This is a genomic window from Saccharopolyspora endophytica (assembly GCF_018070075.1).
In the GTDB taxonomy this organism is placed as follows: domain Bacteria; phylum Actinomycetota; class Actinomycetes; order Mycobacteriales; family Pseudonocardiaceae; genus Saccharopolyspora; species Saccharopolyspora endophytica.
This window is the reverse complement of sequence record NZ_JAGPXE010000018.1, coordinates 1-55411: the sequence shown is the minus strand read 5'-3', so window position 1 is coordinate 55411 and position 55411 is coordinate 1. Positions and strand designations below refer to the sequence as shown.

Annotated in this window: 59 protein-coding genes (1 of these 59 cut by a window edge); 23 read left to right on the top strand and 36 right to left on the bottom strand. The window is 70.7% G+C overall.

Features of this window, described 5'->3' with window-relative positions:
• Positions 1 to 25: the end of a polysaccharide deacetylase family protein gene (locus tag KBO27_RS30565; protein WP_210973323.1), read on the top strand. 854 nt of this gene lie to the left of the window's left edge; 25 of the gene's 879 nt are visible here — the last part of the coding sequence; its start codon lies off the left edge, out of view; it ends in the stop codon at positions 23 to 25.
• 4 nt (positions 26 to 29) lie between these two features.
• Here the strand turns inward: KBO27_RS30565 and KBO27_RS30560 are convergent, their stop codons facing one another.
• From KBO27_RS30560 to KBO27_RS30545, 4 genes are all read right to left on the bottom strand, one after another.
• Positions 30 to 848, bottom strand: a complete 819-nt coding sequence (locus KBO27_RS30560; protein ID WP_210973322.1) for an IclR family transcriptional regulator — start codon at positions 846 to 848, stop codon at positions 30 to 32.
• Between the two features lie 91 nt (positions 849 to 939).
• Entirely contained in the window at positions 940 to 2160 is a 1221-nt protein-coding gene (locus KBO27_RS30555) for an aminopeptidase P family protein (RefSeq protein ID WP_210973321.1), read from the bottom strand.
• Positions 2157 to 3521 (bottom strand): MFS transporter, encoded by a 1365-nt coding sequence (locus KBO27_RS30550; RefSeq protein ID WP_246538537.1) that lies wholly within the window; start codon positions 3519 to 3521, stop codon positions 2157 to 2159. The genes KBO27_RS30555 and KBO27_RS30550 overlap by 4 nt, the downstream gene beginning before the upstream one ends.
• Positions 3522 to 3822: 301 nt before the next feature.
• On the bottom strand, positions 3823 to 4743 hold the full coding sequence (locus tag KBO27_RS30545; protein WP_210973320.1) for a LysR family transcriptional regulator: 921 nt from the start codon (positions 4741 to 4743) through the stop codon (positions 3823 to 3825).
• 103 nt (positions 4744 to 4846) lie between these two features.
• On the opposite strand from KBO27_RS30545, the gene KBO27_RS30540 reads away from it, so the two are divergent.
• Genes KBO27_RS30540 through KBO27_RS30530 form a run of 3 tightly spaced genes read left to right on the top strand, consistent with a single transcriptional unit; the run spans position 4847 to position 7968 of the window.
• Positions 4847 to 5746 carry a pseudouridine-5'-phosphate glycosidase gene (locus KBO27_RS30540; RefSeq protein ID WP_210973319.1) on the top strand — a complete coding sequence of 300 codons (900 nt, stop codon included), beginning with the start codon at positions 4847 to 4849 and terminating at the stop codon, positions 5744 to 5746.
• Complete coding sequence (locus KBO27_RS30535; RefSeq protein ID WP_246538561.1) at positions 5746 to 6606, top strand: carbohydrate kinase family protein; 861 nt, start codon at positions 5746 to 5748, stop codon at positions 6604 to 6606. Before KBO27_RS30540 ends, KBO27_RS30535 begins: the two co-directional genes overlap by 1 nt.
• 21 nt (positions 6607 to 6627) lie before the next feature.
• Positions 6628 to 7968: an MFS transporter gene (locus KBO27_RS30530; protein ID WP_210973318.1), complete on the top strand. Its 1341-nt coding sequence runs from the start codon at positions 6628 to 6630 to the stop codon at positions 7966 to 7968.
• A 38-nt stretch (positions 7969 to 8006) separates the two neighbouring features.
• Here the strand turns inward: KBO27_RS30530 and KBO27_RS30525 are convergent, their stop codons facing one another.
• On the bottom strand, positions 8007 to 9206 hold the full coding sequence (locus KBO27_RS30525) for an MFS transporter (RefSeq protein WP_210973317.1): 1200 nt from the start codon (positions 9204 to 9206) through the stop codon (positions 8007 to 8009).
• A 187-nt stretch (positions 9207 to 9393) separates the two neighbouring features.
• Positions 9394 to 10110 carry a helix-turn-helix transcriptional regulator gene (locus tag KBO27_RS30520; protein ID WP_307870712.1) on the bottom strand — a complete coding sequence of 239 codons (717 nt, stop codon included), beginning with the start codon at positions 10108 to 10110 and terminating at the stop codon, positions 9394 to 9396.
• Between the two features lie 87 nt (positions 10111 to 10197).
• On the opposite strand from KBO27_RS30520, the gene KBO27_RS30515 reads away from it, so the two are divergent.
• Together KBO27_RS30515 and folE are read left to right on the top strand one after the other, a co-directional pair.
• Positions 10198 to 10359 (top strand): hypothetical protein, encoded by a 162-nt coding sequence (locus tag KBO27_RS30515; RefSeq protein WP_210973316.1) that lies wholly within the window; start codon positions 10198 to 10200, stop codon positions 10357 to 10359.
• Entirely contained in the window at positions 10356 to 11006 is a 651-nt protein-coding gene (folE, locus tag KBO27_RS30510) for a GTP cyclohydrolase I FolE (RefSeq protein ID WP_210973315.1), read from the top strand. The genes KBO27_RS30515 and folE overlap by 4 nt, the downstream gene beginning before the upstream one ends.
• Positions 11007 to 11061: 55 nt before the next feature.
• Here folE and KBO27_RS30505 read toward each other — a convergent pair whose 3' ends face one another.
• The 3 genes from KBO27_RS30505 to KBO27_RS30495 form a co-directional block, all read right to left on the bottom strand.
• Positions 11062 to 12393, bottom strand: coding sequence for an MFS transporter (locus KBO27_RS30505; RefSeq protein ID WP_210973314.1), 1332 nt, complete (start codon positions 12391 to 12393; stop codon positions 11062 to 11064).
• Positions 12390 to 13475, bottom strand: coding sequence for an MBL fold metallo-hydrolase (locus KBO27_RS30500; RefSeq protein ID WP_210973313.1), 1086 nt, complete (start codon positions 13473 to 13475; stop codon positions 12390 to 12392). Before KBO27_RS30500 ends, KBO27_RS30505 begins: the two co-directional genes overlap by 4 nt.
• 72 nt (positions 13476 to 13547) lie before the next feature.
• Positions 13548 to 14426, bottom strand: coding sequence for a LysR family transcriptional regulator (locus KBO27_RS30495; RefSeq protein WP_210973312.1), 879 nt, complete (start codon positions 14424 to 14426; stop codon positions 13548 to 13550).
• A gap of 401 nt (positions 14427 to 14827) precedes the next feature.
• Here KBO27_RS30495 and KBO27_RS30490 point away from each other — a divergent pair, with 401 nt between their 5' ends.
• Both KBO27_RS30490 and KBO27_RS30485 read left to right on the top strand, forming a co-directional pair.
• Positions 14828 to 16216: an MFS transporter gene (locus tag KBO27_RS30490; RefSeq protein WP_210973311.1), complete on the top strand. Its 1389-nt coding sequence runs from the start codon at positions 14828 to 14830 to the stop codon at positions 16214 to 16216.
• A 70-nt stretch (positions 16217 to 16286) separates the two neighbouring features.
• Positions 16287 to 17273 (top strand): DUF2804 domain-containing protein, encoded by a 987-nt coding sequence (locus KBO27_RS30485; protein ID WP_210973310.1) that lies wholly within the window; start codon positions 16287 to 16289, stop codon positions 17271 to 17273.
• A gap of 78 nt (positions 17274 to 17351) precedes the next feature.
• Here the strand turns inward: KBO27_RS30485 and KBO27_RS30480 are convergent, their stop codons facing one another.
• Complete coding sequence (locus KBO27_RS30480) at positions 17352 to 17783, bottom strand: DoxX family protein (protein ID WP_210973309.1); 432 nt, start codon at positions 17781 to 17783, stop codon at positions 17352 to 17354.
• Positions 17780 to 18985 carry a luciferase domain-containing protein gene (locus KBO27_RS30475; protein ID WP_210973308.1) on the bottom strand — a complete coding sequence of 402 codons (1206 nt, stop codon included), beginning with the start codon at positions 18983 to 18985 and terminating at the stop codon, positions 17780 to 17782. Before KBO27_RS30475 ends, KBO27_RS30480 begins: the two co-directional genes overlap by 4 nt.
• Positions 18986 to 19093: 108 nt before the next feature.
• On the opposite strand from KBO27_RS30475, the gene KBO27_RS30470 reads away from it, so the two are divergent.
• The gene (locus KBO27_RS30470) at positions 19094 to 19546 is read left to right on the top strand and encodes a MarR family winged helix-turn-helix transcriptional regulator (RefSeq protein WP_210973307.1); all 453 of its coding nucleotides are present in this window, start codon (positions 19094 to 19096) and stop codon (positions 19544 to 19546) included.
• A 9-nt stretch (positions 19547 to 19555) separates the two neighbouring features.
• Here the strand turns inward: KBO27_RS30470 and KBO27_RS30465 are convergent, their stop codons facing one another.
• Entirely contained in the window at positions 19556 to 20278 is a 723-nt protein-coding gene (locus tag KBO27_RS30465) for a sulfite exporter TauE/SafE family protein (protein WP_210973306.1), read from the bottom strand.
• A gap of 213 nt (positions 20279 to 20491) precedes the next feature.
• Between KBO27_RS30465 and KBO27_RS30460 the strand changes: the two genes are divergently transcribed.
• From KBO27_RS30460 to KBO27_RS30445, 4 genes are all read left to right on the top strand, one after another.
• Positions 20492 to 20854, top strand: a complete 363-nt coding sequence (locus KBO27_RS30460; protein WP_210973305.1) for a BlaI/MecI/CopY family transcriptional regulator — start codon at positions 20492 to 20494, stop codon at positions 20852 to 20854.
• Positions 20851 to 21789, top strand: coding sequence for a M56 family metallopeptidase (locus KBO27_RS30455; protein ID WP_210973304.1), 939 nt, complete (start codon positions 20851 to 20853; stop codon positions 21787 to 21789). Before KBO27_RS30460 ends, KBO27_RS30455 begins: the two co-directional genes overlap by 4 nt.
• 178 nt (positions 21790 to 21967) lie before the next feature.
• A complete protein-coding gene (locus KBO27_RS30450) occupies positions 21968 to 22672 on the top strand; it encodes a DsbA family protein (protein WP_210973303.1) in 705 nt (234 codons plus the stop codon).
• Entirely contained in the window at positions 22669 to 23520 is an 852-nt protein-coding gene (locus KBO27_RS30445) for a cytochrome c biogenesis CcdA family protein (RefSeq protein WP_210973302.1), read from the top strand. Before KBO27_RS30450 ends, KBO27_RS30445 begins: the two co-directional genes overlap by 4 nt.
• A gap of 6 nt (positions 23521 to 23526) precedes the next feature.
• On the opposite strand, the gene KBO27_RS30440 is transcribed toward KBO27_RS30445, so the two are convergent.
• The 4 genes from KBO27_RS30440 to KBO27_RS30425 all read right to left on the bottom strand — a co-directional run bounded on the left by KBO27_RS30440 (position 23527) and on the right by KBO27_RS30425 (position 25739).
• Positions 23527 to 23703, bottom strand: coding sequence for a hypothetical protein (locus tag KBO27_RS30440; protein WP_210973301.1), 177 nt, complete (start codon positions 23701 to 23703; stop codon positions 23527 to 23529).
• Between the two features lie 73 nt (positions 23704 to 23776).
• A complete protein-coding gene (locus tag KBO27_RS30435; protein WP_210973300.1) occupies positions 23777 to 24664 on the bottom strand; it encodes a universal stress protein in 888 nt (295 codons plus the stop codon).
• Positions 24665 to 24780: 116 nt separating this feature from the next.
• Entirely contained in the window at positions 24781 to 25455 is a 675-nt protein-coding gene (locus KBO27_RS30430) for a DUF1990 family protein (protein ID WP_307870711.1), read from the bottom strand.
• 71 nt (positions 25456 to 25526) lie between these two features.
• A complete protein-coding gene (locus KBO27_RS30425) occupies positions 25527 to 25739 on the bottom strand; it encodes a hypothetical protein (RefSeq protein WP_210973298.1) in 213 nt (70 codons plus the stop codon).
• A gap of 91 nt (positions 25740 to 25830) precedes the next feature.
• Here KBO27_RS30425 and KBO27_RS30420 point away from each other — a divergent pair, with 91 nt between their 5' ends.
• The 3 genes from KBO27_RS30420 (at position 25831) to KBO27_RS30410 (ending at position 27905) form a co-directional block, all read left to right on the top strand.
• On the top strand, positions 25831 to 26553 hold the full coding sequence (locus KBO27_RS30420; RefSeq protein ID WP_307870710.1) for a DUF1990 family protein: 723 nt from the start codon (positions 25831 to 25833) through the stop codon (positions 26551 to 26553).
• 168 nt (positions 26554 to 26721) lie between these two features.
• Complete coding sequence (locus KBO27_RS30415; protein ID WP_307870709.1) at positions 26722 to 27531, top strand: cytidyltransferase; 810 nt, start codon at positions 26722 to 26724, stop codon at positions 27529 to 27531.
• 179 nt (positions 27532 to 27710) lie between these two features.
• Entirely contained in the window at positions 27711 to 27905 is a 195-nt protein-coding gene (locus KBO27_RS30410; protein WP_210973297.1) for a hypothetical protein, read from the top strand.
• Between the two features lie 9 nt (positions 27906 to 27914).
• On the opposite strand, the gene KBO27_RS30405 is transcribed toward KBO27_RS30410, so the two are convergent.
• Genes KBO27_RS30405 through KBO27_RS30395 form a run of 3 tightly spaced genes read right to left on the bottom strand, consistent with a single transcriptional unit; the run spans position 27915 to position 30207 of the window.
• A complete protein-coding gene (locus tag KBO27_RS30405) occupies positions 27915 to 28196 on the bottom strand; it encodes a DUF6343 family protein (protein WP_210973296.1) in 282 nt (93 codons plus the stop codon).
• 56 nt (positions 28197 to 28252) lie between these two features.
• Positions 28253 to 29362, bottom strand: a complete 1110-nt coding sequence (locus KBO27_RS30400; RefSeq protein WP_210973295.1) for an MBL fold metallo-hydrolase — start codon at positions 29360 to 29362, stop codon at positions 28253 to 28255.
• Positions 29359 to 30207 carry an SDR family oxidoreductase gene (locus KBO27_RS30395; protein ID WP_210973294.1) on the bottom strand — a complete coding sequence of 283 codons (849 nt, stop codon included), beginning with the start codon at positions 30205 to 30207 and terminating at the stop codon, positions 29359 to 29361. The genes KBO27_RS30400 and KBO27_RS30395 overlap by 4 nt, the downstream gene beginning before the upstream one ends.
• Positions 30208 to 30295: 88 nt before the next feature.
• Between KBO27_RS30395 and KBO27_RS30390 the strand changes: the two genes are divergently transcribed.
• Positions 30296 to 30940, top strand: coding sequence for a TetR/AcrR family transcriptional regulator (locus tag KBO27_RS30390; protein ID WP_210973293.1), 645 nt, complete (start codon positions 30296 to 30298; stop codon positions 30938 to 30940).
• 74 nt (positions 30941 to 31014) lie between these two features.
• Positions 31015 to 31569 (top strand): glycerol-3-phosphate responsive antiterminator, encoded by a 555-nt coding sequence (locus KBO27_RS30385; RefSeq protein WP_210973292.1) that lies wholly within the window; start codon positions 31015 to 31017, stop codon positions 31567 to 31569.
• A 1-nt stretch (position 31570) separates the two neighbouring features.
• On the opposite strand, the gene KBO27_RS30380 is transcribed toward KBO27_RS30385, so the two are convergent.
• The 8 genes from KBO27_RS30380 to KBO27_RS30345 all read right to left on the bottom strand — a co-directional run bounded on the left by KBO27_RS30380 (position 31571) and on the right by KBO27_RS30345 (position 40636).
• Positions 31571 to 32998 (bottom strand): FGGY-family carbohydrate kinase, encoded by a 1428-nt coding sequence (locus tag KBO27_RS30380; protein WP_210973291.1) that lies wholly within the window; start codon positions 32996 to 32998, stop codon positions 31571 to 31573.
• Positions 32999 to 33126: 128 nt separating this feature from the next.
• Positions 33127 to 34584, bottom strand: a complete 1458-nt coding sequence (locus tag KBO27_RS30375; protein WP_210973290.1) for an FAD-binding oxidoreductase — start codon at positions 34582 to 34584, stop codon at positions 33127 to 33129.
• Positions 34585 to 34613: 29 nt separating this feature from the next.
• A complete protein-coding gene (locus KBO27_RS30370) occupies positions 34614 to 35390 on the bottom strand; it encodes an SDR family oxidoreductase (RefSeq protein WP_210973289.1) in 777 nt (258 codons plus the stop codon).
• A 29-nt stretch (positions 35391 to 35419) separates the two neighbouring features.
• The gene (locus KBO27_RS30365; protein WP_210973288.1) at positions 35420 to 36199 is read right to left on the bottom strand and encodes an MFS transporter; all 780 of its coding nucleotides are present in this window, start codon (positions 36197 to 36199) and stop codon (positions 35420 to 35422) included.
• Entirely contained in the window at positions 36187 to 36696 is a 510-nt protein-coding gene (locus KBO27_RS30360; RefSeq protein ID WP_210973287.1) for an MFS transporter, read from the bottom strand. Before KBO27_RS30360 ends, KBO27_RS30365 begins: the two co-directional genes overlap by 13 nt.
• Before the next feature lie 271 nt (positions 36697 to 36967).
• Positions 36968 to 37825 (bottom strand): sugar phosphate isomerase/epimerase family protein, encoded by an 858-nt coding sequence (locus KBO27_RS30355; RefSeq protein WP_210973286.1) that lies wholly within the window; start codon positions 37823 to 37825, stop codon positions 36968 to 36970.
• Between the two features lie 37 nt (positions 37826 to 37862).
• Positions 37863 to 39218 carry an MFS transporter gene (locus KBO27_RS30350; RefSeq protein ID WP_210973285.1) on the bottom strand — a complete coding sequence of 452 codons (1356 nt, stop codon included), beginning with the start codon at positions 39216 to 39218 and terminating at the stop codon, positions 37863 to 37865.
• Positions 39219 to 39466: 248 nt separating this feature from the next.
• A complete protein-coding gene (locus KBO27_RS30345) occupies positions 39467 to 40636 on the bottom strand; it encodes a Gfo/Idh/MocA family protein (RefSeq protein ID WP_210973284.1) in 1170 nt (389 codons plus the stop codon).
• Between the two features lie 222 nt (positions 40637 to 40858).
• On the opposite strand from KBO27_RS30345, the gene KBO27_RS30340 reads away from it, so the two are divergent.
• Both KBO27_RS30340 and KBO27_RS30335 read left to right on the top strand, forming a co-directional pair.
• Positions 40859 to 41686: a sugar phosphate isomerase/epimerase family protein gene (locus KBO27_RS30340; protein ID WP_210973283.1), complete on the top strand. Its 828-nt coding sequence runs from the start codon at positions 40859 to 40861 to the stop codon at positions 41684 to 41686.
• Positions 41683 to 42702: a Gfo/Idh/MocA family protein gene (locus KBO27_RS30335; protein WP_210973282.1), complete on the top strand. Its 1020-nt coding sequence runs from the start codon at positions 41683 to 41685 to the stop codon at positions 42700 to 42702. The genes KBO27_RS30340 and KBO27_RS30335 overlap by 4 nt, the downstream gene beginning before the upstream one ends.
• A 23-nt stretch (positions 42703 to 42725) precedes the next feature.
• On the opposite strand, the gene KBO27_RS30330 is transcribed toward KBO27_RS30335, so the two are convergent.
• Positions 42726 to 44231: a glycerol-3-phosphate dehydrogenase/oxidase gene (locus tag KBO27_RS30330; RefSeq protein ID WP_210973281.1), complete on the bottom strand. Its 1506-nt coding sequence runs from the start codon at positions 44229 to 44231 to the stop codon at positions 42726 to 42728.
• 4 nt (positions 44232 to 44235) lie between these two features.
• Positions 44236 to 44802, bottom strand: a complete 567-nt coding sequence (locus KBO27_RS30325; protein WP_210973280.1) for a TetR/AcrR family transcriptional regulator — start codon at positions 44800 to 44802, stop codon at positions 44236 to 44238.
• A gap of 17 nt (positions 44803 to 44819) precedes the next feature.
• Between KBO27_RS30325 and KBO27_RS30320 the strand changes: the two genes are divergently transcribed.
• Both KBO27_RS30320 and KBO27_RS30315 read left to right on the top strand, forming a co-directional pair.
• Entirely contained in the window at positions 44820 to 46421 is a 1602-nt protein-coding gene (locus tag KBO27_RS30320) for an FAD-binding oxidoreductase (protein WP_246538528.1), read from the top strand.
• Positions 46418 to 47296: a diacylglycerol kinase gene (locus KBO27_RS30315; protein WP_307870708.1), complete on the top strand. Its 879-nt coding sequence runs from the start codon at positions 46418 to 46420 to the stop codon at positions 47294 to 47296. Before KBO27_RS30320 ends, KBO27_RS30315 begins: the two co-directional genes overlap by 4 nt.
• Positions 47297 to 47371: 75 nt before the next feature.
• Here the strand turns inward: KBO27_RS30315 and KBO27_RS30310 are convergent, their stop codons facing one another.
• The 7 genes from KBO27_RS30310 to KBO27_RS30280 form a co-directional block, all read right to left on the bottom strand.
• Complete coding sequence (locus tag KBO27_RS30310) at positions 47372 to 48496, bottom strand: S1 family peptidase (protein ID WP_210973279.1); 1125 nt, start codon at positions 48494 to 48496, stop codon at positions 47372 to 47374.
• A gap of 528 nt (positions 48497 to 49024) precedes the next feature.
• On the bottom strand, positions 49025 to 50632 hold the full coding sequence (locus KBO27_RS30305) for a monocarboxylic acid transporter (RefSeq protein ID WP_210973278.1): 1608 nt from the start codon (positions 50630 to 50632) through the stop codon (positions 49025 to 49027).
• 21 nt (positions 50633 to 50653) lie between these two features.
• A complete protein-coding gene (locus KBO27_RS30300; protein WP_132675594.1) occupies positions 50654 to 50995 on the bottom strand; it encodes a DUF485 domain-containing protein in 342 nt (113 codons plus the stop codon).
• Positions 50996 to 51154: 159 nt separating this feature from the next.
• A complete protein-coding gene (locus KBO27_RS30295; protein ID WP_210973277.1) occupies positions 51155 to 52840 on the bottom strand; it encodes a sodium/solute symporter in 1686 nt (561 codons plus the stop codon).
• Positions 52841 to 52843: 3 nt separating this feature from the next.
• Complete coding sequence (locus tag KBO27_RS30290; protein ID WP_132675598.1) at positions 52844 to 53194, bottom strand: DUF485 domain-containing protein; 351 nt, start codon at positions 53192 to 53194, stop codon at positions 52844 to 52846.
• Positions 53191 to 53970, bottom strand: coding sequence for a LytR/AlgR family response regulator transcription factor (locus tag KBO27_RS30285; RefSeq protein ID WP_210973276.1), 780 nt, complete (start codon positions 53968 to 53970; stop codon positions 53191 to 53193). Before KBO27_RS30285 ends, KBO27_RS30290 begins: the two co-directional genes overlap by 4 nt.
• Positions 53967 to 55049: a sensor histidine kinase gene (locus tag KBO27_RS30280; protein WP_210973275.1), complete on the bottom strand. Its 1083-nt coding sequence runs from the start codon at positions 55047 to 55049 to the stop codon at positions 53967 to 53969. The genes KBO27_RS30285 and KBO27_RS30280 overlap by 4 nt, the downstream gene beginning before the upstream one ends.
• A gap of 199 nt (positions 55050 to 55248) precedes the next feature.
• On the opposite strand from KBO27_RS30280, the gene KBO27_RS34480 reads away from it, so the two are divergent.
• A partial coding sequence (locus KBO27_RS34480; RefSeq protein WP_307870716.1) for an acetyl-coenzyme A synthetase N-terminal domain-containing protein occupies positions 55249 to 55411 on the top strand: 163 nt, incomplete at its 3' end.

Genomic DNA, 55411 nt, shown 5'->3' with positions numbered 1-55411 from the left:
GCGGTTGACCGACGTGCCGGTGTGACCGCTCAGGGGTGCGGCGGCCCGTCGCCGTCGCACCCCGGTGCGCCCAAGCGGGTGGAGATCTCCGCGGCCGTCTCGCGGACCACTCCCGCGAGCTGGTCGCGCAGCTGCTCCGACACGCGGAAGCTGGGCGCCGACAGCAGCAGGGCGGCGACGAGGTGTCCGCGGTGGTCGCGCACCGGCGCGCTGATGCCGACCTCCTCGACGTGGGTTTCACCGGCGTTGATCGCCACGCCCGAGCTCCGCACCGCGGCGAGTCGTTCGAGGTAACCGCTCACCTCGGCGTCGTCCCGGCGCTCCGAGCGCACCAGCCCCCGTTCCAGCAGTTCTCGGGCGCGCCCTTCCGGCAGCTCGGCCAGGAACACCTGCACCGACGAGCTCGCCGCGGTGGTGTAGCGCGTCCCGATCGGGGTGGTGTGCTTGACCAGCTTCGGGCTCGGGACCTGCTCGACGGAGACGGACTCGTGGCCGCTCCACACGACGAGAGCGCTGGTCTCGCCGGTGCGCTCGGTGAGCCGCTCCAGCGACGGGTAGGCCACGCGGCGGACGTCGAGGTTGGCCAGCAGCGGACCGGCGATGCCGATCAGACCGAGACCGAGCCGGAAGCGCCCGCTCTCCGGGTCGCGCAGGACGAGGTCCAGCTGTTCGAGCTGGTTGAGCAACCGGGACACGGTGCTCTTGTGCAGGTCCACCCTGCGGGCGATCTCGGTGACGCCGAGCGCGGGTTCGTCCACCGAGAACGAGCGCAGGACGCGGATGCCGTTGTGCAGCACCGAGTTGGCGCTCCTGGCCTCCTGCCGGTCGAGTTCGTCGTTGTCGCTCATCGTCGTGCCCTCCCGCACCGCCGCACACCGCTCGGGACCGCGACGACGCCGGCCTCCGAACCCGGAGACCGGCGTGGCCTGCGATCCGCCGTCAGGCGGGGAGGACGTTGTGCTCGGGTCCGTAGGGGAAGCGCGTGATGTTCTCGGCGCCGTTCTCGGTCACCACGAGGATGTCATGCTCGCGGTACCCGCCCGCTCCTTCCTGCCCCTCCGGGATGGTGATCATCGGTTCCATGGACACGACCATCCCGGGTTCGAGGACGGTCTCGATGTCCTCGCGCAGCTCCAGGCCCGCTTCCCGGCCGTAGTAGTGCGACAGCACGCCGAAGGAGTGGCCGTACCCGAAGGTGCGGTGCTGCAACAGCTCCTGCTCGTCGTAGACCTTGTTCAGCTCCGCGGCGATGTCCCCGCAGACCGCTCCGGGGCGGATGAGCTCCAGGCCGCGCTCGTGCACCGCGGTGTTGACCTCCCAGTACCGCAGCTGGGCCGCGCTGGCCTCGCCGTAGACCAGGGTGCGCTCCAGGGCCGTGTAGTACCCGGCGATCATCGGGAAGCAGTTGAGGCTCAGCAGGTCGCCGCGCTGGACCTTCCGGGAGGTCGGCCAGTTGTGGGCGCCGTCGGTGTTGACCCCGGACTGGAACCACACCCAGGTGTCCCGCAGCTCGGCGTCGGGGAAGGACCGGGCAATCTCGCGGACCATCGCCTGGGTGCCCGCCAGCGCCACCTCGTACTCGGGCACGCCTTCGGCGACCGCTGCGGTCACGGCGGCCCCACCGAGGTCCGCGATGCGCGCGCCCTCCTTGATCAGCGCGATCTCCTCGGGCGACTTCACCATCCGCTGGGCCATAGCGGTCGCGGAGACGTCGGTGAACTCGAACCCGGGCAGGACCCGGGCGATCCGCGCGCGCAGCGCCGGCGCCAGCTCGTCGCCCTCGACGCCGAGCCGCCCCTTGGTGACTCCGGCGTCGGAGAGCACCGTGGCGATGGCGTGCTCGAAGTTGTCGCGCTGCCAGTCCGTGTAGACGACGTTGTCGCCGAAGCTCCGCCGCCACGGCTGCCCGGCGTCGATGTTGGCCGACACGGTGACGTGGCTGCCCTGCGTGACCACGAGCGCGTAGTTGCGCCCGAACGCCGTGTAGAGGAAGTCGCTGTAGTAGTTGATGTTGTGGTAGCTGGTGAAGACGACCGCGTCCACGCCCGTTTCGGTCATGCGCCGGCGCAGCACGTCCACTCGCCGCCGCATCTCCGCCTCGGAGAACGTCGGTGCGACGCGTTGTCCGTTGTGGATGGTCTTGAGGCGTTCCATGCTCATCGAGCAGATCCCTTCTCGTGATCGGTGCTGCACTGTGCGGACCCCGGTGCCGGCCCGTCGGCGTCGGCACCGGGTGGAACGTGACGCGCGGCGCGCATGACCAGCACCGCGGCGACCCCTGCGGCGGCGAGGTACCAGGCCGGGGCGACCGGGTCGGAACTCGCGTGGATCAGGGAGGTGGCCACGAACGGAGCCGTCCCGCCGAACAGGGCGTTGGCGGTGTTGAAGCTGAGCGCGAAACCGCTGTAGCGCACGTGCGTCGGGAACAGCTCCGACAAGAAGGCCGGTAGCGTGCCGTCGTTGGTGCTGAGCACGATGCCCAGCGCCGTGTGGATCAGCACGACACCGACCACTCCGGCCGTTCCGAGGAGCAGGAAGACCGGGACCGCCAGCACGGCGAACAGCGCTCCGGCCAGCGTCAGCATCCTCGCGCGACCGACCCGGTCGGAGAGGCGGCCCATGAGCAGCACGGCCCCGATGTAGACCACGAGCGTCACGCCGGTGGACACGAACGAGCTCGTCTCCCCCAGCCCGAGCTCGGTCGACAGGTAGGTCGGCATGTAGCTCAGCAGCATGTAGAACCCGACGGCGTTGAGGCTGGTCACCCCGAACGCGACGAGGAGCCGGCCCTTGTTGTGCGCGAAGGCGTCCCGCAGCGGCGCCTGCGCGGCGGACTGCCGGCCTTCCAGCTCGCGGTACTCGGGGGTGTCCTCGAGCTTGAGCCGGATGTAGCGACCGATGAGCCCCAGCGGCGCGGCCAGCAGGAACGGAACCCGCCACCCCCAGGACGCCATGGCCTCGTCCGAGAGGACCGAGGTCAGCGCGGTGACCACGACCGAACCGAGCAGGAGCCCGCAGGCGGTGCTGGCGGGAACGACGCTGGTGTAGGCGCCCTTCCGGCCCTCGGGCGCGTACTCGAACAGGAACGCCGAGGCTCCCGCGTACTCGCCTGCCGCCGAGAAGCCCTGCACCAGCCTGGTGGCCAGCAGCAGCATGGGTGCGGCGATGCCCACGGCGGCGTAATCGGGCAGCAGGGCGATCACGCAGGTGGCGGCGGACATGATCAGGATCGACAGCGACAGCGCGTTGCGCCTGCCGAACCGGTCGCCGAAGTGCCCCCAGAAGAGGCCGCCCACCGGCCGGATGACGAACGACAGCGCGAACACGCTGAACGTCGCCAGCAGCCCGGCGGTCGGCGAGGTGCCCGGGAAGAACACGCTCGCGATCGTGGTGGCGAGGTAGCCGTACACGGCGTAGTCGAACCACTCGACGAGGTTGCCGATGAAGCTGGCGCTGACGACGCGGCGCATCGTCGACGGCGCAGGCGTTCTCCGCCCGGGATCGGACGTGCTGGAAGGCATGCTTGCCCACTCCCCGATGGGTCGAGTCGGCGATGCAGGCGCGAACCCGCACCGTCCCCTTTCACCTAGCCTGACTCACTAGAAACAACACAGTTGCGATTTCTGCAACGTAGGGACCGACCGCCAGACTGTCAACGCCCACCTGGGCCCACAGGGCCGCTCGAATGTCACGTATTCGCAGGTGGAGTGCACGTTCTCGCGTCGACTAGACGCATTACTGCAGATGCCCCCAAAGAGACTCGTTACGCAACCTAATTGCGTTCAGTGCAACCCTGAATCGAAGTCGCGGGCACCGCCCGGCTCACCTGCGCGGAGGCCGCTGCTCACCCGCCAGCTCGGCCCCGACCTGACGGACCAGGTCGAGGAACTCCGCCACCACCGGCCGGTGATCCCGCTCGAGCCAGATCACCGACAGCGGCAGGGTCGCGGGTCGGCGCAGCGGCACGACTCGCACGCCGTCGGTGACCCGACCGGCGGTGGAGGCCGGGATCAGCGAGAACGCGCGCGCGTCGGCGATCAGGTACGACCGCCCGCCGACGATGCGGGGTGGGCTGACCAGCACCAGCGGGTCCAAACCGCGGTCGGCGCAGATGCGCATCAGCTCGTCGTAGTAGCCGGGGTTCTGCTCGCGTGGCCAGAGCAGCAGCGGCAGATCACCCATCTCGGCCAGGTCGATCGCCCCTTCCCCGGCCAGCGGGTGGTGCTCGCTCAGCGCCACCAGAACCGGTTCGGTGCGCACCAGGTCGGACCGGTGGTGCGGTGGCGGGGTCACGAACCGCCCGAGCCCGACATCGCAGTCGCGGTTCACCAGGGCATCCGCAACTTCCCCGGTCTCCACCGGGACCTCCAGCAGCTCCGCGTTCGGCATCGCCGACTCCGCGCGACGCAGGACCACCGGCAGGATCTCGTCCATCACGCTCGGCGTGACCGCGATGCGCAGCCGACGCGACCGCACGTCGGTGAGCCGGCGCGCGCGGGCGACGAAAGCGCCCGCTGCGTCGCAGAGCGCGCGGGCGTCGTCGAGCAGCGCCGCGCCTGCCTCGGTCAGCGCCACGGTCCGGGTCGAGCGGTCGAACAACGTCGTGCCGACAGCACCTTCCAGGCGCCGGATCTCCTGGCTCACCACCGGCTGCGAGCAGTGCAGGCGCTGCGCCGCGCGGCCGAAGTGCGACTCGTCGGCGACCGCGACGAAGACCTCGAGCTGCCGCAACGTCACACCCATAGCGTGACGCTATCAGTCACGTCCGAATTGTTCGTTGTTCCCACGCACTGACGGCTCTAGATTTCTCGCCACCAGCCAGAGATCCAGTCGGAGGTTCGCGCAGATGTTCGTGGTGTCAACGGAAGTTCGTGACGCGGTCGCCGCCGGTCGCCCGGTGGTCGCGCTCGAGTCGACGATCTTCACGCACGGGCTGCCGCGCCCGCGCAACCTGGAGGTCGCCAGGGAAGCCGAGACCCGGCTCCGCGACGCCGGAGTGGTCCCGGCCACGATCGGCGTCGTCGACGGCGTGCCGACGATCGGGCTCACCGACGACCAGATCGAGCGGCTGTCCAACGAGGACGACGCGGTCAAGGTCAGCGTGCGAGACCTCCCGATCGCCGCGGTCAAGGAGCTCTCCGGCGGCACCACCGTCGCGGCCACGGCGCTGCTCGCGCACAAGGCCGGCATCGAGGTGTTCTCCACCGGTGGTCTCGGCGGTGTCCACGAAGGCGCCGGTACCAGCTTCGACGAGTCGGCCGACCTCTTCACGCTCGCCGACGTGCCGATCCTCGTGGTCAGCGCGGGCGCGAAGTCCATCTTGGACATCTCCGCCACGTTGGAACGCCTGGAGTCCCTCAGCATTCCGGTCGTGGGCTACCGGACGAACCGGTACCCCGGCTTCTACGTCGCGGATTCCGGGCACGAGATCGACTTCTCCGTGTCCGACCCCCGGGAAGCGGCTGCGATGGCCCGCGCCCGTCGGGAACTGGACCTGCGGGCAGCGCTGCTGATCGCCAACCCCGTTCCCGCGGACGAGCAGCTCCCGCCCGAGTTGCACGATCGCGTGGTCGCCGAGGCGTGGCAGGCGGCCCGCGAGCAGAACATCGTCGGCCAGGACACCACCCCGTTCCTGCTGGACCACATCGTCAGGGCGACCGGCGGCCGCAGCCTGGACGTCAACATCGCCGTGTACCGCAACAACGTCTCGCTCGGCGCCGAGATCGCCAAGGCGATGGGGGCGTGATGGGGAGCAAAGTGCTCGGCGTGCTGGGCGACCTCGTCGAGGACGTCGTCGTCTGGCTGCGCGAACCTCTGCAACAGGCCACCGACACCGAGGTGGAGGTCCACCGGGTGCGCGGCGGGAGCGCGGCCAACGTCGCCGCCTTCGCGGGCTGCCCGACGCGCTTCCTCGGCTCGGTGGGCGCCGACTTCGCCGGCGACGCGCTGGTGGCCGAGCTCTCCTCGCACGGCGTGGACGTCCGGGTCCAGCGCCACGGCCGCACCGGCACGATCGTGGTGCTCATCGACGAGCGCGGCGAGCGGGCCATGCTGCCGGACCGGGGCGCCTCGGTGCTGCTCGACGACGTGGAGCCGTCCTGGACCGCCGGGCTCGCGCATCTGCACGTGCCCGCGTACTCCTTCGCGGGCGGCGCCGTCCGCGAAGCCGCGATCGCCGCGGTCGGCAGTGTTCAGGCGGAGGGCGGCTCGGTGTCGCTGGACGCCTCGTCGACCGGAATGCTCCGCCATCACGGCGTGGATCGGTTCCTCGACCTCGTCGCCGAGCTCGAACCGGACCTCCTGCTGGCCAACGCGGCCGAAGCCGAGCTGCTCGGACTGCACGACGTCGTGCTGGCGAAGACCACCGTGGTGGTCAAGAACGGCCCCGACCCGACCGCGGTGCTCGCTCCCGGTGCCGCGCCCCACCACGTTCCTGTGGCCCCGGTCGAGGAGGTCCGCGATCTCACCGGCGCCGGGGACGCGTTCGCCGCGGGCTTCCTCACCGCGCTCCTGGAGGGCGCTGCCGTCGAAACCTGTTGCACGAACGGGCACGCCTTCGCCGCGCGCGTGCTCAACGCCCCGGGCGCCACGATGCGCCCGGCCTGATTCCGGAAAGTGGTGCGTTCAATGGAGCACGTGCGCTTGGCCGACCACCGCGGGCAGCAGGCCCCGGTCGGCCGTCTCATGGCCGCGCTGATCAGCGCGGTGGTCCTCTTCCAGCTCAACGCGACCATGCTCAGCCCGGCCGTCACCGACCTCGGTGAGCGCTTGGACGCCAGCGCCGAGCAGGTCGGCCTCCAAGCGACCGTCTTCTTCCTGTCGGCCGCGCTGTTCGGGGTGTTCCTGCCCCGGCTGTCCGACATCGTCGGTCGCCGGCCGGTGATCCTCGCCGTCGTGGCGGTGACCAACGCGGGCACCGTCATCGGCCTCCTCGCGCCGAACATCGAAGTCCTCTACGCCGCGCGCGGCGTGCAAGGCGTGTGCGGCGTGCTGGTGCCGATGTCGCTGATGGTGCTGCGGGACGCCGTGCCGCCCGAGCGGTTCGGCGTCCACGTCGGGATCATCACGGGCGTCAACGGCGGAGTCGCCGGAGTCGACGCCCTCCTCGGCGGCGCCATCGTGGACACCGTCGGTTTCCGCGGTGTTTTCGCGTCGATCCTCGTCGTCGGGCTCATCGCGGCTGGACTGGTGTGGCGGTGGCTACCCGACAGCCGGCCTTCAGCGGGTGCGCGGATGGACTGGCGGGGTGTCGCCCTGCTGTGCACGACGATCGGCCTGCTCACCGTCGGGATCTCCGGTGGCAGCGCTCTCCTGATCGGTGCGGCTGTGGCGCTGTTCGCGGTGTTCGTCCTGGTCGAGCGACGCCGCCCGGACAGCCTGGTGCCGGTGCGGCAGATGCGCGACCGCGGTACGTGGGGTTTGCTGCTCACCACGACGCTGACGCTCGCCGGGGTCTTCGCGGCGATCAACTTCGTCCTGCCGCTGCTGGCCCAGGACGGCTTCGGGATGAGCGCGAGCGCCGCGTCGCTGCTCTACCTCACGCCGTACGCCCTGGTCGGTTGGCTGGTCGCGCCGTTCGCCGGTCGGCTCGCGCAGAACATCGGGTATCGCAAGGTGTTCCGCATCGGGGTCCTCGGCAGCGTGGTGGCGCTGGTGGTCATGGTGTTCGGGCTCTCCTCCCCTGCGGTGCTCGTCGGCTGCGCGGTGCTGCTGGGCGTGACGGCGGCCGGGATGGCCAACATCATGCTCAACGCCATGGGTGTGGTGTACTCCCCCGCCGACAACCAGGGATTGCTGCCCGGGCTGAACTCCGCCGCGTTCAACGTGGGCGCGTCGCTGGGGACCGCGGTGCTCTCCTCGCTGGTGGGCCAGCCCGGCGGGTACCAGTGGGCGTTGGGCGTCGCGGTGATGATCTCGCTGCTCGCGCTCGCGGTGTCCTTCGTCCTGCCGGCGGGGCAGCGGCAGTAGCCGGTCCGCGCGGTCTCCCGCGAGCGGGAGACCGCGCTTCACGCCAGGGACTCGGGCGAGCGGGTTCGGGCGGTCCAGGCCACGGCCGGGATGATCGCGAGTGCGAGGACTCCGCCCAGGATCGTGAGGGTGGCGTAGTCGCTGCCGGCGACGACGAGGCCGGAGGCCATGCCGCCGCCCGCGCCGGAGATGGCGATGGCGACGTCCACCGTTCCCTGGGTCTTGGCGCGGGTCGCGAGCGGAACGGTGTCGGTGATGATCGCCGTGCCGCTGACGAGGCCGAAGTTCCAGCCGAGACCGAGCAGTCCGAGGGCGAGCGCCAGGAGCAGAACCGAGTGGGGCGGGGCGAAAGCGGCGAGCAGACCGGCCGCTAGCAGGGTGATGGCCGCGGCGGTCGCCACGGGCAGGCGGCCGAACCGGTCGGCGAGCAGGCCGCTGATCGGCGAGGGCAGGTACATGCCGGCCACGTGCACGGCGATGACCAGACCGGCGGCACCCACGTCATGGCCGTGGTGCTGCATGTGGATGGGGGTCATCGTCATGATGCCGACCATCACGAGCTGCGTGAGGACCATGACCGACGCACCCAGCACGAGTCGACCGCCACCTCCGGACACGCCGGTGACGCGCTGCCGCGCACCGGTTTCCTGCGGAGCGCTCGCGGCGAGTTCGCGCGCGGTCAGCAGCGGGTCCGGCCGCAACATCACCCAGAGCACGAGCGCCGCAGCGGCGTAGGCGGCCGCGGCGAGCAGGAACGGCCCTGCCAACCGCGGGATGTCGAGCGCGTCGGCCAGATCACCGGTGATCGTGGCCAGGTTCGGTCCGGCGACGGCGCCGAGCGTGGTGGCCATCAGCACGGTGCTCACGGCCCGGCCCCGGTGCTGCTCGGGTGCGAGATCGGCTCCGGCGTAGCGGGCTTGGAGGTTGGCAGCGGTGCCGGCGCCGTAGACGAACAGCGCGGAGAACAGCAGGGCGACGCTGCCGAGTGCGGCTGCCACGACGACGCCGAGGCTGCCGAGGGCCCCGGCCCCGTAGCCCAGCGATAACCCCGCGCGCCGCCCCCACCGCTGCGAGAGGCGCCCGACGAGCACTGCCGCGGCGGCGGAACCGATGGTGAACAGGGCGCTGGGAAGACCCGACAGGCCGGTGCTGCCGAGCAGGTCCTGGGCCAGCAGGGCACCGACGGTGATGCCGGCGGCGAGCCCGGCTCCGCTGAGGACCTGTGCAGCGACGAGCACACCCACGACGCGGCGGTGAGCGGGGTGAGCAGCGGCGTTCGACACGACATGCCTTTCCGGATCCGGGACGGGATGCGCGTCGAGCGGCTGCCTTCCGCCGCCGTGACGGCAACAGTCCGCAGCTTTGCACCTCAGACCAGGACTCGACACCTTCCAGCGCTGCGAGGGCGACTGCTGCTCGGGCCGGTCAGGGTTGGGGGTCGGTTTTCGGGGTGAGGCGGACGCAGCAGTGGCCGGGTCGCGGGTCCAGGCGGGCGGCCAGTGCGGTGACGCCGGCTTCGGCGAGAAGCCCGCTGCACAGCTGCAGGTTCATCCCGCACACGAGCGCGGTGTGCTCCTGGGCCAGGGCGTGGAACGGGCAGTTGACCAGCGCGACTTCGGCGCCCTCCTCCCGCGGTTCGAAACCGTGGGCCTCGAGGACCTGCAGAGCCGTCAGCGCCGGATCGGCCGCGGCACCGTCAGCCGCCGCGTCGCGCGCCAGTTCGCGGCCCAGTTCGCGGGCTTTCCGGTCGGCGATGTCGCGAGGCCGCTCCCCCGTCTCCTCCGCCTCGGCGACCGCGGCGGCGAGCAACCGGCCCGCGAGGTCGTAGCGACGCTCGGGCAGGGACACCCCGACCTGGTGCTGCGAACGCCGGTACAGCTTCGCCGTCCTGCCCGCGCCCGGACCGGTGCGGCCGGTGCGGCGTTCGTAGCTGACCTCGAGCAGCCCCTCCGCCACCAACCGGTCGAGGTGGAACGCGGCGGTCGTGCGCGCGAGGTCGACCGCGGCCGCCGCCTCGTCGCGGCTGACCGGCTCCGACTGCCGCACGACGTGGTCGTACAGCCGCCGTCGGCTGGGCTCGTCCAGCGCGGCGACCGCCGCGACCCGAGCGGCCAGGTCCTCGCTCACAGCAGGTTCGTCCACCTCCGCATTCTAACGCCAGCGAGGATTGACGAAAGACATCCGCCGGTTCTAACGTCAATATTTACTTACGTTAGAAGGAGGCGTGCCATGAGATCCGACGTTCCGGCACCCACCCGGTCCCGCACCGGAGCCTCGTCCGGCCCGAGCTACCAGGCGTCCCTGCTGTTGCGCGACGTCGGTCTGCTGGTGGCGGCGGTCGCGCTGGCCAGGCTCGCCGTCGCGCACTCGTCCCGGCGCGGTGCGCGATGAGGCCGCCGGCCGGAGGCGCGGTCGACCTGACCGACGACGTGCTGCCCGAGCGCGGCGGGGTCAGGGCGTTGCACGTGGTGCACGGACGCCAGGGCTACGACCTGGACGCGGCCGAGCGGGCGGTCACCGACCTGCTCATCGCCATGGGCAAGAACCCCTCCGACCCGCACCTGGCCGACACCCCGCGCCGGGTGGCGGCCAGCTACGCGGAACTGCTGACGCCGCGCGAGTTCAACCTGACGACGTTCCCCAACGACGAGGGCTACGACGAGCTGGTGCTCGCCAAGAGCATTCCGGTGCAGTCGCTGTGCGAGCACCACATGCTGCCCTTCCACGGGATCGCGCACGTCGGCTACCTGCCCGACCAGCGCATCCTCGGACTGTCGAAGCTCGCGCGGGTCGTGGAGCTGTTCGCCCGCGACCTGCAGGTGCAGGAACGGCTCACCAAGCAGGTCGCCGACTGGCTGCAGGACAAGCTGGCGCCCCAGGGCGTCGGCGTCGTCATCGAGGCCGAGCACCTGTGCATGTCGCTGCGCGGCGTGCAGGCGGGCGGTTCCCGCACGGTGACCTCCGCGCTGCAGGGGTCGTTGCGCGACGACCCCCAGACCAGGCAGGAGTTCTTCGCGCTCACCAACACCGGCCGCTGAAGCCCGCCGGTGCCGGACGGACTCGAGATCCGTCCGGCACCGGCGAGGTCGACCACTACTTGGTCTCCCCGGCGAGGTCGACCGCGCGCCCCTCGCGGGTCATCAGCACGCAGCCGGTGGAGACCAGGAACGACAGGGCCCACACCAACGCCACCAGCCACAAGTGGCCCCCTGCCGCGAGCACCAGCCCGGAGGCGATCGCCGGGGTGAACCCGGCGCCGAGGGTCGAGGCGGTCTGGTAGGCCAGCGACGCGCCGGTGTAGCGCATCCGGGTCGGGAAGAGCTCGGCGACGAACGCGCCGAACGGCCCGAAGATCACGCCCTGAACGATGCCGTTGGCCAGGAAGAGCCCGATCGCGAAGCCCCACAGCGTGCCCGTCTGCAGCAGCCAGATGATCGGGTACGCCAGCACCGCACCGGCGAGCATGCCGGCGAACATCACCGGCTTGCGGCCGAACCGGTCGGACAGGCGTGCGGCGAACCAGATCGCCACGATCGTCAGCGTCGCCCCGACCGCCTTGACGTTGAGCACGCCGGTCCGGCCCACGCCCAGCTCGATGACGTAGGCCACCGCCCACACGGTCATCAGGCCCTGCACGGTGTAGGAGCTCATCCCGGCGATGATGCCGAGCACGAGGTTCCGCGGGTACTGCGTGATCACCTCCATCAGCGGGATCTTGCGCCGTTCGGCCTTCTCCCCCAGTTCCAGGAACAGCGGCGTCTCGGCCACCTTCAACCGGATCACCAGTCCGATGGCGATCAGCACGATGCTGAGCAGGAAGGGCACCCGCCAGCCCCAGCTGAGGAACTGCGCGTCCGGCAACGTCGACACCGCGGACATGACCAGCGTCGCGAGCACGGCACCGGCCGGGCCACCCATGTTGGCGAAGCTGGCCGCGAAGCCGCGGCGCGTCGACGGAGCGTGCTCGAGCGCGACGAGCATCGCGCCGCCCCACTCACCACCGACGGCCAGGCCCTGCACCAGCCGCAGCACGACCAGCAGGGTCGGTGCCGCGACCCCGATCTGCGTGCTCGTCGGCAGCATGCCGATCGCGCTGGTGGCAACGCCCATCAGCACCATGGACACGATCAGCACGCCCTTGCGCCCGAGCCGGTCGCCGAAGTGACCGAAGATCGCCCCACCGAGCGGACGGGCGACGTACCCGACGGCCAGCGTGCTGAACGAGGCGAAAAGCCCCACGGCGGGCGGCATCCCGGCGAAGAACAACTTGCCGAACACGAGACTGGCGGCGGTCGCGTACAGGATGAAGTCGTAGAACTCGATGGCGCTGCCGATGAAGCTCGACGCCAGGATGCGCCGCATCTCCCGGGTGTTGAGGGTGTCCGAAGTGGATTCCCGCTGCGCGGCTCCGGTGGTCTGGCTCATGGTGCGACCACCCCTTCGCGCGCGAGATGAGCTCCGAGCGACGTCCCGAAGGGCAGCACGTCGAGGTCGTCGGGGACGAAGAAGTCGCCGTGACACCGCTGCGCCGCGCTCTCCCAGACCGATCGCGGCGCGGTGCCGGGCACCAGGTGGTGCAGGGCCAGCGCCTTGGCGCCCGCCGCGTTGGCGATGTCGACCGCCTGCTGCGGACTCGTGTGCGACTTGGTGTGGTGCTCGATCGAGGCCTGCGCGGTCGGGCCTCCACCCGAGTAGCTGCGGTGCACCCAGTCGAAGTCGATCGCCTCGTGCAGCAGCAGATCGGTGTCGCGGGCGAGGTGGATCAGGTTGTCGCAGGGCGCCGTGTCACCGGAGATGGTGACCGACCCCGCGGCGGTGTCGAAGCGGAACGCGAACGCCGGTGCGATCGGCGGGTGGCGCACGAGGGTGGCGGTGACGGTGACCAGCTCGTCGGCGTAGACCTCGAAGGGCCGCACGTCGTCCGGTGTCGCGTTGTCGTTCGGGTGGTACCCGGAGTCCTCCGGGATGCGGATGTCCTCGGGCAGGAAGTGGTCGAGCGGGCTGGGGCGCAGGGCGTCGAGCACGCGGTCGTTGAGATCGGTGGCGTGGGCGGCCATCAGGTGGTGGAACATCGCCGCGGTGCCGGGCGTGGGCTGCTCGGCGAACACCGGCGTCGGCGGCACCACCGCGTGGGCGGCGACGGGCGGCAGCGCGCCGCGGTCGCCGGGCCCGATGATCCGGATCGGGTGCTGGTCCGCGCCGAAGGTGAACATGCCGAACAGCGCCAGGCTCGCCAGGTCGACGGTGTGATCGGAGTGCAGGTGCGTGAGGAACACGGCGCGCAAGGAGCTGACCTGGATGCCCGCCAGGTTCAGCTGCCGCCCGACGCCGTGACCGGCGTCGACGAGGTAGGCGCGGTCGCCGACGATGACGGCGGTGGCGATGCCGGAGCGCTCGCCGGCATCCGCACCGGGCCACCAACGGGGCCCTCCTGCCGTGCCGAGGGTGACCACCCTGGGCCGGAGATCGGCGACGCTGCCGCAGAGGAGTCTAGTGGTGTCAGTCACAACGGCGATTGGACCGCGCCCGACCGAACGGCACAAAGACGAATTTTCAGGGCATCCGATAGTGGCCTTCTATCAGTCCTGGTGAAGCAGCATCCGCAGGAACTCCTGCGCGGCGGGAGAGAGCCGTCCCGGCCGCTGGAAGACGTTGATCCGACGGTTCAGCGGCGGCTCCATCGAGCAGAGCACCGCGCCCTTGAGCTCGGCCAGACTCGCCAGCGGGTGCGGGAGGACCGCGCACCCGGCACCGGCGACGACGAGGTGCAGCGCTGATTCGCGGTGCCCGACCTCCACCACGACGTTGAGCTCGACACCGCGCCGTTCGGCCTCGGCGCGCAGGAGATCGCGCACCAGCGTGCCCTCGAACCCGGTCACCACGTCCCGGGTCAGCAGGTCCTCGACGGTCATCCGCCCCTCCGGCGGCAGGGCGCTGCCCGGCGGCAGCGCGACGACGAGCTCCTGCTCACCGACCGGCGCGCTCTCCAGGTCATCGGCCGGGTGCGGCATCGCGTCGGCGAGGCCCAGCTCCGCCTCACCGCTGCGCACCGCCGCCTGCACGCCCTCGCCGAACTCCAGCTGCTTCAACCGCACCCGAACCTGCGGATGACGAGCGCGGAACCGCCCGATCACCTCCGCGAGCGGGTCGAGCGCGAGCGTGGGCAACGTGACCAGGTCCAACCGGCCGGCCATCAACCCGGTCACGTCCCGCACCGCCGCCCGGCCGATCTCCAGCTCGCGCAACGCCCGGCGCGCGGAGTCGATCAGCGCGGCACCCGCCGAGGTGAGCTGCACGCTGCGGGGCAACCTGTGGAAGAGCTCCGCGCCCAACTCCCGTTCGAGCACCTTGATCGAGTGCGACAGCGACGGCTGCGCCACGTGCAGCGCAGCGGCGGCCGCGGTGAACCCGCCGTGGTCCACCACGGCGAGGAAGTACTCAAGCTGACGACGTTCCACGCGCCTACGGTAAGCGCCCCGCGACGCACCCACGCGCGCGTGACGCACGGGCGGGCCCCAACGTCCGCCGCTCAGTCCGATGTGGCTCCCGTGGTGAACAACCGGCCGCCCCACCCCGGACATCGGCGCGCTGACGGCGCACGTCCTGCCCCGACCTCGTTTGTTCTGCGTGGAGTCTCACTGCAGGACTGATTCGGTATTGGACCGGACCTCGATCCATCAGTGAAGATCCTTCGCGTACCGCGAGCGCAGGCCCCGACGAGGTCATCGCCGTGCGCACCCGCGCCCTGGCCTGCCGGCTCATCAGCGATGGCGCGGTCTTCCGGCCGTTCTGCTCGGCCGACCCCCGCACCGCGCAGGCCCACCGCACTTCGAACTGAAGATCTGAGGCAAGGACGCCGATGTCGACGCAATCAGGAAGTCTTGACGCATCCAGGAGCGCGGTCTCCGCGCAGCCCGGCCGCTGGGAGAAGATCGGCTACGGGATGGGCGGTGCCGCCAACAACGTGATCTGGACCGGCATCTCGACCTTCCTGGTCTTCTTCTACACCGACGTCGCCGGGATCGCCGCCGGTGTCATCGGCACCGTCATGTTCTTCTCGCGGATCCTCGACGGTGTCAGCGACGTGGTGATGGGCGTCGTCCTCGACAAGACCCGCTCCAAGCACGGCAAGGCGCGACCGTGGTTGCTGTGGCTCGCGGTTCCCTTCGCCATCGCCGCGGTCCTGCTGTTCACCATCCCCGGCGGCAGCGGCGAGGTCACGACGATCATCTACGTCATCGTCACCTACAACGTCGCCCTGCTGATCTACACGGCGGTGGAGATCCCGCACGGGACGCTCGGCGCCTTGATGACCTACGACCAGCACCAGCGCTCGGTCCTGAACGTGGCGAAGATGATCGGCGCCTACGTGGCGATCATCGCGATCAGCAACGTCACCATCCCGTTCGTCGAGGCGCTCGGGGGCGGCCAGTCGGGCTGGGTCTCGGTGTTCGTGGTGTACGGAATCGCCGCCGCCGCGATCTACTTCATCACGTTCCGATCCACTGTGGAACGCACCGACCCGACGTCGCGCGTGCAGGCCGACGACGCCCGCCCCTCGGTCAGGGACGGGCTCACCTCCCTGCTGCGCAACAAGTACTGGGCGATCATCACCGTCGTGCTGATGCTGATGTACGTGTTCAACGGCATCACCGCGGGCATGGCCGTGTACTTCGCGAAGTACGTCGTCGGTGACCCGGCGATGGTCGGTGCGCTGGCGACCGCGCTGACCCTCGCGACGCTGATCGGCATCCTGTTCGTGGTCCCGGTCGCGAAGCGCTTCGGCAAGCGCAACACCGCGATCACCGGTTGCGCCGTCGCGGTCATCGGATCGCTGATCATCCTCATCGACCCGGACAACGTCGCGCTCGCCACCGTCGGACAGGTGGTGCGCGGGTTCGGCAAGGCCGCCGTCATGGGCATCATCTTCGCGATGCTGGCCGACACGATGGAGTACGGCGAGTGGCGAACCGGAACTCGCATCGAAGGCCTGATCTACAGCGGCGCCAGCATGGGGATCAAGATCGGAACCGGCCTCGGCAGCGCACTGATCGGTTGGAGCCTCGCTCTCAGCGGCTACGTCGGCGCCCAGGCGTCCCAGTCGCCCGAGGCGATCTCGATGATCTCGGCCCTGTTCATCTGGGTTCCCGTGATCGTCAGCCTGCTCATGATCGTGCTGCTGCTGTTCTACAAGCTGGACGCGGAGTACCCGAGGATTCTCAAGGAACTGGGCAAGAGCCCTGCCTGATCCGGTCAACCGCGCTGCCGTGCGGGAGCCCGCCGGGACAGCGCTCCCCGTTTCGTCTGGAGTTCGCGAAGTGGAACGAGAAATCGATCAGACCGTCGACCTGTGCCTGCCCAACGGCCGGCTGAACCCCCGTGCGGTCGGCTGGAGCCGATTCCCGCGGCACCGCGATAACCTCACGGGTTGGGGCCGCAACAAGCGCTTCGACTACTGGTGCGTCTTCACGCCCGAGGTGGTGCTGGCGTTCTCGATCTCCGACACCGACTACAAGTCGGGGTTCTCCCTGTTCTGCCTGGACCTGGCGACCTCGAAGTCGGTGTCCGACGCCGAGGTGAAGTGGTTGCAGCGCAACCACGCCATGTCCGCCCCGTGGGGAAGCCGGCCGATCGTGGGCAGCGGAAAGCGCGTCGACGTCGGGATCCACCCGTGCGACGGCGGCGTCCGGTTGTCGGCGAACTCCGAGCGCGTGACGGCGGAGCTGTTCGTGGAGATCGGTGAGGATCACGAGTCGATGGGCGTCCTGGTCCCGTGGAGTGACCGGGTCTTCCAGTACACGCGGAAGGACAACTGTCTGGCCGTCACCGGCCGGATCTCGTTCGACCGCCGCGAGCACGCCGTCGGTGGTGCCGGCGCCTACGCGACGATGGACCACGGGCGGGGACGCTGGCCGTATTCGATCGTGTGGAACTGGGCGTCGGCGAGCGGGGTCACCGACGGCCACGAGATCGGTCTCCAGTTCGGTGCGAAGTGGACGGACGGCACCCCGTCCACGGAGAACTCGCTGCGCATCGACGGTCGCATCGAGAAGATCAGCGACGAGCTCGACTGGGTCTACGACCCGGGCGACTGGATGGCGCCGTGGCAGATTCGCGGCAGCGGCGTCGAGGTGGAGTTCCGCCCGGTGTTCCACCGCGCCTCGAAGTTCGACAAGAAGATCGTCCTCAGCAGGGAGGATCAGGTGTTCGGCCGGTTCTCCGGGACGGTCACCTCGCGGTCCGGGCGGACCTACCGGGTCGCGGACCACTTCGGTTGGGCCGAAGAGGTGCATCGGCGGTGGTAGCCGAGTGCTCCGGCACTGGTCGCCCTGCTCGGGCCTGGCCGTCTCGGTCGAGGGGTTGCCTCGACCGAGACGGGGAGGTCAGGCCGCCGCTGCGTCCTTGTTGCGGTTGAGGGCGTTGTCCAGCGTGTAGGCGCCGCCGCGGAAGGCCAGTGCCAGGGAGGCCGCCGCGAGCACCAGCACGTACTCGATGCCGCCGTCGTCGTCGGAGACGAAGAAACCGGTCGGCAGGTGGTAGAACACCAGCGCGCCCAGCATGTTCAGCGCCAGCAGCACTCCGGCCACCGGCAGCCCGGCGCCCAGCACCAGGGCCGCGCCGCCGACGGTCTCCACCAGGGCCGCGACCCACGCGGAGACGCCGGGCAGCGGAATCCCCATCTGGCCGAACGACTGGGCGGTTCCTGCGATGCCCCACTCGAGGAACTTCTGCAGACCGTGGGCGATGAACACGGCTCCGATGACCACGCGGCCGACGAGCAGCAGCAGGTCACCGGCGGTCGAGGGCTTGTTCACTTGATCTCTCCTTCTACTGGTGCGAGTTCTCGCTTGCCCGGAGAAGTCCGGGACGCATGTGCGGGGCTCAACGCCTCACCGGCCGCCCACGCCCGGGCGGTCGCGACGACGGCCGCGACGGTGTCCAGTTCGGACTCGTCGCGCGGGCCGTGGACCAGCACCATTCCGGGGGTCAGCCGAATTCCGGCCAGCGGGTGGGCGACCGCCCAGCCGCGCGCGATCGCCTCGGCCGCCAACCCCACCGGCAGCGCGACGTGCAGCGACCCGTCGAAACCGGGGTGCAGGTGGGCGAACTCGCCGGCGCTGGGCACCAGGAACGCCTCGGGCGGGCCCGCGTGCGGCGGCGTCAGCATGAACCCGCGGGCACCCGGGACGGAGATGGCCGACTGCGCGCTGTTGACCCCGGGCAGCGCGGCGATCCGGCGGAACAGCTCCTCCTGCAGCTCCGGCGGCGCGTTGTCGGACAGCTGCTGCTGCGGGATGGTGTCGCTGACCTCGGGACGTGGTCCGCGACGTTCGGGCAGGCCGTCGGGGAAATCCGCCCACCGCTGGAGAACTCGCGGGCCGGAGCCGTACCGTTGCAGGAACCCGGCGCGCTCGTCCAGCCAGGCCCCCAGGTTCGCCAGAACCTCGGGCGTCACGCCGTGACCGCCGGAGGAGCGCAGGGCGAAGGTCGGTGCACCGGAGGCACCGGTCAGGTAGTCCCACGTGCGGTCGAGCAGTTCACGCGGGATCACGCGGTCCTGCTCGCCGTGGGCGAGGAACACCGGGACCCCTGCCAGCCTCGCCGGAGTCGTCGGCACCCCGGCGTCGAAGGGCAGCGTGCCGCAGAGGATCGCCGCGCCCGCGAAGCGCCGCGGGTCGTCGAGCAGGAGGCCACCGGCGAACGCGGCACCGCCGCTGAACCCGGCCAGCAGCACCGGCCGCTCGGGCGCGACGTCGTCGAGCCACGCGCGGAACCAGTCCACGGTGGCCCGCAGGGATTCCGCGACCGGCCGACCGATGCCGCGGTTGGCGAACCAGGCGAATCCGTCGCCCTCCGCGATCGGTGCGCGCACCGCCGCGTACGACAGGCCGGTGGGCAGCGAGTCGGCGAGGGCGATGATCTCGCTCTCGCGCGAGCCACGCCCGTGCAGCAGCACGACGAGCGGACCGGCACCGTCCCCGCGTTCCAGCACCACCGGCTCCGGGAAGCCGCTCACGTCCCCACCTCCTCATTCCCTGACTGGTCAGATGTTGCCACGGTAATCATCGATAGTTCACGAAGTCAACGTCTGACGAGTCAACGACCGACGCGGTACGCTCGGTCGGTGCCCTCCCCGATCGACGACCGCCTCATCACCACGTTCGGGCGCCTGGTGGAGTCCTACAGTCGGCTCGAACAGCGCCTCGGCCCCGCCATGGAGACCGAAGTCGGGCTGCCCCACGCCTGGTTCGAGGTCCTCATCCGCCTGGCCCGCTCGGAGAACGGGCAGCTGACCATGGGAGCGCTGGCCGACGAGATCGCTCTCACCACCGGCGGCGTCACGCGCCTGATCGACCGGATGCACAAGGCCGGCTACGTCGAGCGCCGCCCCTGCACCACCGACCGGCGCATCTCCTTCGCCGCCATCACCGGCAGCGGCCGGGAGATCCTCGACCGCGCGGCGGTCGGGCACGCGCGCAACCTGCGGGAGCTCTTCGCCGACTTCAGCAACGACGACCTGACCGCGCTGGACGGCCTCCTCGACCGACTCCGCGACCGCGCGCAGCGGGACGACTGACCTGGCGGATCAGGTGAACACCGTGGCCAGGCCGGAGGCGATCACCAGCGCCGCGACGATCCGCGCGAACGCGTGCGCGGACAGCTTGGTCGAGATCCTCGTGCCCACCGCGTTGCCCACGAGACCGGCCACCACCAGGACCGGCAGGGCCGGCCACAGGTGCGGCAGGTCCGAGAACCGGACCACCGCCAAGATCCCCAGCGAGAGCAGGTTGGTGATCACGAAGTAGCAGGCGAGCGTCGCGAGGAAGGCGGAGACCGGCAACCGGCACCGGCCCAGCAGCGCCGCGACCGGTGCCCCGTTGAGCGAGGTCGTGGTGGACAGGTAGCCGCTCAGAGCCCCGGTGGCGACGTGCTCGGTCCGGCCGATCGGCCTGACCCCGCGCACCGGCAGCAGCAGCTGGATCCCGAGCAGGACGACCACGACACCGGCCGTGACCCGCAGGACCTCGGGCGGAAGGAGCCCGACGGTGAGTGCCCCCAGCACCGCTCCGGGCGCGCTGCCGCACATCAGCAGCCAGACCTGCCTGCCGCGGATCTCCGCGCGGCTCCGGATCGCGACGACGAGACGGGTCACCACCGTCACGGTCAGGTTGACCACGACGACCGCGGGGACCTCGTAGCCGATCAGCAGGAGCGCAGGCGTGGCCAGCAGCGATGCGGCGAAGCCGGACATCCCGCCGACGACCGCCGCGATGCCGATCGCGACCGCCCCGAGCAGGAGCGCGCTCACCCGCGACCAGCCCGAACCGCGAGGGTCTGGTGAGCGACTTCGCTCAGCGTGAGCACAGGATCTCTCCCTCTCGTCCGGCGCCGGTACCTGCCCTCCAGCAGAACAGGCCGAACGGAGCACGAGGGCGAGGCGTGGACGACATCACGCGCTCGCCGGATCCGCTCCCCCGAGGCGGTCCCGGCCGTCACCTAAACTGACGGCGTTGGAGGTGCGATGCTCGGGCTGGGTGAGTTGGAGCTGAAGGTCATGGACGTCCTGTGGGCGGCCGACGAGCGGCTTCGCGTGCGCGACGTGCTCGAACAGCTACCGGCTGAGCGCGAGTTCGCCTACACCACGATCATGACGGTCCTCGACCGCCTGCACGACAAGGGCTGGGTGGACCGCGCCCGCACCGGCCGCGCCTACGGCTACTGGCCCGCGCGCTCGCGGGAAGAAGCGGGTGCGCACGTGCTGCGCGAGGTCCTCGACTCCTCCGGCGACGCGGAGTCGGTGCTGCTGCACTTCGCCGCCTCGGTCTCCGAGCGCGAGTCGGAGCTGCTGCGCCGAGCCCTGGAGAAGGGGCGCGGACGGGCATGACGATCGCCATCGGGTTGCTCGCGGGCGCGGTCGTGATCGCGGTCTTCGGGCCGCTGTACCTGCGGCCGCTGCTCCACCCCCGGGTGCGTCCCGGTATCGCGCTGGCCGGGTGGGTCGCCTCCCCGCTGGCGGCGATCGGTGCCGCCATCGCCGGCGCGACGCTGTTGCTTGTGCCGAACAACGGGAGCGTCGACGGCGTCATCGGCATGGCGCAGAGCTGCGTCAACGTCGTGCACGGACACGCGAGCGCCTGGGAGCATCTGCTCCGGCTCGGCGGAGCGGCGCTGGTGGCCGGCGCGGTGCTGCACGTGCTGGTCACGGCCGCCGGGCTCGTCCGCAGGGAAGCCGCCCAGCGGCATCGCCACATGACGGCCGTGCGGCTGCTCTCCCGCGAGGACCCGGAATCCCGCGTGCTGTGGCTGGAGCAGGCCACGCCCGTGGCCTACAGCATCGGCGGCCGGCGCGGGGCGATCGTGGCGACCACCGGGGTGCGGCGGCTCGACGCCGAGACCCGGGAAGCCGTCCTCGCGCACGAGCGCGCACACCTGTCCGGGCGACATCACGCCCTGGTGCTGCTCATGACCGCGCTCGCCCAGGCGCTGCCGTTCGTGCCGCTGTTCCGGATCGCACCGTCGACGGTCCGCGTGCTGGTGGAGCTCGCCGCCGATGCCGCGGCCGCACGGCACTGCGGCGCGGGGTCGGTGCGCGCCGCGCTGCGCGCGGTGACCGGTGACGCGGCGCCCGCGGCCTCGCTGGCGATGTCGCGGGAATCCCTGCAGCTGCGGCTGCACTGGCTGAACAACTCGGCTCCGGGGAGCCTGCACCGGACGAGCTACGTGGCGACCGCGGTCGTCTCCGCGTCCCCGGCCGTCGTCGCGGTGGGCGTCGTGGCCTGCCTGGTCCTGCTGTACTGCTTCGGCATCTCGCTCCTCTGACGACGTCCTCCGCCGAGCTTCCCGGCAACCGCTGAAACGCGGCTGCCCGAAGCGGTTTCACCGCACCCCCAGGCGCCGAATGGCGGACATCACCCTCTGGAGCCCTGTCCCGGCTCAACTACTACAGCTCGTCGTAGGTAGGCTCGCGGCTGCCCGAGCTGAAGGAGAGTGGTGACCGATGAGCGGCGCAGGAAAGAAGAAGTGGCTGAACGTGACCGCGGTGGTGCTCGCCGTCGTGGCCGCGTTCCTGCTGGGGAACATGCTGACCTCCCCAGGCGGTTCGGATCAGGCCGCGCCGCAGCAGGCCGAGAAGCAGCAGGAGAGCCCGCTGGTGAAGCTGGCGCGCCGCGCCCCCGGCGACCCGCTGGCCCTCGGCAAGCCCGACGCTCCGGTCGTCATGCTCAACTACTCCGACTACCGCTGTCCGTTCTGCGCCAAGTTCACCCGGGACATCGAGCCCGAACTGATCAAGCGCTACGTCGACTCCGGCGTCCTGCGCATCGAATGGCGCGACTTCCCCATCTTCGGCGAGGAATCGCTCGCAGCGGCCAAGGCCGGCCGGGCGGCTGCGGCCCAGGGCAAGTTCTGGGAGTACGTGGGCGCGATCTACCAGGACGCGCCGGAGAAGGGCCACCCGTCGCTGCCGCACGACAAGCTCGTCGGCTACGCGCAGCAGGTCGGGATCACCGACATCGCGAAGTTCGAGGCGGACATGAACGACCCGGCCGTGCTGGAGGCCATCCGGGCCGACGCGATCGAGGGTTCGCAGATCGGCGTGTCGAGCACGCCGACGTTCCTGGTCAACGATGAGCCCATCCTCGGTGCTCAGCCGCTCGACCAGTTCGTGCAGACCATCGAGCGGGTGGAAGCGGCCGCGCGATGAGCCAGATCGGACTGCTCGGCGCGTTCCTCGGCGGGCTGCTCACCCTGATCAGCCCGTGCTCGGCGATGCTGCTCCCGTCCTTCTTCGCCTACGCCTTCGACGGGTTCGGCAAGCTGGTCGCCAGGTCAGGGGTCTTCTACCTGGGTCTGGCGACCACGCTGGTCCCGCTCGGGGCCGCCGCGGGGTTCTTCGGCGCGCTGCTGACCCAGCACCGCACGACGCTGACCCTGCTCAGCGGTGTGGTGCTGATCGGGCTCGGCGTGCTGCAGATCTCCGGCAAGGGCTTCGGGTTCACCGCGGCGCAGCAGCTGACCGGGCGCATCCACATCTCCTCCGGGCTGTCGGTGTACGCGCTGGGCGCCGTCTACGGGCTGGCCGGGTTCTGCGCGGGGCCGCTGCTCGGCAGCGTGCTCACCGTTTCGGCCGCCGGGGGCGAGCCGCTCTACGGTGCGGTGCTGCTCGCCGTGTTCGCCCTCGGCATGGCCTTCCCGCTGTTCCTGCTCGCGCTGCTCTGGGAGCGGTTCCAGCTCGGACGGCGGGCGTGGTTGCGCGGGCGCGAGGTCGCGATCGGTCCACTTCGCCTGCACACCACCAACATCGTCTCCGGGCTGGTGTTCGTGGCCATCGGCTTGATGTTCGTCCTCACCGAGGGCACCGCGAACCTCGGCGGCTTGACCGATGTGGACACCCAGTTCGCCGTGCAGGCGTGGCTCCAGCAGACCGTCGCGGGCGTCTCGAACTCCGCCGTGCTCCTGGCGCCCACCTTGGCGGCCCTCGCCGTGGTGCTGTGGAAGATCGCCCGCACGCGGGCGGAGCCCACCGCCGCCCGCGGCGAGCAGGAGCGCTGACCGAGCTCAGCTCCCCGCGGGAGGGTCGGGGCGGATGTCGGTCTTCGGGTCGTCGTCCGCGGGCGGTTCGGCTTCGAGCGCCTCGTCGGCTCGCTGACTGCCGCCGCCGCGGAGGTGCCCCTCCATCTCCTTCTCCAGCTCGTCGTCCTTCATCGGTCCGTGCTTGTCCGAGCCTCGCTGCATGGTGCCCACTCCTCACCGTCGAAACCCGCAGGCCACCACGCCCTACCCGGTCGGCCGCGCGGGAAAACCGCCGTCACTCCGCGGGCAGCACCGCCACCGGGCAGTTCGCCTGGTTGAGCACCGCGTGACTGACCGACCCGAGGAAGGCGCGGCGCACCGGCCCCCTCCCGTGGCTGCCCACCACCAGCAGGTTCGCTCCGTCGGCCTCGCCGAGGAGGAGGTGCGCGGGCTGGTCCGCGCCGACCACGTGGCGGACCCGCACGTCGGGGTACCGCTCACCCCACCCGGCCGTCGACTCGGCGAGCACCTCGTCGGCCCTGTCCCGGAACTCGCTCCGGTCGGTGTCCCACTCGTCGACGATGTCGAACGGGTTGAACGCCGATTCGCCCCAGGAGTGCACGGCCACCAGCGGGCGGTTGCGCCGGGCGGCGGACTCGTAGGCGAAGCCGATCGCCCGGGTGCTCACGGCGGACCCGTCGACCCCGACGACCACCGGGGCGTCCTCCGCCGAGGTGGTCTCGCCGCGGACCACGACGATCGGGGCAGCGGCACGGCGAGCGATCACCTCCGCCGCGGTCACCCCCAGGCGATCCGTGCGGGCACCGACCAGCGGGCCGCCCAGCACGACCAGCTCCGCTTCACCGGCGAGCTCGATCAGGAGTTCCGCCGCGTCCCCGATCGGGATGCTCTTGCGCACGTCGAGGTCGGGATCCATCGCCCTGCAGGAATCCTCCAGAGATTCCAGCTCACGGCGAACCGCGTCCGCCAGCTTCCCCATGACCTCGTCCTCGTCGGGGATGCGCATCGGGATGGAGTGCTGGAAGGGCCGTGCCAGGACGTGCACCAGCAGCAGCGGCGAACGCCTGCTGGAGGCCTCCTGCGCGGCCCAGCGGACCGCTTCGCGGGACGCTTCCGTGCCGTCGAAACCTGCGAGCACCGCTGAGCGAGCTTCCTCGGCCATGCGAATCTCCTCCGATCGAACCGCAGCGGGACTGCGGGCCCCGAATACCCGCTGGACCCCGCGGCCAACCGGGCGGAGCCACCACGAGGTGAACGTCGCCTCCTCGTGCACGGGTGTCATCGCTCGTGCCCGGAGCTGGGGTGGTCGATGCGCAGCGCGAAGCGCTCGAACGGCCCCGGCCGCGCGTCCGAGGGCGCGAGCAGCAGCCCGTCGTGACGTCGCTCGCCGGTGGCGCCGCACCCGTCGGCGAGGCGGGCCCGGACGAGCTCGTACATCCGAGCCCCGCACCGCCGGTAGAACCCGAGCTGAGTGGGCCTGCCGAACAGGCGCCAGCCCAGCCGGAGCACCGGATCGAGCGCCGGGTCGTCCTGGGAGAACCCGGTGATCACGAACTCGACCGCCCCCGAGCCCATGTCCTTGACGACCTCGTAGGTCATGCGACCGCGTTCGAGGTGCCCTTCGAGCGTCTCGTAACCCCAGCCCCACACCCTGCGGTCGCCCTCGCGCGTCTCGTCGATCACCACCGTGACCCGAACGCCCATGTCGAACCGCAAGCCGTAGAACCGCCCCTCCAGCAGCATGTTCCGGCCCAGCAACTCCTCGCGGCCGTCGTAGACGGCGCGGACGCGGTCGGGATCGGAGAACTCGTAGTCGCGCACGAACGCGCGGGCGATGTCCCACGCGCCACCGGGTTCCGGAGGCCCCGGCGCTTCGCGGGCGAGGAAACGACGGTGGGTGTCGAAGTTCCACTCACCTCCGGGCGAATGCGGCTCGTCCTCGGTGAAGTTCACGGCCCTGCTCCGCAAACCCGCCAGCGCGCGAGCGCGCTGCGTGGCGCCCGTGGGACGAGGGAGGCGCACCGTCACTCGAACTCGCGCAACGAGTCACCGATCAACCACAACGTCGGCGGCCACAACCCGGTGAACAGGGCGCGGCGTTCGGCATTGCCGCGCTCCTGCTGATCAACGGTCTTGGCGCGGACCCACAAGCCGAGGCACAGCGCGACCCCGGCCATCGACGCCAGGTGCAGCTGCGTGCTGCGCAGTCCGATCCGGTGTAGCAACAGCACGAACATCGGTCCTCCCGAAAGCCTGGGTTTCGCCTGCCGCCCGGAGGGGCACACCTTCACCATGCCCGTCTGAGAGCGTCCACGCGAAAGGAACGAGGTGACAGCCGACGTCTCGCCCGCGCGCATCGTGCCGATCGTGATCCGCTCGGCGCTCGGAATGGCGCTGGTCTCCTGGCGCTACCTCTGGCTGACCACTCCCCTGCACCGCCGCGAGGAACCCGGCGACGAGTCGGACCTGCCCGCCGACGTCCCCGGAGATCACCTCGACGAGCGCTGCCAGCAGCTCTGCGATGGAGCGGGACCCCTGTTCCACCGGCACTTCAGCGTCGTCATCGACGAACCCGACCTCGGCGCGCCGGAGCTGATGGAGATGGTGATGGCCGATTTCAACCGCGCTCTGCCCAACGAAGTCGCGACGTTCGACCGATCGCACACCCAGCGGAGTCCGCTGCAGCTCGGGGAGGACTGCGTCGTGCGCATGCCGGGGCCGTGGAACGGTCCGGTGCGCGTCATCGGCCGCGCGGACACCTCGTTCCGCTTCGCCACCTTGCGCGGGCACCTCGAAGCGGGCCAGATCGAGTTCAGCGCCGCGCCGGAGGAAAGCGCGATCGTCTTCGAGATCGAGACCTGGGCGCGGCCCGGCAGCCGGCTCGTCCACCTGCTGTACACCCGCCTGCGGCTGGCCAAGGAGATCCAGCTGAACATGTGGGTGCGCTTCTGCCTCCAGGTCGCCAAGATGGCCGGCGGACGCCCGCGCGACGGCGTCCGCATCCACACCCGCGAGCTCATCCACCACTTCCCCGCGACGACTCCGGGCTGACGAAGTCGACGGCGGTTGCGGTTTCCGGACAGCGAGTGCGCCTGGCGGATCGCGGGGTGTTCGGCGGCTGCTTAGCGTGCTCGAAGAACCGCAGCCGGCGCAGGTCCGGTGCTTCCGCGTCGACTGCGGTTCCACCAGCGCACATCCCGAAATCCGTTGGGGGTAGCCGTGGTCCGCGAAGCTCTCCGGCAGCGCACCGTGTGGCGCGGGCTCAGCGACGTTCCCGCCGACTGGCCGTCCTGCGCGGTCACCATCGGCGTGTTCGACGGCGTGCACCGCGGGCACGCCTGGCTGATCGAGAACACACTGCGCGCCGCGGCCGAGTCCGGTCTGCCCACCGTTCTGGTCACCTTCGACCCGCATCCGGCGCGCGTGCTCGGGCTGCCGCGCGACACCTCGGCGCTGAGCAGCGTCGAACGCAGGGCCGGCCTCGCCCGCGAGCTCGGCGTCGACCGCGTGTGCGTCCTGCCGTTCACCCCCGAGCTGGCCCGGATGAGCCCCGCGGAGTTCGTCGAGAACGTGCTGGTCAACGCGCTGCACGCCAGCAGCGTGGTGGTCGGCGCCAACTTCACCTTCGGGCATCGCGGCGCCGGTGACGTCGACACCCTGCGGCGCCTCGGCACCCGCCACGGCTTCACCACCCGCGGGGTGCACCTGATGCCCGCCGACGGGGCGGACTGCTCGTCGACCCACATCCGCGGCTGCCTGCAGCGCGGCGACCTCCTCGCCGCCGCTCGCGCGCTCGGCCGTCCGCACGAGGTGGAGGGCGCGCTCACCAGCGGCCACGAGGTGGTTCTCCCGGAGGGCACCGCGCTCCCGCGCCCGGGGCGCTACGCGGGACTGGCCGCCGGACGCACCGTCGAACTCGTGGTCACCGGCTCGCCCGGAACCGATGCCGCTCCCCTGCGACTCCGAGGCCTCGACGTGCCCGGCGGCGAGACCGTCCGCATTCAATTCCTGGAAAAGATCGACACCTGACCCGGCGCGCATGAATGATCAGAAATGGACGCGCACCAACAAACGACCGAAAAATGAGTTGGTCGTCTCAGATGAATTCTGGGCACTTGACACGGTGGCTAGAATTTCGCAATCAATGAGAACGCTTTGCCCTGATCAGGGCGTTGCGATTCACCTCACCCGAATCAACCGGAGGAGACGTGGCAAGGCGCGTTGGAAAGCTGCTCGTTCCCGTCACCGGCATGTCCGGCGTCACCTATCCCGTGGGCACCACCGTGGTCACCCACGGCCGCGGTTCCGCCGTCGACGCCTTCGTGAGCGGCGACTGGCTCCCGCTCGCGTGGTGGGAGTTCGCCGACACCGCCGACCACCACCTGGACTCCTCCCGCTCCTGACGGCGGCTCCTAGCCGGGTTCGCCGCGGCGCTTCCTGTGCAGCACCCAGATGAAGTCGGCCAGCGCGGCGACCGCGAGCACGACCAGGACCCAGGCGAACCACGCCAACGGCGGGACGAGCACGAAGAGCCCGACCGCCGCCGCGGTGCAGAAGACGAGTCCGAACCCGGCCAACCACAGCCGCAGCGTCAAGGCGCTCCGCGCCGCGGGCGCTCCCAGGTAGCGCACCCCGGGATCGTGGTAGCCGGGTAGTCCCCGCTCGTAGTCGCGCCGCTCCCATTTTCGCTCCACGCGCGAGGACTACCCGTCCCCCTTCCCCCCTGAACACCGGCCGCGTCGCGTCCGGTTCAGACGCCCGCCCCTCCGGGCTTGGTGATGGTGCCGTAGTCGAGCCCGCCGTGGGTGTGCGTCGGGACGACGGGCCACTGCCGCTTCCACGGAGCGCACTCCGAGGACGGGATGATCTGTAGCCACTGCGGCGCCTTCGGCGAGTAGGACGCCAGCGTCTTCTCCTTGACCATCGAGTCGTACTGGTCCAGGGAGTCTTCCAGCGTGTTGGCGTTGAGCACCACCTCGCGGCCGTAGAAGCGCGCCTGCTGCTTCACACCGGGGATCTTCGACAGCTCCGGCTGCCAGCTGTCGGCGGCCATGCCGTTCTCCGACGAGACCCAGACGCCGTCGGGCGTGTTGACGACCAGCGAGTGGTTGCCGTCGGTGTGCCCAGGGGTCCACAGGAGGCTGACGCCGACACCGAGTTCGACGTCGCCGTCGATGATCTCGAGCTGGTCGGTGGAGACGCCTTCCATGCCGCGCTCGACGTACCAGGCCCACTGCATGGGGTGCATCGACTCGAAGGTGCCCAGCTCCTTGCGGTGCACCAGCAGCTTCGCGTGCGGGAACAGGGGCTCGCGCGGTGCCGGCTCGCCGGGGATCGGCGTGCTGCTGCCGAGGATCATGCGCACGTCCTGCACGTGCAGGTGGTCGAAGCTGAGGTAGTCGACGTCGGAGTTGCTCAACCCCAGACCGGGCAGCACCGCATCCGGGTCGTTGTAGTACTTGACGAAGAGCTTCTCGGCCCCCAGCTTCTGGCTCAGCGCCTGCAGCTTGTTGTAGAACGGCGCCTCGGCGGAACCGGCGGCCACGGTCGGCTCCCACACCAGGGTCTTGAGCCGGCCGTCGAACCCCTCGAACTGGATGACGAACATCCGGTTGATGATGGAGATCATCGGGTTGACGTGCACCGAGTAGCCCTGGAAGGCGAACCGCGTCGGGTAGGGCGCCGCGGCGATGTCGATGCTCTTGATCGCGGAAACGTGCCCCTGGGCGAGGAAGCGCTCCCGGTAGCTCTCCGCGGCGGCGCGCACCGCCCGCAGCCGCTCGCCGCGCGGCCAGATGCCGTGGACGCCCTCGAACTCGGGGATCGGGCGGGTGATCTGGGCCGGTGGTGAGGTCGTCATCCCGTCGTCTCCTCGCCGTCGGTGGCGGTCACGTATCGGGATTCGTAGCGGGCGCGGAGCTCCTCGTCCGGCTTGGCGGCGACCTGATCGGGCACCAAGCGCCGGAGCACGAGGTCGCGAGCGCGCTGGGGCAGGAGGTTGACCCACCGCGTCAGCGGACCCACGTAGCCGGGCACGGTCACCTCGAAGCGCGGACGGCGGATGACCGCCACGACGGCGTCGGCGACCTCACCAGGGCTGAGCAGCCGCGCCGCACCGGGGGCGGTACCCGCGGCGAGCTCGGTGTCGACCACCGCCGGCATGACCACCGACAGCGCGACGCCGCTGCCGCGCAGTTCAGCGCGCACGCCCGTCAGGTAGCCGAACACGCCGTGCTTGGTGGCCGCGTACGTCGACTCCCCGGGCGGGGACAGCTTGGCCGCCGCCGAGGCGACCGTGACGATCTGGCCGCGCCCGCGGGCGCGCATCGCCGGCGCGGCCAGCTTCACGCCCCGGATCACCCCGTGCAGGTTGACCGCGAGCTGCCGCTCGGTGGCCGCCTCCGGTTCCTCGTCGAAGCGGCCGACCCACAGCACGCCGGCGTTGTTGACCAGCACGTCGATCGGCCCCCACCGGCCCTCGACCGCGCCCAGGAACCCGCCGAACGAGGACGAATCGGCCACGTCGCAGTCGAAGGCCTCGACGGTGCGCGGGATTTCCCGCGCAGTGGCGAGCGCGGCCTCGAGGTCGCGATCGCCGATGGCCACGCGCGCTCCGCTCGCGGCGAGCCGTTCGACGATCGCGCGCCCGATCCCCCGCGCCCCTCCGGTCACCGCGACGACCCGGCCCTGCAGTGAGTGCGCCATCCCCGTCCTCCGTTCCCCGATCTGACACGGCAGTGTGTCAGAAATGTGATGGGTAGGATGCCACAGAAGCCGACCGGAGGAAAGAGCGATGACGCAGAACGCCGCGCACGAGCAGCGACAGGGTCGCCGCTACTCCGGGCTCGACGCCTCCGAGCGCACCCGGCAACGCCGCGAGGCGCTGCTGGAGGCGGCGCTGGAGCTGTTCGCCTCCCAGGGCTACCCGGCGACGTCGGTCAAGCAGCTCTGCCGGCAGGCCGGGCTCACCGAGCGCTACTTCTACGAGTCCTTCCGCGACCGGCACGCCTGCCTGATGGCGCTCTACGACGAGCTGATCGACCGGCTCCGCGCCGCCACCGTCGCCGCGCTCGACGACGAGATCGAAGCCGACGCGGTGACCTGGCGCGGCCTCTCGGCGTTCGTGGAGCACCTCACCGCCGACACCCGCCGCGCCCGCGTGATCCTGCTGGAGGTCGTGGGGATCTCCGCGGAGCTGGAGGACCGCAGGCACGCGGTCCTGCGGGACTTCGCCGAGATCACCACCGCCGTGTGGCTGCGCTTCGACGACCAGTCCGCCCCGAGCGACCGGCAGCGGCTGGCCGCCCTCGGCCTCGTCGGCGCGGTGAACCACCTGCTCGTCGACTGGCTCCACCGGGGGCGGCAGGAACAGCCGACCGTCCTGGTCGAGACCTGCTCCACCCTCTTCGAAGGCGCTCGCAAACAGCTCGAGTCCTGACGCCGGCTCGCGCCCCGGAACTCCGCAACGCCGCAGGTCATGCGCGGTGCGTCATGTGAGAGCATGGCGTCATCATGGAGGATCTGCTGCTCGACAACCCGGTCATCGCCAGCGTCAAGGACGATGCCGGGCTGGATGCCGCGCTCCGGTCGGAGTGCCCGGTCGTGTTCCTGCTCTACGGCTCGGTGCTCACCGTGCCGTCGCTGGTGCAACGGCTCAAGGACGCGGGGAAGACCGTCCTGGTCAACGTCGACCTCGTCGAGGGCTTCGTCGCCAAGGAGATCGTCGTCCAGTTCGTGCGGGAGACCACCGGCGCCGACGGGATCCTCAGCTCCAAGGCCGCTCTGGTGAAAGCCGCTCGCGCGCACGGACTTCTGGGCGTGCACCGGTTCTTCCTGGTCGACTCGTTCTCCTACCACAACCTCGGCAGGCAGATCGCGATCTCCAAGCCCGACTACGTCGAGATCCTGCCCGGCTGCGTGCCCCGGGTGATCACCTGGCTGCGCGCGGACATCGACGTGCCGATCATCGCCGGCGGCCTGGTGTGCGACAAGGACGACGTGGTCGCCGCCCTCGGAGCCGGCGCGGCGGCCATCGCCTCCTCGAACACCGACGTCTGGGCGATGTGAGTCAGCCGAAGATCCGGGCGGAGCGGCGGAACACCTCGTCGGTGTGCCGGGTGATGTCCCGGTAGACCTCGTGCTGTCGCGCGTAGAGCTCGTGGTTCGCCTCGTCGGGCCGGAACTCCTCGCCGACCGAGACCATCGCGGCCACCGCCTCGTCCACACCGGCGAACCGCCCGAGACCGACTCCCGCGCAGATCGCGGCACCCAGCCCGGCGCCGTCGTTGACCGCCGTGCGGACCGCGGGAACGCCGAAGACGTCGGCGATGATGCCCATCATCACGTCGGCACCCGCTCCGCCGCCGGAGACGATCACCCGCTCGAAGCCGGTGCCCAGCTCGTCGGCCATCGCGCCCGCCCGGTCGTACATCGTCAGCGCGATCGCCTCCAGCACCGAGCGGTAGAGGTGGAACCTCCCCTGCCGCCCGTCGAAGCCGAGGAACGCGCCCTTGCGGTGCGGCGCGTCGGTCGGTGCCAGCCAGTCCAGCACCGCCATCAGGCCGTCGCAGCCCGCGGGCACCTGCGCGGCACCCGCGTTGAGGTACTCCTCGGGGCTCAGGCCGGCTCGCCGCCCGCCCTCGACGACCTCCTCGCCGAGCAGGTCCCGCAGCCAGCTCACGGTCCACATGCCGCGCCGGATGCCGTCGCTCTCGTAGAGGTACTCGTGCGGGACGCTGCCGAAGTTGGTCCAGAACCCCGTGGCGCCGCGGACGTTCCGCTCGCCGACGGTCATGCTCGCGATGTAGGTGCCCAGCGAGATCAGCAGGTCCCCCGATCCGCGCAGCCCGCACCCCAGCGCCTCGACGGCCTTGTCGTTGGCGGTGGCCACGACCGGTAGGCCGACCGGCAGACCGGTGTGCTCGGCGGCGGCCGCGGTGACCCCGCCCAGGGTCTCCCCCGGCATGACCAGCTCGAAGAGCATCTCCTGCGGGATGCCCACCGGTTCCCGCACCTCCGGGTCCTTCGACCACTGCCAGGTGTCGGTGTCGATCGGCCACATGCCCTGGTAGTTCGCCGCGGTGTCCCGGAACTCCCCGGTCAGCCGGTGGGTGATGTAGCCCGAGGAGGTCGTGACGCGGGCGACCGACTCGTCGGTGTGGGCGTAGGGCCGGGAGACCCGCTCGTCCATCCAGCTCAGCACCGGCTGGGCGAGGGTTCCGTCGGCGCGCAGCAGCGCGCGGCAGAAGCGGATGGTGCACAGCCCGACACCGGCGATCTCGGCCGGGTCACCCGGGAAACCGGCCATCGCCTCGCGGCACGCGGCACCCACCGACGACCACAGGTCGTCGTCGGGGTGCTCGACCACCCCGGGACTCGGGGTGTGGTTGGGGCGCAAGGCCTGCCGCCCCCGGCTGACGGGGTTGCCGCGCTCGTCGAAGATCGTCACCTTCGTGCTCTGCGACCCGTTGTCGATGCCGATCAGGTAACCCGTCATCGCCTCTCCAAGCAAGATCTCTTCATCGGTTGCTTCGCTCGGTGGCGGAACCTGAGCGGCTCCGTCGCAATCACAACCATCTCCTGGGCGGGAAGGGCCGGCCGCGCCGTTGCGGCCGCCCTGCCTGCTCAGTCCGCGGGGAAGATCGTCCCGCGGTTCATGATCCCGCGCGGATCGAAGGCTTCCTTGAGCCGGACGAGCATCTGGTACGCGCTGCCGTGCTCCTGCTCGGTCCACTGCGCGCGGTACTTGCCGATGCCGTGGTGGTGCACCATCGAACCACCGTGCCGCAGGGCCTCCTCGACGATGATGGCGTTGAGCGGCTTGTGGTACTTCTCGATCTCCTCGCGGGGTTCGCAGTTGATCGCGTAGTCGTAGACGAAGTACATGTTCGTGCCGGTCTGGTAGCTGTGCGAGGAGTGCCCGCCCAGCATCGTCAGGTCCGCGGCGTGCGGGTACTCGGTGCGGATGCGGTGCATCACCGCGTCGTAGATCGCGCCCACGCTGGACCAGTCCGCCGAGACCTCGGTGGTGTAGCCCAGGCGCTGCTCGGCGAGCATGGTGTCCTGCTCGGCCTTGATCTTGTCGGGTCCCCAGTTGAGGTTGTCGAACCAGGCCTGGACGAGCGCCGGGTCGACGGCGGTGTGCGGGTGCTGGGAGACGACGCGCTCGATCTCGGCGCTGGTCGCCTCCACGATCCCCTTCGGACCCTCGGAGACGAACACGAGCACGCACTTGCCGTCGGCGAAGTGCGAGAAGTGCTGCGCGGCGTCCTCTTCGGAGTACACCCGCGCCACCGACGGCCGGAACCCCTCGGTGATCACCTCGCGCAGGATCGACACACCGGTGCGCACGTCGTCGATCAGGTAGCCGTGGAAGCGGTTGTTCTCCGGCTGGTGCTTGAACACCTTGACGGTGACCTCGGTGACGAAGCACAGCGCGCCCTCGTTGCCGATCACGACGTGCCGGATGTCCGGCCCGGCCGCGCGGCGCGGGACGTTCTTGATCCGGCTGATGGTGCCGTCCGGGAACACCGCCTCCAGCCCGACCACCATGTCCTCGATGCCGCCGTAGAGGGTCGAGAACTGGCCGATCGAGCGGGTCGCCACCAGTCCGCCCATCTGCGCCAGCGGCTTGGACTGCGGCGAGTGCCCGGTGGTCAGGCCCTGCTCGCGCAGCGCGTCCTCCAGCACCTGCAGCGGGACCCCGCACTGGGCGGTGGCCTGCATGTTCTCCTCGTCGATGCGCACGATGGAGGCCATCTCGGAGCCGTCGAGCACGATGGTGCCCTCGACGCTGGTCTCCAGCCCGCCCTCGGTGCCGGTGCGTCCGGTTCGCGGCACCACGTTGATCCGGTGCTCGTCGGCGAAGGCCAGCACTTCGGCGACCTGCCGGGTGTCGGCGGCGCGCACGACCGCGCTGGGCAGCGGGCCGTCGAAGATGCCGTGGACCGCGGTGTACTTCTTGAACCGGTCCACGCTGGCCTCGCGCAGCACCTGCTCGTCGGTCACCACCCGTTCGTCGCCCACGATCTCGCGCAGCCGCGCGACGATCTCGTCGTTGTCGAATGCCGTTGGTGCGGTCAAGGTTTCCTCCGTGTGGGTTGCGGGATGCGTCAGCGGGTGAGGTAGCCGCCGTCGACGGTGAGCACGTGCCCGTTGACGTAGTCGGAAGCGCGGGAGGCCAGGAAGACGGTGGCGCCCATCAGGTCTGCGACCTCGCCCCAGCGCCCGGCCGGGATGTGGTCCAGGACCCGCTGGTTGGCCTGGGCGTCCGCCCGGGTGCGCTCGGTGATCGCGGTGGCGAAGTAGCCGGGGGCGAGGGCGTTGACCTGGATGTTGTGCTGCGCGAGCTCATCGCAGTAGGCCTTGGTGAACCCGACGATGCCGTGCTTGGTCGCGGCGTAGGCCGGGGACCACTGGCCGCCGAGGAACGAGAACAGCGACGCGATGTTGATGATCTTGCCGGAGCGCTGCTCGGTCATGAACCGGGCCGCCTCGCGGCCCAGCTCGAACGGCGCGGTGAGGTTGACGTCGAGCATCGGGTCCCACTGCTCGCGGCCGAAGTCCTCCACCGGCGCCATCCGGCAGATCCCGGCGGAGTTGACCAGCACGTCCACCGAGCCGAGCCGGGAGACGCAGTCCTCGATCACCCGGCGAGGCGCCCCGGCCTCGGTGATGTCGACGTCCAGGAACTCCATCCGCCGGCCCTCGGCCTCGACGAGCTCGCGGGTGGTGCCGTCGTCGTCGAGCACGCTGGGGACGAACACGTCGGCGCCCGCCTTGGCCAGGGCCAGCGTGAACGCCTGACCCAGGCCGGTGTTGCCGCCCGTGATGACGGCGTTCTTGCCCGCGAGGGAGAACGCGTCGAGCGAGAAGTCGCGGATGTCCATGAATCGCCCTTCTTGAGTGTGGGAAGTGGTCACGCGGCCGGCGCGAACTCGGGGCCGGTGGCCTCGCGCGCCCGTCGCGACCGCAGGATGATCGTGGTGAGCACCGCGCCGAGCACCCCGGCGGCCACCAGGAACAGGAACATCGAGTCGTACCCGCCGCCGCGCTGGGGCACACCGGCGGCCGGGTCTCCGGTCCACCAGGCGGCCAGCGGCGGCAGGAACGCGTCCGGGAGGTAGGCCAGGCCGGAGGCCAGGCCGATGACACCGCCGCGCTGCCGCTCGGGGATGCCGACCTCGGCGACACCCGCCCAGTAGACCCCGCGGCTGCAGAAGACCATCAGGCACAGCGCGAACATCAGCACCAGCGCCACCCACTTCAGCCCGGATTGCCTGGGCAGCAGCAGGAACGCCGCCGAGATGACCGCCGCGCCCACGAACATCCAGCGCAGGAATCCCGCCGTGGACCGGGTGATCTTGTCCACGCACACCCCGCCGAGCGGACCCCCGATGAACTGGAACACGTAGGTGCGGGCCACCCCGATGGCGCCGATGAGCCCGGCGGCCATGCCGAACTCGTTCTCCAGCAGCGGCGAGAAGTAGCCGAGCGTGGTGTAGAAGCAGTACATCAGCATGATCGAGCCGCCGAGCAGCCAGGTGTAGCGGTTGCGGGCCGCGTCCAGCAGCTGCCGCAGGGTGAGCGCGCTGCTCCCGAGCGCGGCGAGCCGTTCGCGGTCGACCCGCACGACCCACCAGACCAGCCCGGCGAAGACGAAGGCCAGCACGCCGTAGATCCGGATCAGCGCCAGCACCCGTCCGAGGGCACGACCGCCCGGGCGACCAGCACCGCCCCGAACCCGCCGATCAGCGTCGAGGTCACGCCGCGCACCGCCTCCAGGAAGCCGAACAGCCTGCCCTGCTGCGAGGTGTCCCCGAGCATGCCGATGGCTTTGACCAGCGCCGACCAGTACAGCGCCATGCCGGTCACGGCCATCACCACGTGCGCCACGAGCACACCGGTGAAGCCCGGGGTGGTCGTGAGGTAGAGGTCGGCGACACCGGTTCCGGCGAGCGCGGCCACGATCAGCGAGCGGGGCGAGAAGCGGTCGGCGAACCAGCCGCCGAAGAAGTACATCACCGCCGCGACGGCGCCGAAGACGGCCATCACGGTGCCGTACTCCTGGCCGGTGAGCCCGAGCGCGGTGTAGGTCGGTTCGAGGAACACGAACCGGATGTAGGCGACCTGGAAGATGATCCCCGCCGTCATCGACAGGATCAGGTAGCTCGCCCAGTCCCGGGCAGTTCTCATCGTGGCCACCTCGTTGTGGTGAGTGCGGGTGCTCGGGATCGGCGGGAGAACCGATTCCGGGCATGAAAAAAGAGAACAGTCCCCCGGTGCGTGCACGGGTTACTGTTCTCTGCGTCTCTAGTAACCACTCGCGGCGAGCCGCGAGCGAATGTTCTGTTGTGCGACGGGTCCTGCCCGTCGGGCCGGAACGTTAGCCAGACCGCTTCCAGCGTGTCAAGTCCCCGCGTGAGGCGGAGCACGAGCCCTCACGCGGGGAGACGATCGAGTGCGGTCAGTAGCCGATGCTGCGGAGGTACTCGCGGGAGTCGCGCAGGCAGTCCATCGGGTCGCGGCCGTACTGGTCGTCCTGCTCGACGAAGAAGTACTCGGCCCCCGCCAGCTCGGCCGCGGGCAGCAGGTCCGGCCAGTTCATGTTCCCCTGGCCGACCTCCGCGAACTGCACGTTGGTGTTGAACAGGGTCATGAACTTCGCCCGGTCCTCGGGGTCTCCCGAGGCGATGAGGTCCACCGCCTCCGGCGGCAGCGGCAGCACCCGGAAGTCCTTGACGTGAATCGTCTTGCACACGCCGGAGTACTGCCGGAGCATGTCCCGGGGGGCCATGCCGCCGCGCTGCACCCAGTACAGGTCGACCTCGAAGGCCACCGTGGACGCGACTCTGCGCACGAGGTCGAAGATCCGCTCACCGTCGAACTGGGCGAGGTCGACGTGGTGGTTGTGGTAGAGCAGGGTGATGCCCTCGCCGGCCAGTCGCCGAGCCTGCTGCTCGCACTCGGCCGCCCACGCCTCGCAGGCGTCCTTGGACGCCATCGCCTCGTAGGGCATCATCCCGATCCGCACGTAGCGGGTGCCCAGGCGCCCGCAGTCGGCGACGATCTTGTCGAAGTCGGTGTCGAGGCTGTCGCCGGTGGCGAACGCGTTGCGCTTGAGCGCGACGGACAGCGCTCCGACGTCGAGACCCAGCTCGGTGAGGCCCTTTTCGAGATCGGCGGTGTTGGCCTCGTCCATCGGGATCTGCGAGACCTCGACCGCGTCGTAGCCGAGGTCGCGCAGCTGGCGCAGGACCGGGAACATGCCCTGCTCCGCGACCTGCTGCTTGACCATCATCATCTGAACGCCGAGGACTGGCATGCGTTCTCCCATCGTCGTCGGGGTGTGCGAGATCGGATCAGAAGGTCCCTGCTTCGACGGCGGCCGTGCGCTCGTCCTGCCTGGCGACGTCCTTCGGGTAGGTCTTGTAGAAGGCGAACCAGTACACCGCGTTGAGCAGGTACGGAACGGTCACGAGGTAGAGCATGACCTGGGTCAGGCCCAGCGTTTCGCCGAGGAATCCCATGGCCAGCGTCAGCAGCGCCGAAAGTCCGCCCTGGATCAGGGAGAACAGCACGGCGAAGGCCGTCGCGGACAGCTGCTTGGGGGCGACCGCCGAGACCATCGGCAGCACGCAGGCGGAGAAGCCGATCAGCATGATCAGGCCGAACAGGAACATCACGACGTAGGCGACGATGCCCTTGCCCCAGTCGATCTGCAGCGCCACCACCGACATCCCGGCCACGGCGACCAGGTAGAGCTGCATCAGCATGATCCGTCCCCTGTGGCCGAAGCGCCGGACGAACCAGTCCCCGAGGAACCCGCCGAAGAAGGACGACAGCGCCATGCCACCGGAGAACACCGAGTACAGCAGCGCGGCCGAGGGCACGCCCCAACCGCGGGCGTCGACCATGAACGTCACGAAGTAGGTGAACAGCACGAGGCTGGTCACCAGCGGCAGCATCCCGCCGAGCAGCGCGATCGTGGGGATCTTGAACAGCTTCACGGCGTCGGCGAGGCGGAACCGACCCACGTCGGGATCGTCGGACACGGCGCTGCGCCGCTGCGGTTCCCGGACGAAGACCAGGATGGCGAAGCCGGACAGCACGCTCAGCCCGCCCATGGCGAACATGCCGTAGCGCCACCCGTTGGGATCGTTGGCGAACAGGGCGATGGCCGGCCCGAGCCCCATGCCGATCAGCGATCCGAGGGAGCGGACCGTGCCGAAGGCGCGCCCTCGCTGCTCGTCGTCGAAGAGGTCGCTGAGCAGGCCGTTGGTGATCGGTTCGGAGGCGACGGTGCCGAGGACGCCGATGCTGTAGAGGATCAGCAGCGTCGTGAAGTTCGGCGCGAGGCCGGCCGCCGCGGTCCACGCGCCCCAGAGACCGGTGACGATGAACAGCACCTTCTTGCGGCCGAACCGGTCGGCGGCCATGGCCCACAGCGGTCCGGCGATCATGCGGGCGAACCGCGACAGGCTCGCCATGATGCCCAGGGCGCCGAGGCTGAGCCCGAAGGCGTCGCGGATCAGCGGGAAGAACGTGTTGATCAGGCTGTTCTCGGAGTTGTCGACCGCGCTGGCCGCCGCGAGGGAGCCGATCGCCTTGCCACGGCCCTTCACGGGTGCCGCACCGGGTTCCTCCGGGGCCGCGGTGAGGTTGCCGGTGTTCGCTCTGCCGGAGGAGTCGGAACCGTCCGCGTGGTTCACGCTCATCGGGTACGTCCTTTCGCCGGGCGCTCGTCGTTGGGCGACCGCGGGTGCGAGAGGCTGGGCGGCGGTGACGATCGGTGCTCACCCGTCGTCCAGCCCGAGGTGCACACCATTGCGACAGACGTCACAGCGGGACAGAAGCGGTTGCCAGTAGTTGCAGCCGAACCCCCTCCTGACCTGCTCTCCCGGCCGACAACAGGACGCCCTGGCTCCGCCTGCGGGAGGCGGAGCCAGGGCGTCCTGCTGCGGGGTCAGGCGCCTGCCGGGCGTTCGGGGAACTCGCCCTCCGCGCGGATGCGCTTGTTGAGCTCGGCCAGGTAGAGGCCCTCGTCGAAGTCGAGCGGGACCTCGTGGCCGAGCCAGCTCGACAGGTGGATCGCGTTGGCCAGCCGCACCCCGTTGACGCCCTCGCTGCCCGGCGCGAGCAGCGGCGTGCCGTCGAGGACGTTCGCCGCGAAGTTCTCCAGAACGCCCGAATGCTGGGCGCCCCAGGCGGATTCGAACTCGATGACCTCCTGGGAGTAGTAGGTCGTCGGGTCCACCTCGCCCTTGAAGAGCTTGCGCACGTCGTCCATGCCCATGCGGTCCGAGAGCGCGCGCTCGTCGTCGACCAGGCGGGTGACGGTGGCGGTCTTCGAACCGTCGACGACGATCTTGCCGCGGTCGCCGAGGATCTCCAGCCGGTCGGTCCCGGCGAGGTCGTGGACGGCGGTGACGAAGGTGCCGGTGGCCCCACCTCCGTAGTCGACCACGGCCGTGACCTCGTCCTCCACGGCGATGTCTCGGCGGAAGCCGTAGGCGACCTTGGCGTACACCGACTTCGGGACGCCGCAGATCCACTGCCACAGATCGAGCTGGTGCGGCGCCTGGTTGACCAGGACGCCGCCGCCCTCACCGCCCCAGGTGGCGCGCCACGCCGACTGCTCGTAGTAGCCCTGCGGGCGCCACCAGGTGGTGATGATCCAGTTCGTCCGCCGGATCGCGCCGATCTCGCCGTCGTCCACGATCTGCTTGATGCGCTGGTACAGCGGGTTGTTGCGCTGGTTGAACATGATCGCGAACGTCAGCTCGGGGTGCCGGGCGGCGCACTCGTTGAGCTCCTCGACCTGCTTGGTGTAGACCCCGGCCGGTTTCTCGACCAGCGCGTGGACACCGGCCCGCAGCGCGTCGATGCCGATCTGCGGGTGCAGGTAGTGCGGCACCGTCGTCACGACGGCGTCCACCTCTCCCCCGGCCAGCAGCGACTCGTGGTCCTCGTGCACCGGGACGCCGTGCTCGGCAGCGGCCTCCCGCCTGGCGGCCTGGACGTCGGCGATGGCGCCGATCTCGACGTTGGGGACCAGGCCGTCCTCGATGAACTTCGCGTACGCCGAGCCCTGGGCCCCGAAACCGATGATCCCGAGCCGGACCTTCCTGGACATGGGCGTTTCTCCTTCGTCTCGCGAGCGAGTGGCCGCGCCTCCTGCCGAAGAGGTGCACTGGTGACTCTGCGCGCTCGTCCCCGGGACGGCCACGGGTTGCCAGCTGTTTCCGGCCGTTGCTCCGGTCGGGCGTGGCAACAAGCGGCAACCCGTAGGAGTGCCGTGGATCACCCATCATGGTGGGGAAGACCTCTCGACCCGGCTCAGTGAGGAGCACCCCGCATGTGGACGCTCTCGGGATTCTCCGACGAGATCTCGCCCGAGCTCACCGAGCAGGCCTCGCTGCTCGGCGAGCTCGGACTGTCGTACCTGGAGTTCCGCAGCGCGTGGGGCACCAACGTTCTCGACCTCGACGACGAGCAGCTCACCCGGGCGAAGGACCTGCTCGACACCCGCGGCCTGCGGGTGTCGAGCATCGGATCGCCGATCGGCAAGATCTTCCTCGACGAGGACTTCGAGGCCCACCTCGACCGCGCCCGTCACGCCGTGGACGTCGCGCACCGCTTCGACGCCCCCTACATCCGGGTCTTCTCGTTCTTCATGCGCCCCGGCAGCGACCCCGACCACGCCCGCGACGAGGTGCTGCGCCGCATGCGCGCCCTCGCCGAGGTGGCGGAGCGGGGCGGCGTCGTCCTGCTGCACGAGAACGAGAAGGAGATCTACGGCGACATCCCCCGCCGCTGCGTAGACCTGCTCGAATCGGTGGGGTCGCCGAACCTCCGCGCGGCGTGGGACGCCGCCAACTTCGTCCAGGTGGGCGTGCGGCCCTTCACCGAGGGCTACGCAGCGCTGCGCCCGCACCTGGAGTACGTCCAGATCAAGGACGCGCACCTCGCCGACGGTGAGGTGTGCGCGGCAGGACGCGGCGACGGCGAGGTCGCCGAGACCGTCCGGGCGCTGCGCGAGGACGGCTTCGACGGGTTCTTCTCCCTCGAACCGCACCTGTCGCAGGCGCACAGCCTCGGCGGGTTCTCCGGTCCCGAGCTGTTCACCGAGGCGTGGCAGGCGTTCACGGCCCTGCTGAAGGAGGAAGGGATCGAGCACCGATGATCACAGCGGCCGTCATCGGGTGCGGCGACGTCTCGACCGTGCACCTGGAGGCGATCGAGGCGTTGGACGACGTCGAGCTCGTCGCCGTGTGCGACACCGACCCCGCGGCACTGACCTCGACGGCCGAGCGCTGCGGCGTCGCCGGGTTCGCCGACCACCGCGCTCTCCTGGACGCGGTGCGCCCCGACGTCGCCCACGTCTGCACTCCGCACCACCAGCACGCGCCCGTGGCCCTGGACCTGCTCGACGCCGGCGTGCACGTGCTCGTCGAGAAACCGCTCGCCCACACCCTCGACGAAGCCGAGCGCCTGGTCGAGGCCGCCGAGCGCGGCCGCAGCCGGGTCGGCGTGTGCTTCCAGAACCGGTACAACGCCACCGCGCAGGCCGCGCGCGAGGTGCTCGGTTCCGGCGAGCTGGGCCCGGTGCTCGGCGCGACCGCGACCGTGATGTGGACCCGCACCCCGGACTACTACCGCGCGAAACCGTGGCGCGGCAGGTGGGCCACCGCCGGTGGTGGGCTGCTCATCAACCAGGCCATCCACACCCTCGATCTGGTGCAGTGGCTCGTCGGCGACGTCGTCGACGTCCAGGGCCGCGCCTCCACCCGCCGGCACCTCATCGAGGTCGAGGACACCGCCGAGATGCTGCTGACCCACGACGGCGGAGCGCGCAGCCTGGTGTTCGGCTCGCTGGCCAACGTGGTCCACGCACCTGTCACCCTCGACATCACCGCCGAGCGCGGCACCCTCTCGATCCGCGGTGACCTCACCATCACCCACGCCGACGGGCGGGTCCGCACGGTGGCCGAACGCCGGTCGGGCTCGAACGGTCGCTCCTACTGGGGCGCGTCCCACGAAGCGCTCATCCGCGACTTCTACGCCCGGCTCGACGAGGACGAACCGTTCTGGATCAGCCCCCGCGAAGCCACGAAAGCACTGCGCGTGCTCACCGAGGTCTACGCCCAGAGCGACCTCGCCGGACCACCACGCACGGCCTCCCCCAGCCACGCGCGTTAGTCCGGCGGCCACGCCAGGTGCCGTCAGCCCAGGCTCAGCGCTTCCTCGGCGGCGTTGGTCGCGAGCTCGCGGTCGGCCGCGACCAGGCCGAGCCGGGTGCGCCGGTCGAGCAGGTCGGAGACGTCGAGAGCGCCCTCGTGCCGAACCGCGAAGCGCAGTTCGGCCGGGGTGATGTCCACCCCGTCGATGGGTTGCAGGAGTCGCCGGTCACCGCCGGCCTCGGCGATCACGGCCGTCGCCTCCGTTCCGTAGCGGGAGATCAACCGCTGCGGAGCGTCCACGGTGGACAGTCGTGCGGAGCTCGCCGCGCCGACGAGGGGGAGCTCCCGCGTGCGGCACGGCCGGGTGGTCAGCGCGGTGGCGTCCACGGCGTCCTGCGCCATCTTGCGGTAGGTCGTCAGCTTCCCGCCCACGACGCTGATCACGCCGTTGTCGCCGGTGATCACCGCGTGCTCGCGGGAGAGGTCCGAGCTCTGACCGCCACCGGCGTCCAGCAGGGGCCGCAGGCCGGAGTACGTGCCGAGCACGTCCTGCTCGCGGATCGGTCGCGCCAGCACGGAGTTGACCGTCTTCAGCAGGAAGGAGATCTCCTCGGCCGAGGCGGTCGGCACGTCGGGAATCGGGCCGTCCTGCTCCTCGTCGGTGAGTCCGATGTAGACCCTGCCGTGGCCGGCGGGAAGCGCGAACACGAATCGGTTGGTGGTGCCGGGGATCGGCACCGTCAGCCCCGCGTCCAGCCCGCCGAACACCGCGTCGGAGACGACCAGGTGCGTTCCGCGGCTCGGGCGCAGGCGCAGTCCCGGCGCCACCTCGCCGGCCCACACCCCGGCCGCGTTGATCACCTTCCGGGCTCGGACGTCGACGGTCTCGCCGGTGAGCCGGTCCCGCAGCACGGCACCGTCACCGGTCACCTCCTCCGCCGCGCAGCGCGTCAGCACGCGAGCCCCGTGCGACGCCGCGGTCCGCGCGAGGCCGACCACCAGCCGCGCGTCGTCGACGAGCTGACCGTCCCACGACAGCAGGCCGCCGCGCAGCCCTTCCTGCCGGACGGTCGGCACCATCCGCCGCGTCTCCACGCGGGAGACCCGCCGCGGCGGGGCCAGCACCGATCCGGAGGTCCCGGAGCCGCGGCGCAGCAGGTCGCCCGCGACGAACCCGGCGGCCACCAGCGCTACCTGCTTCGCGCCGACGCCCGAGAGCAGCGGCACCAGCTGCGGGAGCGGGCGGATCAGGTGCGGCGCGGTGCGCTCCATGAGGATGCGGCGTTCCACGGCGCTCTCGTAGGCGATCCCGACGTTGCCGGAGGCCAGGTAGCGCAGTCCGCCGTGCACCAGCTTCGAGCTCCACCGGCTGGTGCCGAAGGCCAGGTCGTGCTTCTCGGCCAGCACCACGCTCAGGCCGCGCGAGGCGGCGTCCAGCGCGACGCCCGCGCCGGTCACACCACCGCCGACGACGAGCAGGTCGACCTCGTCCCCGTCGGCGAGCTCGGTCAGGTCCCTGGTGCGCCGGGCGGCGTTCAGCGAGATCATCAGATCACTCCTGGGGGCTGAGGTAGGCGTCGAGCACGACGCGCAGCTGCGCGTCGAGGCGTTCCGGGGGGAGCGCGTCGGAGACGATGCGGGCGGACAGGACCGCGGACTGCGCCAGCAGCAGGACCATCGCGGCGAGCTCGTCCGGGTCTCCTCGGCGGATCGTGCCGCTGTCCTGCCCGCTGCGGATGGCGGCGGTGAGGACGTCGAGGATGCGCTGCTGGCTGGCCCCGAGCCGGTCGAACACGTAGGTGGTCAGCAGCTCCGGGTCGGTTTCGAGGATCTTGACGAACAGCGGGTGCTGCCGGACGGCCGACACGGTGCGCACGATCCCGTCGATCCCGTGCTCGCGCGTCCCTTCCCCGGTGTCGGCGGGGATCAGGGCGACGAGCTCGCGGGTGAGCAGGTCCGCGGACAGCGTTCGCACGTCGGGCCAGCGCCGGTAGACCGTCGGGCGACTCACCCCTGCGCGGCGGGCGATCTCCGCCAGGGTGGTGCGCCGCATGCCGACCGCGAGCACGCACTGCTTCGCGGCGTCGAGGATGGCATCTTCGTTACGGCTTGACGTCATATGTAAAACTGTAACGCATGACTGAACTTGAGCACCGCACCCCGGAGCAGGAGTGGAACGCCTGGGGCACCGCCGAGGGGGCGAGCCCCGTTTCCGAGGAGGTGCGCACCCTCATCGAGCAGGGGCTCGGCGTGGAACGCCGGGACACCCCATCGGTGAGCCGCTCCCAGGTGCGCGTCGGGGAATCGCGACTGACCGCCGAGGTCCGCTCGGCGGTGGCCGCGATCGTCGGTGACGACGGCGTGCGCACCGACGACGACACCCGGCTGCTGCACTCGGGCGGCAAGAGCACCCCGGACCTGCTGCGCCGCCGCGCCGGCGAGGCGGAGTCCGCGCCCGACGCCGTGGTGCTGCCCGGCTCCCACGAGCAGGTGTGCGCGGTGCTGGCGCAGTGCGCCGAGCACCGGGTGGCGGTGGTCCCGTTCGGGGGCGGGACCAGCGTCGTCGGTGGCGTGGAGCCGGAGCGCGGTGGCTTCAGCTCGGTCATCGCCCTGGACCTGCGGCTGCTGGACGGCCTGCTGGAGGTCGACGCCGAGTCGCAGACCGCGACCTTGCAGGCGGGGCTGCGCGGCCCGGAGGCCGAGGCCCTGCTGTCCGAGCACGGCTTCACCCTGGGCCACTTCCCGCAGAGCTTCGAGCACGCCAGCATCGGCGGGTTCGCGGCGACGCGCTCCTCCGGCCAGGCGTCGGCCGGGTACGGCCGGTTCGACGGCAAGGTGGTGCGGCTGCGCGTCGCGACCCCGAACGGCGAGCTCGACCTCGGCCGGGCTCCCGCGTCCGCGGCGGGGCCGGACCTGCGGCAGCTCTTCCTCGGCTCGGAGGGCGCGCTGGGGATCATCACCGAGGTGACCGTCCGAGTGCACCCGACGCCGCAGGAGGTGGAATCCGAGGCCTGGTCGTTCCCGGACTTCGCCACCGGCGCGAAGGCGCTGCGGCTGCTCGCCCAGGAAGGCGCGCTGCCCACCGTCGCCCGGCTCTCCGACGAGGCCGAGACGATGATCAACCTCGCCACGGCGCACGACGTCGGCAGCGGCGAGCAGACCGGCGGATGTCTGATGATCACGCGCTACGAAGGGCCCCGCATCGCCGCCCGCCCGCGGGTGGCGGAACTGCTCGCCGAAGCCGGCGGTTCCTCGCTGGGCGCCGGACCGGCCGAGAAGTGGGACCACGGCCGCTACCACGGCCCGTACCTGCGCGATGCGCTGCTCGACGTCAACGCCGTGGTGGAGACGCTGGAAACCGCGTGCACCTGGTCGCGGCTGGCGGAGACCTGCGACGCCGTGCGCGCGGCGCTCACCGAGTCGCTGCAGGCGCAGGGCACCCCTCCGCTGGTCATGTGCCACATCTCGCACGTGTACCCGACGGGTGCGTCGCTGTACTTCACGGTGGCCTGCGGGCGCGGCGAGGACCCGGTGGCGCAGTGGATGCGGGCCAAGCGCGCGGCGGGCGACGCCATCAGCCGATCCGGAGCCACCATCACCCACCACCACGCCGTGGGCGTGGACCACCGCGCGTGGCTGACCGACGAGATCGGCGAGCTCGGCGTCCAGGTGCTGCGGGCGGTCAAGTCCACTGTGGACCCCTCCGGCGTGCTCAACCCCGGCAAGCTGATCCCGTGATCACCGACATCGCCCTGCTGGTCAACCCGCGCTCCGGCCAGGGCCGGACCGCCGCCGTCGCGCTGCGCGCGCTGCGACACCTGCGGGCGTCCGGCGCGTCGGCGACGGTGTTGGTGGGCCGGGACGAGGCGGATTCGCTGGCGCTCGCACGCCGAGCCGTCGCGGCGGGGACCGGGGCGCTGGTCGCCTGCGGCGGCGACGGAGTCGTCAACACCGCGCTGCAAGCGGTCGCCGGGACGGACACGCCCTTCGGCGTCATCCCCGCCGGAACGGGCAACGACCACGCCCGGATGCTCGGCGTCCCGCGCCACGACCCGGTGTCCGCCGCGCAGGTGGTGCTCGACGGCGCCGTGCGCCCGATCGACCTGGGACGCGTCGGCGACCGCTGGTTCGGCACGGCGTTCGCCGGCGGCTTCGACGCCCTGGTCACCGAGCGCACCAACCGGCTGAAGTGGCCGCGCGGCAAGCTTCGCTACAACCTCGCGATGCTCGTGGAGCTGGCCCGACTGCGTCCGCTGGACTACGTCCTGGAGCTCGACGGCCAGGAGGTGTCGACGCAGGCGATCCTGGTCGCGGTCGGCAACGGCCAGACCTACGGCGGCGGCATGCGGATCTGCCCGGACGCGGTGCCCGACGACGGCCTGTTCGACGTCACCGTCATCGGACCGGCCCGGCGCGACCAGATCGTGCGGCTGCTGCCCACGATCTACCCCGGAACGCACGTCCAGCACCCGCAGGTGACGACCTACCGCGCCGGCCGGGTCCACCTGTCGACCCCGGGAGTCACGGGTTACGCCGACGGCGAGCGGTTCGCGGAGTTGCCGGTGACCTGCGAATGCGTCCCGCTCGCTGCCAAGGCCCTGGTGCCTTCCTGAGCGAGCGGAATCCCTCGGGGGGAACGCGTTGCTGCGACCCGGTGGTCGGCCGGGTCGCAGCAACAGCGTCACCACCTACTGGGTCAGGAGGGTCAACCCGTAGGCGGAGAGGGCTTCTCGGACCGGCTGGTAGTAGGTCTCGCCGCCCGTGCGGCAGTCACCCCAGCCGCCGGAGGTCATCCCCTGGGCCTGGTTGCCCGAGATGAACGAACCGCCGGAGTCTCCGGGTTCGGCGCAGACGTTGGTCCGGGTGAGCCCGCTGACCGTGCCCTCCTGGTAGCGCACCGACTGGTTCTTGGCCAGCACGGTGCCGCAGTGCCAGCCCGTGGTGGAGCCGGAGCGGCAGATCGACGAACCCAGCGGGGCTTCCGCGGACCCGGACACCCGGACGTACCCGTTGTTGTAGTTGTAGACGAGGGGGTATCCGGTGTCGTCGCTGCCGGTGTTGACGAAGGCGTAGTCGTTGCCGGGGAAGGACGATCCGGCGAAGTATCCGGTCGGCCGGGTGAGAGCACCACCCGGCGCACCGCAGTGGCCCGCGGTGACGAATCCACCTTGGACCGCGAAGCCCATCGAGCACCGCGCGCCGGAGGCGGTGTAGTAGGCGTAGCCGCCGACGACGTCGGCGTAGGTCTCCGGCTGCGCGGGGGACTCCACCACCCGCACCGATTCCTGCGGGACCTGCGCGTCGCGCACGAAACCGGTTGCCTGCTCGGCGGTTCCGGGCCGGGTGGTCACCACCACGGCGTTCTCCCGCACGTCGGCGTACCAGCCGGTCACCGCCGCGGGGGCCTGCGCGCCGCGGCCGTTGAGGGCTTCGACGATCCCGTCGAGCTGCTGCTCGCTCGCGGCGACCTGCCGGGGTTCGGCACCGGCCGCGCGCACCTCGTCGGACTTCGCCGCGTCGGTGGTCCCGACGACGAGCTTGCCCAGGTTCGCGTCGAAGTAGGAGCCGCCGTAGCTGCCCGCGAGCGCCTCGCGCAGCGCGCTGTCCGCTCGTGCGGCGACGGCCTCCTGGCCGAGCCGCGCCACGGCCTGGTCAGCGGTGAGGCCGAGGTCGCGCTGCATGGCCGCGACCAGCTCCGGCGACACCGGTGGACCGGCGGGTTCGGCGATGGTCGCGGGTGCGGTCAGCGCTGCGACCGTTCCAGCGGCGACCAGCGCCGCTCCGGTGATTCGTGCTGCGGTTCTGGGTTTCATCGGACGCCTTTCGCTCAGGGATCAGCGGCCCGATCCGGGCGCGCGGGATCCGCTGCAAGGGAGTCGATCAAGGCGATCGGTCAGACCACCGATCAATGAGTGAGCCGATAAAGTGCCAGTGGGGCCAGAGAAATCATCGGACGAGAAGAAGATTAGCCTGGTTTCACCCGCAATCAACTATTCGTCGCGGGAACGAGCATTTTTCGCCAAAGCCTTGCGGACCTCACCGGAATTCGCCCAAAGCAGGCGCGGTGAACCCGTTCGCACCAACCACGAGCCGCGAACAGCGCCCGTGCGACGGAGGCGAACGGCCGATGCCGGATCCTCGCCTGCGCGCCTTCGGCCCTGACGGGAAAGGGGTGAACCTGCCCACCCGAAACGGAGTCTTTGATTCCTCTTCGTCATTCTGCGGCCGAACCGCATTCCGCGACCGGACTCAATTCTGCGAGCGCCTGGAACGCGCGGTGGGCCGGGGCGCGAGAGGGGATCGCGCCCCGGCCCACCGGGGACCGCCGTGCAGGACGACGGTCAGTGTGCGGACGCCTTCTCAGCGCCCGCGCCGGTCAGCGAGCGAACCTCCATCTCGGCGTACTTGTCCTCCAGGTGCTCCTTGGACAGGACCGTGCCCAACCACCCGAAGAAGAACGCCGCCGGGATCGAGACCAGACCCGGGTTCTGCAGCGGGAACCAGTGGAAGTCCACGTTCGGCAGCATCGAGTCCTCGGTCCCGGACACCGCCGGGGAGAACACGATCAGCACCACGGTGGTGACCAGACCGCCGTAGATGCTCCACAGCGCACCGGAGGTGTTGAACCGCTTCCAGAACAGCGAGTACAGGATCGTCGGCAGGTTCGCCGAAGCCGCCACGGCGAAGGCCAGCGCCACCAGGAACGCGACGTTCTGGTTGCGGGCCAGGATGCCGCCGACGATGGCGACCGCGCCGATGACCACAGCGGTGATCCGCGCGACGCGGACCTCCGCGTCCTTGTCCTCGACCTTCCCGCGCTTGATCACGTTGGCGTAGATGTCGTGGGCGAACGACGCCGACGCGGTGATGGTCAACCCCGCCACCACGGCCAGGATCGTGGCGAAGGCGACCGCGGCGATGAACCCGAGCAGCAGCGGTCCGCCCAGCGCCTGGGCGAGCAGCGGTGCCGCGGAGTTCGACGAACCCGGCGCGTTCTTGATCGTCTCCGGTCCCACGATGGCCGCCGCGCCGTAGCCCAGCACCAGCGAGAACAGGTAGAACAGGCCGATCAGCCAGATCGCCCACACCACCGAGCGCCGCGCCTCCTTGGCGGTCGGCACCGTGTAGAAGCGCATCAGCACGTGGGGCAGACCCGCTGTGCCCAGCACCAGGGCGATACCCAGGGACAGGAAGTCCAGCTTGCTTGTCTCGGACTTGCCGTACTTGGCACCGGGGTTGAGCAGCTTCTCACCGGAGGACGCCCGATCGACCGCCGCCTGCAGCAGGCCGGAGAAGTCGAAGCCGTAGAGCCCCAGCGTCCACACCGTCATCACGGCCGCGCCGCTGATGAGCAGCACCGCCTTGATGATCTGCACCCAGGTGGTGCCCTTCATGCCGCCGACCAGCACGTAGACGATCATGATGACGCCGACGATCGCGATCACCAGCGCCTGCCCGCTCCCGCTGGACACGCCCAGCAGCAGCGAGACGAGCACGCCCGCACCGGCCATCTGCGCCAGCAGGTAGAAGAAGCTGACCATCAGCGTCGAGGTCGCCGCCGCGGCGCGCACCGGGCGCTGGCGCATCCGGAAGGCCAGCACGTCGCCCATCGTGTACTTGCCGGTGTTGCGCAGCAGTTCGGCGACCAGCAGCAGCGCCACCAGCCAGGCGACCAGGAAGCCGATGGAGTACAGGAACCCGTCGTAGCCGTAGAGCGCGATGGCGCCGACGATGCCGAGGAACGACGCCGCCGACAGGTAGTCACCGGCGATCGCGATCCCGTTCTGCGGCCCGGAGAACGCGCGGCCGCCCGCGTAGTAGTCGGCCGCGCTGCGGGTGTTGCGGCTGGCGCGCAGCACGACGACCAGCGTCACCACGACGAAGGCCGCGAAGATTCCGATGTTGAGCAGCGGGTTGCTTCCTTGCAACCCCTGCGCGAGGTGGTACATCCCAGCTACTCCTCAGGGTTTTCAGGAGGCGTCTTCGACCTTGGCGCGGATGCGTTCGGCCACCGGGTCCAGGTTCCGGTTGGCGTAGCGCACGTAGATCGTGGTGATGACGAAGGTGGACACGAACTGCAGCAGGCCCAGCACCAGCCCGATGTTGATGTTGCCGACGAGCTTGATCGACATGAAGCCGTGCGCGTAGTCGGCCAGCAGCACGTAGACCAGGTACCAGACGAGGAACAGCGCGGAGACCGGGAAGACGAACGCCCGCAGCCGCCGGCGCAGCAAGGCGAAGTCCTCGCTGGCGTGGGCCTCGTGCCACACATCTTCGGTGGGCGGCGGATTGGCCGAGTCGGTGGTGCTCACGGATCCTCCCTAACGTGTGAGGAGCGCCACGTTAAGGAAGCCGCGAGCAGCAGCGGGAGCCGTCCGGGACCGATGACCGCCGCACGAGACGAACGGTCGACGAACGGCGCGCCGACCGGGACGAGCGGTCGCGCCCGTCTCCGGCCCGTTACCTGCGGTTCAACATCGCGTTCGGGAGCGCGACGGTTCGTCCAGGTGCAGGCGCAGCACGGCGGTCTCCGCCCACGTCGGGGTCTTCCCGCGCAGCGAGACCGCGATCATGGTGGCGAAGGACAGCGGGACCGCCCACGGAGCGGGCTGGGCGAGCAGGATCGCGGGTACGCCGTCGAGCTGCGGGCCGAACAGGGTCGCGCCGATGGCTCCCGACGTGGCGGTCAGCCCGACGAGCACGCCCCACAGCGCTCCGGTCCGGGTCAGCCGCGGCCACCAGATGCCCAGCACCAGCAGCGGGCAGAACGTGGCGGCCGCGACGGTGAACCCCCAGGTCACGAGCACGCCGGCGGACAGGTGGGCCGCTTGCAGCGCGAGCAGGACGACCACGGCCGCCGCACCCAGCACGGTCCAGCGCAGCTGGCCGAGACCGCCCGGGGTGAGGTCGTGGGAGATCGCGCCGGACACCACCAGCAGCAGGCCCAGCGAGGTCGCCAGGAACGCCGCGAACGCCCCGCCCGTGAGCAGCGAGGTGAACACCGTGCCGACCCAGCCGGTGTCGACCTGCGCGGGCAGCCCGACCACGACCGAGTCGGTGACGCCGGAGAGGTACAGCTGCGGCACGAGCACCCGGCCGAGCGCGCCGTAGATGCCCGGGAACAGGTAGAAGCTGCCCAGCAGCAGCACGGTGATGGCCGCGGCCCGGCGTGCCGCTCGCCCGTCGGGACTGGTGTGGAACCGCACGATGACGTGCGGCAACCCCATCGTTCCGAACATGGTGGCCACCAGCACCGCCCAGGTCCCCAGGAGCGGATGACCGGCGTTCTCCAGGTCCAGCAGCGGTCGCCGCCAGTCCGGCCCGCCCGGCACGTCCATGCCGTCGATCTCGGGGACCGCCGCACCGGCGGGGAACGTCAGCGTCCGCCCCGCCTCGATCTCGTGAGCGCCCGGCGGCAGCGGCACCGGCCGTCCCTCGGCGTCGCGCGCGGTCACCGGCTCGGTGACGTCGAGGTCGACCGCGACGCGGAACGTCACCGGGGTGTCCTCGGCGAAGTGGGTGAACTGCACCGGGTGCAGCGCCTCGTGCCGCACCGCCGGGCCCACCTGCAGCACCAGCCACACCGCCGGGATCACGAACAGCAGCAGCTTCAGGCAGAACTGGAACGCCTGCACGTAGGTCGCCGCCCGCATGCCGCCCAGCGCGAGCGTCACCGACACCGCGGTCCCGGCGATGACCACGCCCACCCAGTACGGCGTCCCGCTGACGACGCTGAGCACCAGTCCCGCGGTCCGGAACTGCGGGACCAGGTACAGCCCGCCGATGATGAGCACCACCACCGCGGCCAGCCGCCGCAGCTCGGGCGAGGCGAAGCGGGCCTCGGCGAAGTCGGGCACCGTCAGCGCACCGGAGCGGCGCATCGGGGCGGCGACGAGCACCAGCATCGCCACGTACCCGGCGGTGAACCCCACCGGGTACCACAGCGCGCCCACGCCGTTGGACAGCATCAGCCCGGCCACGCCGAGGAACGACGCCGCCGAGAGGTACTCCCCCGAGACCGCCGCCGCGTTGACCAGCGGAGACACCTGCCGGGAGGCGACCAGGAAGTCCGAGGTGGTGCGCATGGCCGCCACCCCGCGCAGCCCGATCAGCAGCGTGAGGAGCACGACGACCGCGACGGCCAGCAGCGCGAACACGGCTCAGCGCTCCTCGACGCGCTCGGCCGCGCGCAGCTGCCACCGCGCCAGCGCGGCCATCGCCGGGAACGGCAGCAGCACCAGCAGCGCCCAGGAGACCGGGACGCCCAGGACCCGCACCTCGTCGAGCGCCGGAGCCGCGGCGAACACCAGCGGAAGCCCGAAGACCAGCGCGAACAGCAGGAGCAGCGTCACCGCGCCGAGCCTGCGCTGCGCCCGGTGCAGGGACCTGGCACGCAGGGCCTCCCCCGGTTCGAGGCGCGGTGCTCGCCAACGCCGCCGCATCATGCGGCGAGCGTGCGCCACCCGGGTTTGCGGGCTGGTCACCGCCACCCGCTTCGGCCCACCGCTCATCCGCGCCCCCGCGGGTGGGTGATCTCGGCCTGACGGGCGTTGTCCAGCAACCGCTCCCGCAGGTCCCGGGCGTGCCTGCGGCTGACCGGGACGTCCCCGGCGTCGGTGTGGGCGTTGAGCGCCCCGGCGGAGTCGCTGCGCAGTTCCCGCACCGCGTCCAGCGACAGCAGGAAGCTGCGGTGCACCCGCACGAAACCGGCTCCCTCCCAGTACTCCTCGAGCCGGGAGAGCGGCATGCGCACCACGTGCACGCCGCTGCGGGTGTTCAGCCGCACGTAGTCGCCGTGCGCCTCGACGAACAGCACCTCGCTGCGCCGCACGTAGCGGGTTCGCCCCGCCGTCTCGACCGGGAGCGCGACCATCGCGTCCGGCTGCGAGGGAACGGGTTCGGCCACGTCCTCAGTGGCCAGCAGCCGGGTGACGCGATCCAGCGCCGCCGAGAGCCGTTCCGCGCGAACGGGTTTGAGCAGGTAGTCAACGGCGCCGATGTCGTAGGCCTGCACGGCGTGCTGCTCGTAGGCGGTGACGAACACGATCACCGGCGGCTCGCTCATCTTCGCCAGCAGCGAAGCCAGCTCCATGCCGTCCAGCCCGGGCATGGAGATGTCCAGGAACACGACGTCGAACCGGTCGCTCTGCAAGGTGCGCAGCGCGCTCAGCGAGTCCGAGGCCGCCGCGACCTCGGCGACTTCCGGGGCCTCCCGCAGCAGCCTGCACAGCTCGTCGAGCGCGGGCGGGAGGTCGTCCACGGCCAGCGCGCGCAGTCCTTCGCTCAACTCGGCACCACTCCCGGATGGAATCGCGGGACGCGGACGACCACTCGGGTACCCGCTCCCTCGGCGGTTTCCACGACCAGCCCGTACCAGGCCCCGTAGACGCTGCGCAGCCGCCGGTCGACGTTGGCCAGCCCGACCGAGTCGGCCGGTCCGTGCCCGGCGAGGATCGCCTCGGCGTGCGCGGGGTCCATGCCGACCCCGTCGTCCTCGACGCTGATGACCAGGTCGTTGCCCTCGGCTTCGCCGCGCACCTGCACGGTGCCGACGCCCTCGGAACCCGGGGTGAACCGGGGTTCCATGCCGTGCCGCACGGCGTTCTCGACCAGCGGCTGCAGCACCAGGTACGGGATCGCCACGGCCAGCACCTCGGGCGCGACGCGGATCTGCACCCGCAGCCGCTCCCCCAGCACCGCCCGCTGCAGGGCGAGGTAGGTCTCGATGGCGTGGAACTCGTCGGAGACGGTGGTGTAGTCGCGGTGCCGGGCGAGGCCGTAGCGGATGAACTCGGCGAAGTCGAGCATCAGCTCGTGGGAGCGCTCGGGGTCGGAGCGCACGAGCGAGCCGATCACGGTCATCGCGTTGTACATGAAGTGCGGGGAGATCTCGGCCCGCAGCGCGCGCAGCTCGGACTGCGCGGCCAGCTCCGCGGAGTGCTCCAGCCTGCCGTGCTCCAGCGCGTCCTCGACCCAGGCGGTGGCTTCGCGCACCGCGGACATCCGGACCTCGCCGTCGATGACCAGCACCCCGACGAGCTCCTCCTGCACCAGCAGCGGCATGGCCACCAGCGGTGGGCGGCCGCTGCGGGTTTCGGTGTGCAGCACGTCGGCCACCGAGGTCACCGCGTCCGGCTCGGCCTTGGACCTGCCGGACCACTGCAGCGACCCGGACAGGTCGCTGATCCCGACCGCGTTCACGTCGAGGAGCCGACGGAGGTCGCGCAGCGCGCTGGGCACCCCGGGTCCGGCGGGACCGGCGCGGAGGTTCACGGCCAGGCGGCGCGCGGTGCGCAGCACCGATTCGGAGTCCGAGCGCCGCAACGACCACGCGCCTGACGGCGTGCGGTTGGTCGGTACCGGCATCGAGATCCCCAAATCGCCATTGATGGATGCTGGGATGCTAATCCGTTCGGCTGACGTGAGCGAGACCGCTCATCCGCCGCTCGTCGCGGTGCAGGGGCGTTCGGACCCGTCAGCACGACGATCGGTCGCGCAGGTGGTGCCAGAGATCACGGGAGTTGCTTACGTTGCGTGCCCAGTACCGCGCACCGAGCATCAGGGAGTGTCCGTGAGCAACGAAGCCCACGACCGATTCGCACCGTCCGAGGATTTCGCGGCGCAGGCCAACGCCACGTCGGCGCTCTACGGCCAGGCCGATGCGGACCGCGAGGCGTTCTGGGCCGAGCAGGCATCGCGGTTGCAGTGGGACACCGAGTGGGACCAGG

What these genes read in the sequence shown, in the direction of transcription:
- KBO27_RS30290 (WP_132675598.1), bottom strand. Translation starts at nt 53,194, where the DNA reads ATGAGCGGTGGGCCGAAGCGGGTGGCGGTGACCAGCCCGCAAACCCGG.
- KBO27_RS30450 (WP_210973303.1), top strand. Translation starts at nt 21,968, where the DNA reads ATGAGCGGCGCAGGAAAGAAGAAGTGGCTGAACGTGACCGCGGTGGTG.
- KBO27_RS30490 (WP_210973311.1), top strand. Translation starts at nt 14,828, where the DNA reads ATGTCGACGCAATCAGGAAGTCTTGACGCATCCAGGAGCGCGGTCTCC.
- KBO27_RS30535 (WP_246538561.1), top strand. Translation starts at nt 5,746, where the DNA reads ATGGGGAGCAAAGTGCTCGGCGTGCTGGGCGACCTCGTCGAGGACGTC.
- KBO27_RS30505 (WP_210973314.1), bottom strand. Translation starts at nt 12,393, where the DNA reads ATGAGCCAGACCACCGGAGCCGCGCAGCGGGAATCCACTTCGGACACC.
- KBO27_RS30550 (WP_246538537.1), bottom strand. Translation starts at nt 3,521, where the DNA reads ATGCCTTCCAGCACGTCCGATCCCGGGCGGAGAACGCCTGCGCCGTCG.
- KBO27_RS30335 (WP_210973282.1), top strand. Translation starts at nt 41,683, where the DNA reads ATGATCACAGCGGCCGTCATCGGGTGCGGCGACGTCTCGACCGTGCAC.
- KBO27_RS30330 (WP_210973281.1), bottom strand. Translation starts at nt 44,231, where the DNA reads ATGATCTCGCTGAACGCCGCCCGGCGCACCAGGGACCTGACCGAGCTC.
- KBO27_RS30310 (WP_210973279.1), bottom strand. Translation starts at nt 48,496, where the DNA reads ATGAAACCCAGAACCGCAGCACGAATCACCGGAGCGGCGCTGGTCGCC.
- KBO27_RS30530 (WP_210973318.1), top strand. Translation starts at nt 6,628, where the DNA reads ATGGAGCACGTGCGCTTGGCCGACCACCGCGGGCAGCAGGCCCCGGTC.
- KBO27_RS30305 (WP_210973278.1), bottom strand. Translation starts at nt 50,632, where the DNA reads ATGTACCACCTCGCGCAGGGGTTGCAAGGAAGCAACCCGCTGCTCAAC.
- KBO27_RS30360 (WP_210973287.1), bottom strand. Translation starts at nt 36,696, where the DNA reads ATGAGAACTGCCCGGGACTGGGCGAGCTACCTGATCCTGTCGATGACG.
- KBO27_RS30320 (WP_246538528.1), top strand. Translation starts at nt 44,820, where the DNA reads ATGACTGAACTTGAGCACCGCACCCCGGAGCAGGAGTGGAACGCCTGG.
- KBO27_RS30400 (WP_210973295.1), bottom strand. Translation starts at nt 29,362, where the DNA reads ATGACGACCTCACCACCGGCCCAGATCACCCGCCCGATCCCCGAGTTC.
- KBO27_RS30385 (WP_210973292.1), top strand. Translation starts at nt 31,015, where the DNA reads ATGGAGGATCTGCTGCTCGACAACCCGGTCATCGCCAGCGTCAAGGAC.
- KBO27_RS30380 (WP_210973291.1), bottom strand. Translation starts at nt 32,998, where the DNA reads ATGACGGGTTACCTGATCGGCATCGACAACGGGTCGCAGAGCACGAAG.
- KBO27_RS30515 (WP_210973316.1), top strand. Translation starts at nt 10,198, where the DNA reads ATGAGATCCGACGTTCCGGCACCCACCCGGTCCCGCACCGGAGCCTCG.
- KBO27_RS30440 (WP_210973301.1), bottom strand. Translation starts at nt 23,703, where the DNA reads ATGCAGCGAGGCTCGGACAAGCACGGACCGATGAAGGACGACGAGCTG.
- KBO27_RS30460 (WP_210973305.1), top strand. Translation starts at nt 20,492, where the DNA reads ATGCTCGGGCTGGGTGAGTTGGAGCTGAAGGTCATGGACGTCCTGTGG.
- KBO27_RS30355 (WP_210973286.1), bottom strand. Translation starts at nt 37,825, where the DNA reads ATGCCAGTCCTCGGCGTTCAGATGATGATGGTCAAGCAGCAGGTCGCG.
- KBO27_RS30435 (WP_210973300.1), bottom strand. Translation starts at nt 24,664, where the DNA reads ATGGCCGAGGAAGCTCGCTCAGCGGTGCTCGCAGGTTTCGACGGCACG.
- KBO27_RS30345 (WP_210973284.1), bottom strand. Translation starts at nt 40,636, where the DNA reads ATGTCCAGGAAGGTCCGGCTCGGGATCATCGGTTTCGGGGCCCAGGGC.
- KBO27_RS30350 (WP_210973285.1), bottom strand. Translation starts at nt 39,218, where the DNA reads ATGAGCGTGAACCACGCGGACGGTTCCGACTCCTCCGGCAGAGCGAAC.
- KBO27_RS30390 (WP_210973293.1), top strand. Translation starts at nt 30,296, where the DNA reads ATGACGCAGAACGCCGCGCACGAGCAGCGACAGGGTCGCCGCTACTCC.
- KBO27_RS30540 (WP_210973319.1), top strand. Translation starts at nt 4,847, where the DNA reads ATGTTCGTGGTGTCAACGGAAGTTCGTGACGCGGTCGCCGCCGGTCGC.
- folE (WP_210973315.1), top strand. Translation starts at nt 10,356, where the DNA reads ATGAGGCCGCCGGCCGGAGGCGCGGTCGACCTGACCGACGACGTGCTG.
- KBO27_RS30325 (WP_210973280.1), bottom strand. Translation starts at nt 44,802, where the DNA reads ATGACGTCAAGCCGTAACGAAGATGCCATCCTCGACGCCGCGAAGCAG.
- KBO27_RS30340 (WP_210973283.1), top strand. Translation starts at nt 40,859, where the DNA reads ATGTGGACGCTCTCGGGATTCTCCGACGAGATCTCGCCCGAGCTCACC.
- KBO27_RS30445 (WP_210973302.1), top strand. Translation starts at nt 22,669, where the DNA reads ATGAGCCAGATCGGACTGCTCGGCGCGTTCCTCGGCGGGCTGCTCACC.
- KBO27_RS30280 (WP_210973275.1), bottom strand. Translation starts at nt 55,049, where the DNA reads ATGCCGGTACCGACCAACCGCACGCCGTCAGGCGCGTGGTCGTTGCGG.
- KBO27_RS30455 (WP_210973304.1), top strand. Translation starts at nt 20,851, where the DNA reads ATGACGATCGCCATCGGGTTGCTCGCGGGCGCGGTCGTGATCGCGGTC.
- KBO27_RS30555 (WP_210973321.1), bottom strand. Translation starts at nt 2,160, where the DNA reads ATGAGCATGGAACGCCTCAAGACCATCCACAACGGACAACGCGTCGCA.
- KBO27_RS30425 (WP_210973298.1), bottom strand. Translation starts at nt 25,739, where the DNA reads ATGTTCGTGCTGTTGCTACACCGGATCGGACTGCGCAGCACGCAGCTG.
- KBO27_RS30545 (WP_210973320.1), bottom strand. Translation starts at nt 4,743, where the DNA reads ATGGGTGTGACGTTGCGGCAGCTCGAGGTCTTCGTCGCGGTCGCCGAC.
- KBO27_RS30370 (WP_210973289.1), bottom strand. Translation starts at nt 35,390, where the DNA reads ATGGACATCCGCGACTTCTCGCTCGACGCGTTCTCCCTCGCGGGCAAG.
- KBO27_RS30395 (WP_210973294.1), bottom strand. Translation starts at nt 30,207, where the DNA reads ATGGCGCACTCACTGCAGGGCCGGGTCGTCGCGGTGACCGGAGGGGCG.
- KBO27_RS30560 (WP_210973322.1), bottom strand. Translation starts at nt 848, where the DNA reads ATGAGCGACAACGACGAACTCGACCGGCAGGAGGCCAGGAGCGCCAAC.